Source organism: Actinoplanes sp. NPDC000266, from assembly GCF_042899005.1.
Lineage (GTDB): Bacteria > Actinomycetota > Actinomycetes > Mycobacteriales > Micromonosporaceae > Actinoplanes.
On record NZ_JBIAZI010000020.1, the window covers coordinates 1 to 56,523 of the forward strand.

Annotated in this window: 51 protein-coding genes, 1 tRNA gene and 2 pseudogenes (1 of these 54 only partly in view); 30 read left to right on the forward strand and 24 right to left on the reverse strand. The window is 69.2% G+C overall.

Translation table 11 applies throughout. The features are described from left to right. Positions 1-117: 117 nt before the first annotated feature. Positions 118-963: a hypothetical protein gene (locus ACFY36_RS48610; RefSeq protein ID WP_499752730.1), complete on the reverse strand. Its 846-nt coding sequence runs from the start codon at positions 961-963 to the stop codon at positions 118-120. Positions 964-1,141: 178 nt separating this feature from the next. Continuing rightward, on the reverse strand, positions 1,142-1,894 hold the full coding sequence (locus ACFY36_RS48615) for an alpha/beta fold hydrolase (RefSeq protein ID WP_499752731.1): 753 nt from the start codon (positions 1,892-1,894) through the stop codon (positions 1,142-1,144). A 98-nt stretch (positions 1,895-1,992) separates the two neighbouring features. On the opposite strand from ACFY36_RS48615, the gene ACFY36_RS48620 reads away from it, so the two are divergent. After that, on the forward strand, positions 1,993-2,682 hold the full coding sequence (locus ACFY36_RS48620; protein ID WP_499752732.1) for a TetR/AcrR family transcriptional regulator: 690 nt from the start codon (positions 1,993-1,995) through the stop codon (positions 2,680-2,682). Here ACFY36_RS48620 and ACFY36_RS48625 read toward each other — a convergent pair. Continuing rightward, positions 2,656-4,311, reverse strand: a complete 1,656-nt coding sequence (locus ACFY36_RS48625) for an aminotransferase class V-fold PLP-dependent enzyme (RefSeq protein WP_499752733.1) — start codon at positions 4,309-4,311, stop codon at positions 2,656-2,658. The genes ACFY36_RS48620 and ACFY36_RS48625 overlap by 27 nt on opposite strands. Before the next feature lie 145 nt (positions 4,312-4,456). After that, on the reverse strand, positions 4,457-4,621 hold the full coding sequence (locus ACFY36_RS48630) for a hypothetical protein (RefSeq protein WP_499752734.1): 165 nt from the start codon (positions 4,619-4,621) through the stop codon (positions 4,457-4,459). A gap of 316 nt (positions 4,622-4,937) precedes the next feature. On the opposite strand from ACFY36_RS48630, the gene ACFY36_RS48635 reads away from it, so the two are divergent. After that, positions 4,938-6,137, forward strand: a complete 1,200-nt coding sequence (locus ACFY36_RS48635) for an MFS transporter (protein ID WP_499752735.1) — start codon at positions 4,938-4,940, stop codon at positions 6,135-6,137. 4 nt (positions 6,138-6,141) lie between these two features. Beyond that, the gene (locus ACFY36_RS48640) at positions 6,142-6,693 is read left to right on the forward strand and encodes a hypothetical protein (RefSeq protein WP_499752736.1); all 552 of its coding nucleotides are present in this window, start codon (positions 6,142-6,144) and stop codon (positions 6,691-6,693) included. Here ACFY36_RS48640 and ACFY36_RS48645 read toward each other — a convergent pair. Genes ACFY36_RS48645 through ACFY36_RS48655 form a run of 3 tightly spaced genes read right to left on the reverse strand, consistent with a single transcriptional unit; the run spans position 6,683 to position 9,348 of the window. Next, positions 6,683-7,162 carry a DUF1990 domain-containing protein gene (locus ACFY36_RS48645; protein WP_499752737.1) on the reverse strand — a complete coding sequence of 160 codons (480 nt, stop codon included), beginning with the start codon at positions 7,160-7,162 and terminating at the stop codon, positions 6,683-6,685. The genes ACFY36_RS48640 and ACFY36_RS48645 overlap by 11 nt on opposite strands. Positions 7,163-7,169: 7 nt before the next feature. After that, positions 7,170-8,651: a M28 family peptidase gene (locus ACFY36_RS48650; protein ID WP_499752738.1), complete on the reverse strand. Its 1,482-nt coding sequence runs from the start codon at positions 8,649-8,651 to the stop codon at positions 7,170-7,172. Between the two features lie 43 nt (positions 8,652-8,694). Next, positions 8,695-9,348 (reverse strand): NUDIX domain-containing protein, encoded by a 654-nt coding sequence (locus tag ACFY36_RS48655; protein ID WP_499752739.1) that lies wholly within the window; start codon positions 9,346-9,348, stop codon positions 8,695-8,697. A gap of 52 nt (positions 9,349-9,400) precedes the next feature. Between ACFY36_RS48655 and ACFY36_RS48660 the strand changes: the two genes are divergently transcribed. Continuing rightward, positions 9,401-10,159, forward strand: coding sequence for a DeoR/GlpR family DNA-binding transcription regulator (locus ACFY36_RS48660; RefSeq protein ID WP_499752740.1), 759 nt, complete (start codon positions 9,401-9,403; stop codon positions 10,157-10,159). On the opposite strand, the gene ACFY36_RS48665 is transcribed toward ACFY36_RS48660, so the two are convergent. Beyond that, positions 10,143-10,622: a hypothetical protein gene (locus tag ACFY36_RS48665; protein WP_499752741.1), complete on the reverse strand. Its 480-nt coding sequence runs from the start codon at positions 10,620-10,622 to the stop codon at positions 10,143-10,145. The two genes, ACFY36_RS48660 and ACFY36_RS48665, sit on opposite strands and share 17 nt — an antisense overlap. Before the next feature lie 187 nt (positions 10,623-10,809). Here ACFY36_RS48665 and ACFY36_RS48670 point away from each other — a divergent pair. Together ACFY36_RS48670 and ACFY36_RS48675 are read left to right on the forward strand one after the other, a co-directional pair. Continuing rightward, positions 10,810-10,983, forward strand: a pseudogene (locus ACFY36_RS48670) (HAD-IA family hydrolase); the annotation flags it as partial. Positions 10,984-11,006: 23 nt separating this feature from the next. Next, positions 11,007-11,435, forward strand: coding sequence for a hypothetical protein (locus ACFY36_RS48675; protein WP_499752742.1), 429 nt, complete (start codon positions 11,007-11,009; stop codon positions 11,433-11,435). A 122-nt stretch (positions 11,436-11,557) separates the two neighbouring features. Here the strand turns inward: ACFY36_RS48675 and ACFY36_RS48680 are convergent, their stop codons facing one another. Beyond that, the gene (locus ACFY36_RS48680) at positions 11,558-11,839 is read right to left on the reverse strand and encodes a hypothetical protein (RefSeq protein ID WP_499752743.1); all 282 of its coding nucleotides are present in this window, start codon (positions 11,837-11,839) and stop codon (positions 11,558-11,560) included. 147 nt (positions 11,840-11,986) lie between these two features. Here ACFY36_RS48680 and ACFY36_RS48685 point away from each other — a divergent pair, with 147 nt between their 5' ends. Genes ACFY36_RS48685 through ACFY36_RS48695 form a run of 3 tightly spaced genes read left to right on the forward strand, consistent with a single transcriptional unit; the run spans position 11,987 to position 18,938 of the window. After that, positions 11,987-13,498, forward strand: coding sequence for a DUF2397 domain-containing protein (locus tag ACFY36_RS48685; protein ID WP_499752744.1), 1,512 nt, complete (start codon positions 11,987-11,989; stop codon positions 13,496-13,498). Beyond that, the gene (locus tag ACFY36_RS48690; protein ID WP_499752745.1) at positions 13,495-14,622 is read left to right on the forward strand and encodes a TIGR02678 family protein; all 1,128 of its coding nucleotides are present in this window, start codon (positions 13,495-13,497) and stop codon (positions 14,620-14,622) included. Before ACFY36_RS48685 ends, ACFY36_RS48690 begins: the two co-directional genes overlap by 4 nt. Beyond that, positions 14,619-18,938, forward strand: coding sequence for an SbcC/MukB-like Walker B domain-containing protein (locus ACFY36_RS48695; protein ID WP_499752746.1), 4,320 nt, complete (start codon positions 14,619-14,621; stop codon positions 18,936-18,938). The genes ACFY36_RS48690 and ACFY36_RS48695 overlap by 4 nt, the downstream gene beginning before the upstream one ends. On the opposite strand, the gene ACFY36_RS48700 is transcribed toward ACFY36_RS48695, so the two are convergent. Beyond that, complete coding sequence (locus ACFY36_RS48700) at positions 18,908-19,090, reverse strand: hypothetical protein (RefSeq protein ID WP_499752747.1); 183 nt, start codon at positions 19,088-19,090, stop codon at positions 18,908-18,910. The two genes, ACFY36_RS48695 and ACFY36_RS48700, sit on opposite strands and share 31 nt — an antisense overlap. 60 nt (positions 19,091-19,150) lie before the next feature. On the opposite strand from ACFY36_RS48700, the gene ACFY36_RS48705 reads away from it, so the two are divergent. The 8 genes and pseudogenes from ACFY36_RS48705 to ACFY36_RS48740 all read left to right on the forward strand — a co-directional run bounded on the left by ACFY36_RS48705 (position 19,151) and on the right by ACFY36_RS48740 (position 27,531). Beyond that, entirely contained in the window at positions 19,151-19,537 is a 387-nt protein-coding gene (locus ACFY36_RS48705; protein WP_499752748.1) for a PPOX class F420-dependent oxidoreductase, read from the forward strand. A gap of 317 nt (positions 19,538-19,854) precedes the next feature. After that, positions 19,855-20,970, forward strand: a complete 1,116-nt coding sequence (gene ald, locus ACFY36_RS48710) for an alanine dehydrogenase (protein WP_499752749.1) — start codon at positions 19,855-19,857, stop codon at positions 20,968-20,970. 2 nt (positions 20,971-20,972) lie between these two features. Then, positions 20,973-21,881 carry a site-specific tyrosine recombinase XerD gene (locus tag ACFY36_RS48715; RefSeq protein ID WP_499752842.1) on the forward strand — a complete coding sequence of 303 codons (909 nt, stop codon included), beginning with the start codon at positions 20,973-20,975 and terminating at the stop codon, positions 21,879-21,881. 122 nt (positions 21,882-22,003) lie between these two features. Beyond that, entirely contained in the window at positions 22,004-22,936 is a 933-nt protein-coding gene (locus ACFY36_RS48720) for a ParA family protein (protein WP_499752750.1), read from the forward strand. A 3-nt stretch (positions 22,937-22,939) separates the two neighbouring features. After that, positions 22,940-23,608 carry a zinc metalloprotease gene (locus ACFY36_RS48725; RefSeq protein WP_499752751.1) on the forward strand — a complete coding sequence of 223 codons (669 nt, stop codon included), beginning with the start codon at positions 22,940-22,942 and terminating at the stop codon, positions 23,606-23,608. 113 nt (positions 23,609-23,721) lie between these two features. Then, positions 23,722-24,702: pseudogene (locus tag ACFY36_RS48730) on the forward strand (segregation and condensation protein A); the annotation flags it as partial. A 1,346-nt stretch (positions 24,703-26,048) separates the two neighbouring features. Further along, on the forward strand, positions 26,049-26,807 hold the full coding sequence (scpB, locus tag ACFY36_RS48735; protein WP_499752843.1) for an SMC-Scp complex subunit ScpB: 759 nt from the start codon (positions 26,049-26,051) through the stop codon (positions 26,805-26,807). After that, positions 26,794-27,531 (forward strand): pseudouridine synthase, encoded by a 738-nt coding sequence (locus ACFY36_RS48740; protein WP_360258443.1) that lies wholly within the window; start codon positions 26,794-26,796, stop codon positions 27,529-27,531. Before scpB ends, ACFY36_RS48740 begins: the two co-directional genes overlap by 14 nt. Positions 27,532-27,575: 44 nt before the next feature. Here ACFY36_RS48740 and ACFY36_RS48745 read toward each other — a convergent pair whose 3' ends face one another. Continuing rightward, positions 27,576-27,782 carry a hypothetical protein gene (locus tag ACFY36_RS48745; RefSeq protein ID WP_499752752.1) on the reverse strand — a complete coding sequence of 69 codons (207 nt, stop codon included), beginning with the start codon at positions 27,780-27,782 and terminating at the stop codon, positions 27,576-27,578. 93 nt (positions 27,783-27,875) lie between these two features. Then, the gene (locus ACFY36_RS48750; protein ID WP_499752753.1) at positions 27,876-28,466 is read right to left on the reverse strand and encodes a TetR/AcrR family transcriptional regulator; all 591 of its coding nucleotides are present in this window, start codon (positions 28,464-28,466) and stop codon (positions 27,876-27,878) included. Between the two features lie 85 nt (positions 28,467-28,551). On the opposite strand from ACFY36_RS48750, the gene ACFY36_RS48755 reads away from it, so the two are divergent. Together ACFY36_RS48755 and ACFY36_RS48760 are read left to right on the forward strand one after the other, a co-directional pair. Continuing rightward, entirely contained in the window at positions 28,552-29,487 is a 936-nt protein-coding gene (locus ACFY36_RS48755; RefSeq protein WP_499752754.1) for an NADP-dependent oxidoreductase, read from the forward strand. A gap of 45 nt (positions 29,488-29,532) precedes the next feature. Then, positions 29,533-30,039 (forward strand): DUF6245 family protein, encoded by a 507-nt coding sequence (locus ACFY36_RS48760; protein ID WP_499752755.1) that lies wholly within the window; start codon positions 29,533-29,535, stop codon positions 30,037-30,039. Here the strand turns inward: ACFY36_RS48760 and ACFY36_RS48765 are convergent. Further along, on the reverse strand, positions 30,036-30,695 hold the full coding sequence (locus ACFY36_RS48765) for an enoyl-CoA hydratase-related protein (protein WP_499752756.1): 660 nt from the start codon (positions 30,693-30,695) through the stop codon (positions 30,036-30,038). The genes ACFY36_RS48760 and ACFY36_RS48765 overlap by 4 nt on opposite strands. 248 nt (positions 30,696-30,943) lie before the next feature. Between ACFY36_RS48765 and cmk the strand changes: the two genes are divergently transcribed. From cmk to ACFY36_RS48780, 3 genes are all read left to right on the forward strand, one after another. Continuing rightward, positions 30,944-31,627 carry a (d)CMP kinase gene (gene cmk / locus ACFY36_RS48770; protein WP_499752757.1) on the forward strand — a complete coding sequence of 228 codons (684 nt, stop codon included), beginning with the start codon at positions 30,944-30,946 and terminating at the stop codon, positions 31,625-31,627. Continuing rightward, a complete protein-coding gene (gene der, locus ACFY36_RS48775; RefSeq protein WP_499752758.1) occupies positions 31,624-33,009 on the forward strand; it encodes a ribosome biogenesis GTPase Der in 1,386 nt (461 codons plus the stop codon). Before cmk ends, der begins: the two co-directional genes overlap by 4 nt. A gap of 50 nt (positions 33,010-33,059) precedes the next feature. Further along, positions 33,060-33,133: transfer RNA gene (locus ACFY36_RS48780), tRNA-Pro, on the forward strand. Between the two features lie 541 nt (positions 33,134-33,674). Here ACFY36_RS48780 and ACFY36_RS48785 read toward each other — a convergent pair. The 3 genes from ACFY36_RS48785 to ACFY36_RS48795 are packed head-to-tail and all read right to left on the reverse strand — an operon-like array spanning position 33,675 to position 37,537. Continuing rightward, complete coding sequence (locus ACFY36_RS48785) at positions 33,675-35,576, reverse strand: ATP-binding protein (protein ID WP_499752759.1); 1,902 nt, start codon at positions 35,574-35,576, stop codon at positions 33,675-33,677. A 33-nt stretch (positions 35,577-35,609) separates the two neighbouring features. Continuing rightward, on the reverse strand, positions 35,610-36,155 hold the full coding sequence (locus ACFY36_RS48790) for a hypothetical protein (RefSeq protein WP_499752760.1): 546 nt from the start codon (positions 36,153-36,155) through the stop codon (positions 35,610-35,612). Further along, positions 36,152-37,537 (reverse strand): dsDNA nuclease domain-containing protein, encoded by a 1,386-nt coding sequence (locus tag ACFY36_RS48795; RefSeq protein WP_499752761.1) that lies wholly within the window; start codon positions 37,535-37,537, stop codon positions 36,152-36,154. The genes ACFY36_RS48790 and ACFY36_RS48795 overlap by 4 nt, the downstream gene beginning before the upstream one ends. A 535-nt stretch (positions 37,538-38,072) precedes the next feature. On the opposite strand from ACFY36_RS48795, the gene ACFY36_RS48800 reads away from it, so the two are divergent. Both ACFY36_RS48800 and ACFY36_RS48805 read left to right on the forward strand, forming a co-directional pair. Further along, positions 38,073-38,780, forward strand: a complete 708-nt coding sequence (locus ACFY36_RS48800; RefSeq protein WP_499752762.1) for an NAD-dependent epimerase/dehydratase family protein — start codon at positions 38,073-38,075, stop codon at positions 38,778-38,780. Between the two features lie 376 nt (positions 38,781-39,156). Beyond that, complete coding sequence (locus tag ACFY36_RS48805; protein ID WP_499752763.1) at positions 39,157-39,681, forward strand: hypothetical protein; 525 nt, start codon at positions 39,157-39,159, stop codon at positions 39,679-39,681. On the opposite strand, the gene ACFY36_RS48810 is transcribed toward ACFY36_RS48805, so the two are convergent. The 8 genes from ACFY36_RS48810 to ACFY36_RS48845 all read right to left on the reverse strand — a co-directional run bounded on the left by ACFY36_RS48810 (position 39,671) and on the right by ACFY36_RS48845 (position 48,686). Then, positions 39,671-40,255, reverse strand: a complete 585-nt coding sequence (locus ACFY36_RS48810) for a TetR/AcrR family transcriptional regulator (protein ID WP_499752764.1) — start codon at positions 40,253-40,255, stop codon at positions 39,671-39,673. The two genes, ACFY36_RS48805 and ACFY36_RS48810, sit on opposite strands and share 11 nt — an antisense overlap. Before the next feature lie 47 nt (positions 40,256-40,302). Next, positions 40,303-41,886, reverse strand: coding sequence for a class I adenylate-forming enzyme family protein (locus ACFY36_RS48815; protein ID WP_499752765.1), 1,584 nt, complete (start codon positions 41,884-41,886; stop codon positions 40,303-40,305). 77 nt (positions 41,887-41,963) lie between these two features. Continuing rightward, positions 41,964-42,710 (reverse strand): ABC transporter ATP-binding protein, encoded by a 747-nt coding sequence (locus tag ACFY36_RS48820; protein WP_499752766.1) that lies wholly within the window; start codon positions 42,708-42,710, stop codon positions 41,964-41,966. Next, complete coding sequence (locus tag ACFY36_RS48825) at positions 42,707-43,678, reverse strand: ABC transporter ATP-binding protein (RefSeq protein ID WP_499752767.1); 972 nt, start codon at positions 43,676-43,678, stop codon at positions 42,707-42,709. Before ACFY36_RS48825 ends, ACFY36_RS48820 begins: the two co-directional genes overlap by 4 nt. Continuing rightward, positions 43,675-44,532, reverse strand: coding sequence for an ABC transporter permease (locus ACFY36_RS48830; protein WP_499752768.1), 858 nt, complete (start codon positions 44,530-44,532; stop codon positions 43,675-43,677). Before ACFY36_RS48830 ends, ACFY36_RS48825 begins: the two co-directional genes overlap by 4 nt. Next, on the reverse strand, positions 44,532-45,479 hold the full coding sequence (locus ACFY36_RS48835; protein WP_499752769.1) for an ABC transporter permease: 948 nt from the start codon (positions 45,477-45,479) through the stop codon (positions 44,532-44,534). Before ACFY36_RS48835 ends, ACFY36_RS48830 begins: the two co-directional genes overlap by 1 nt. Beyond that, the gene (locus ACFY36_RS48840; RefSeq protein WP_499752770.1) at positions 45,466-47,109 is read right to left on the reverse strand and encodes an ABC transporter substrate-binding protein; all 1,644 of its coding nucleotides are present in this window, start codon (positions 47,107-47,109) and stop codon (positions 45,466-45,468) included. Before ACFY36_RS48840 ends, ACFY36_RS48835 begins: the two co-directional genes overlap by 14 nt. 161 nt (positions 47,110-47,270) lie before the next feature. Next, positions 47,271-48,686, reverse strand: coding sequence for an amidase (locus ACFY36_RS48845; RefSeq protein WP_499752771.1), 1,416 nt, complete (start codon positions 48,684-48,686; stop codon positions 47,271-47,273). A 138-nt stretch (positions 48,687-48,824) separates the two neighbouring features. Here ACFY36_RS48845 and ACFY36_RS48850 point away from each other — a divergent pair, with 138 nt between their 5' ends. From ACFY36_RS48850 to ACFY36_RS48875, 6 genes are all read left to right on the forward strand, one after another. After that, entirely contained in the window at positions 48,825-49,298 is a 474-nt protein-coding gene (locus tag ACFY36_RS48850) for a hotdog family protein (protein ID WP_499752772.1), read from the forward strand. A 38-nt stretch (positions 49,299-49,336) separates the two neighbouring features. After that, a complete protein-coding gene (locus ACFY36_RS48855; protein ID WP_499752773.1) occupies positions 49,337-50,752 on the forward strand; it encodes an amidase in 1,416 nt (471 codons plus the stop codon). A gap of 1,210 nt (positions 50,753-51,962) precedes the next feature. Next, positions 51,963-53,612, forward strand: a complete 1,650-nt coding sequence (locus tag ACFY36_RS48860; protein ID WP_499752774.1) for an ABC transporter substrate-binding protein — start codon at positions 51,963-51,965, stop codon at positions 53,610-53,612. A 125-nt stretch (positions 53,613-53,737) separates the two neighbouring features. Further along, the gene (locus ACFY36_RS48865) at positions 53,738-54,748 is read left to right on the forward strand and encodes an ABC transporter permease (protein WP_499752775.1); all 1,011 of its coding nucleotides are present in this window, start codon (positions 53,738-53,740) and stop codon (positions 54,746-54,748) included. Next, the gene (locus tag ACFY36_RS48870) at positions 54,745-55,605 is read left to right on the forward strand and encodes an ABC transporter permease (protein WP_499752776.1); all 861 of its coding nucleotides are present in this window, start codon (positions 54,745-54,747) and stop codon (positions 55,603-55,605) included. The genes ACFY36_RS48865 and ACFY36_RS48870 overlap by 4 nt, the downstream gene beginning before the upstream one ends. Next, positions 55,602-56,523 carry the 5' portion of an ABC transporter ATP-binding protein gene (locus tag ACFY36_RS48875; protein ID WP_499752777.1) on the forward strand. The gene runs 77 nt beyond the window's last position, so the window shows 922 of its 999 coding nt (coding positions 1-922); the start codon lies at positions 55,602-55,604; the stop codon falls past the right edge of the window. The genes ACFY36_RS48870 and ACFY36_RS48875 overlap by 4 nt, the downstream gene beginning before the upstream one ends.

The window sequence follows — 56,523 nt, forward strand, 5'->3', positions numbered from 1 at the left end:
CGGGGGCCGGGGCGGGCCCCCCCCCCCGCCCCCCCGCGGGGGGGGGGGCCCCCCCCCCCCGCGCCCGCGCCCCGCCCCCCCCCCCCCCCCCCCCCCCCCCCCACCACCGGGTTGGTTCTACTTCTTGGCGGCGGGAGCGGCGCCCTCGGCGCCGGCTTCCTCACCCGCGCCGGCCTGCTCGCCCGCGCCCGCTTCCTCGCCGGCACCGGCTTCCTCGCCCGCACCGGCCTCCTCGCCCGCACCGGCCTCCTCGCCCGCACCGGCCTCCTCGCCGGCGCCCGCGTCATCGCCCGCGCCGGCGTCGCCGCCCGCGCCCGCTACGACGGCCTTGGCGTCGGCCAGGGCCAGGCACGCCTGGAGCAGACTCTGCTGGGCGGAGGCGACAGCGGCGGCCGCGGCGTCGTTGGCAGCGCCGGCACCGGCGTCCTCACCCGCGCCCGCTTCCTCGCCCGCACCGGCTTCCTCGCCCGCACCGGCCTCTTCGCCGGCGCCCGCTTCCTCGCCCGCGCCGGCCTGCTCGCCCGCGCCGGCTGCGCCTTCCTCAGCCGCGCCTTCGCCGGCGGCCTGCTTCTGCTTGGTGGCGGCGGCCTTCTTCAAGGTCTTGGCCCACTTCTTGGCGGCCGCCTTGTTCTGGGCCTTGGCCGCCGCCGAGCCCGGCGCGGCCTCCTCGGCGCCGCCGCCGGCCGCGTCCGCGTCGGCCGCGAAGGCGTCGCACGCCGCCTCCAGGGCCGCCGCCGCGTCGGCTGCCTGCTCGGCCGGGGGCTGCTCCTCGATCGGGGCCAGTTCCTCGCCGTCGCAGACCACCGCGCCCGCGTTCACCTGGACCTGCTCGCACTGCGAGACGTCGAACTGCTGGCCGTCGACCGTGACCACGTCGACCGCTTTGGTCTCGGAGCCGGTGCTGGCGTTCGCGAGCTGTACGCCCGCCGCGCCGAGCGCCACGACGACTCCCGTGACCACCACCGCGCCTATCGTCCTGCGACGACCACCCTGGTCTCCCTGGTTCCGAAAACGCCGGTAAGCGCGCGACCTCATGATCACTCCTCGTCGTTGGACGTCGATGTCACCTGGTTGCGGGCCAGTACGGGCACCGACGCCCCGACGGTTCAACGCGGTTCGGTCGCAACACCCCGATAAGGAGCTATTTCCGCAGGTCAGCAAGGGCAGAAAAATTATCCAGAAGAATCGGCAGTACGAGTTCCGGACGCATCCCGGCCATGTGATCAACATTGGGGATCAGCGTCACGGTCCATCCCAGGGATTCGAGCTCGGCCCTGTTCCCGGCCAGCCGCTCGGCGATCGGAACGCGGATGTCACCCCATTGCGGGCCGTATTGAATGTTGTCTTCGGCGCCCGCGAATGCCGTTCTCGGAATGGCCAGATCGCGGAGTGCCGCCCTTTCGTCGAAGGCGACCAGTGATTCGTACAGGGAAACGTATTGTGCCGTTTGATCGGGCGACACCGTCACCTGGACCGAATCCCAGTCGCCCGGCGTCACCTCGCCCTGGGACGCCGGCCCGGAAAGCGCCATCCGGTGCGCCGCCCGCGTCACCGACAACATCTCGGCATAGGGGCCGCCGAGCGGCGGATAGCCACCCATGACGAGCGCGGTCAGCCGATCGGTCCGGATCGCCAGCTGGAGCCCGGCCAGGGCCAGCCACGAATAGCCGTAGTAGGCGAAACGCCCCTCACCCACCACTTCGAGCAGGTCGGAGGCGACCTTCTCGGCGGTCAGCGGGGCCGGATGCCGCGCCCGGTAGGTCTCGTAGTCGGCCGCCACCACCCGGAAGCCGGCGTCGACCAGGCCGGCCGCCAGCCGGTGGCCGGTGTCGGGCTCGGCGCCCCACGCGCGCATCTGTGAAGCCCGGGGCTCCTCGGTGACCTCGACGCTCATCGGCAACAGGACTGTCGGCCCGTCGCCCAGAACGGTTACTTTGATGTCCATGCAAAACAATATACGCTGTAAAGACTATGGAGGAAATCAGCGCTCACGTGCAGCGTCTCTGGCGTCATCGCGGCACGGCCCTGCCCACACCCCGGCGCGGCCCGCAGCGGCAGCTCGACCTCGACGAGATCCTGCGCGCCGGCATCGCGATCGCCGACGCCGACGGGCTGGGCGCCGTCTCCACCCGCGCGATCGCCGGCCGGCTCGATCGCACGGCGATGGCGCTTTATGCGTACGTGGGAACCAAAGAGCACCTCGTCGCCCTCATGCAGGACCAGGCCGTGGCGATGCCGATGTGGGCGGAGCCCACGAGCAGCCTGAACGACGCGCTGCGCGAGTGGGCCACACGGCTTTTCGACGTCTACGCGAGCCACCCGTGGCTGACCGAGCTGCCCTGGTCGCAGGCGAGCCAGGGCCCCCACGAGCAGGACTGGATGGAGCGGCTCCTCCAGATCCTCGACACGTGGCAGGTCGATCGGGGGCGAAGGGCCACGACCGTCACCATGCTGTACGCCACGGTGCGCGCCACCGCCGGCACAGCCGCCGCCTATCGGCGCGTCGATGCCGCGGCCTGGCTCGCGCAGGCCCGGGAGACGGCGCGGCAGATCCCGGACATGCGCGAGCGTTACCCGCTCTCGACCAGCCTGGAACCGCACGCCGCCGACTGGCGCGACGCGCCGCGGGCGGCCCTGGTCAGCGGGGTCGCCCTACTAGCGCAGGCACTCGTCGGGGAGTAGGAACCAGCGCAGCTTCTCGAAGGCCGGGGGCAGCTCCAGACGTACACCATCAAGCGGGGACGGACGGCCCGTCAGGATCTCGCGGGCCTCGGCGAGGTAGCCCGCCAGGGCGTCCTCGCCCACCGTGACCGGCTGCGGCAGGGGAGTGCCGGCCAGCAGATCGGCCAGGCGCACCGGCGGCTCGGCGTGCCGGACGTGGGTCCAGCGACCGGTCCGCGGGTCGAAGCGGTAGTCGGGCAGCAGGGTTGCGCCGTGCCGGGCGATCAGCGTGACCGCCTCGATCAGATAGTCGGCGACCGTGTCGGAGATGAAGTAGTTGAGGTTGAGGCGGGTCCAGCCCGGCTTGATGCCCTCCCAGCCGTCCACGATCTCCCCGCGGAACTCCCGCGAGTGTGCCTCGTCGATGCCGAGAAGCCGGTGGCCGTACGGGCCGGCACAGGAGCAGCCGCTGCGGGCCTGGATGCCGAAGACGTCGTTGAGCAGCGCCGCCACGTAGTTGTGGTGCAGGTACTGATCGCCCGCCCGCACCTGGAAGGACACGATCGACAGGCGGTCGGCGTCGAGGTCGCCCAGGATCGAGATGTTCTCCTCGGCCGCCCAGCGCTCGCGGGCCCGCCGCCACAGCTGCCGCTCGCGCTCCTCGATCACCTCGGCGCCGACGGCGTCCTTGACCGCGAAGACCAGCCCGGCCCGGATCGACTCGACGATGGCCGGGGTGCCGCCCTCCTCGCGGGCGACCGGGTCGGTGAGATAGCGGTGGCCGCCGGGGTCGACGTACGCGACGGTGCCGCCGCCGGGCACCACAGGCACCCGGTTGGTGAGCAGGTGCTTGTCGACCACCAGCACGCCGGGCGTCTGCGGCCCGCCGGCGAACTTGTGCGGCGAGAGGAAGACGGCGTCCTTGTCGTGCATCGAGATCGGCACGTACGGCCCGGCCGCCGCGTAGTCCCACACCGACAGCGCCCCGTGCTCCTTCAGAATCCGCGAGACGGCGGCGGTGTCGGTCAGGATGCCGGTCACGTTCGAGGCGGCGGAGAAACTGCCAATACGCAAAGGCCTTCCCGCGTACGTCACCAGGGCCTCCCGGAGCGCGTCGAGATCGACATGGCCCGTGTGGTCGGACTCGATCTCCACCACGTCGGCGATCGACTCTCGCCACGGCAGCTCGTTCGAGTGGTGCTCGTACGGACCGACGAAAATCACCGGGCGGTCGCGCTGGGGGATGCGTTCGCTGAGGCCGTACGCGTCGTCGAGGCGCTCGGGAACGCGGATGCCGAAGACACCGGCCAGCTTGGCGACGGCGGCCGTGGCTCCCGACCCGCAGAAGATCACCACGTGGTCGGGCCCACCACCGACGCTGCGGTGGATCATCCGGCGGGCCTCTTCACGCAGCGCCCCGGTCTGCGCTCCGGTCGCCGACGCCTCGGTGTGCGTGTTGGCGTAGCGGGCCAGCACCTGCTCGCGGATGAAGTCCTCGACGAAGTCCAGAGCCTGCCCGGAAGCCGTGTAGTCGGCATAGGTGATGCGGCGCGGCCCGAAGGGCCCTTCGAGCACTTGACCGGACCCGATCAGTCCGTCGCGAATCCGCTCGAGCATGCCCATGGCCGCCTCCCCATCGAGGTAGAACACCGTGACGACAGCGTACGGTTGTGACAGGCTTTCGCCCCTTACCGTGCCGGACGATATATGAGATCGTCACGCTTTCCGCCGTGTCAGACATCTCCCAGGCCCTGCCGGCCGGTCGATATCGTCGGGTTCGTCCGCTTGACGGGACTCAGCCGCCGCCCAGCAGGGCGCGGTCCTGTTCCTCGCTCATCGCTGATTCCGGACGTCCCCGCCGAACCTTGGTGTCCACCGATTCGACGGCATCATCGGGCCGCACCCGCTCCGGCAGCTTCCCGAACCGGGCGGCCCGCTCCTTGCCGTAGTCCTCAGCCATGATCCGATCATCACCCCGCCCTCGTGACCTGTCCAGGGAAGCGGGGTCACGCCGCTCAGGACGGGTAGCGCTGTTGCCGGCGTGACCAGGGGGCGGCCGTTCACGAGGCTCGTCCTTGGACGGATGACCGGCGAACGTTGCGGCGTTGAGCCTGGCTCAGGTCCGGGGGCGGCGCGGGGGGCGGCGCGGGGGCGGCGACCCAGGTTCCTAGGATGATTTAAGCGTTGGTGTGCGGGTGCGGGTTGACGTTCTGAGGGCTGAGAACAGGCTGACCGGTGGTGATCTTTTCCGGAGAGCGCTGTGTACGTTCGTACGTATGGATCGTGTCACCGCTCGCCGGCGCTTTGCGTTGTTTGCCCTGTTCTTTCTGCCTGGGCTGGGTATCTCGTCGTGGGTGACGCGGACGCCGGACATCCGGGATCTGCTCGGGGCGTCCACGGCTGAGATGGGACTTGTGCTCTTCGGGCTGTCGGCCGGGTCGATGGTCGGGATTCTCAGCTCCGGGGCGCTCGTTCGGCGCTTCGGCACGCGGCCGATCGTCACGGTCGGGATCGTGGCCACCGCGCTCAGCACGCCGATCGTCGGGGTCGGCGCCGCGGCCTCGCAAAGTGTGGTTGTCGCGGGTGGTCTGGCCCTTTTCGGGCTGGGCATGGGTGGTGGTGAAGTCGCCATGAACATCGAAGGGGCCGACGTCGAGCGGGTCATCCGGCGGCCCGTGCTGCCGACCATGCACGGCTTCTTCAGCTTCGGCACTGTTGTCGGCGCCCTCATCGGCATGGTGCTCACCGCCGTCGCCTTTCCGGCGTCGTGGCATCTCGTCGTCATCGGGCTGATCAGTGTTCCGGTCGCTTTGGCAGCCGTACGGCATCTGCCTCGCGGTCTTGGTCTTGCTTCGTCCGCCGAGCAGAGCAGCGTGGGTGGCCGTCCGGTCTGGCGCGATCCCTCGCTGCTGCTCATCGGGGTGGTCGTTCTCGCCATGGCCCTGGCCGAAGGGTCCGCCAACGACTGGCTGCCGCTGCTCATGGTCGACGGGCACGGCTTCGACGCCGCGCTCGGCTCGGCCGTCTACGTGGTCTTCTCGGCGGCCATGACGATCGGGCGCTTCACCGGCAACCGCTTCCTCGACCGGTTCGGGCGCTTTCCGGTGCTGGCCGCCAGCGCGGTCATCGGCGGGGCCGGGATCCTGCTCGTCGTGGCCGTCGACAACCAGGTCGTCGCGGGCGCGGCCGTGGTGCTCTGGGGACTGGGGGCGGCTCTGGGCTTTCCGGTCGCGCTCTCGGCGGCCGGTGACTCGGGTGACAACGCCGCCGCCCGGGTGTCGCTGGTGGCCACGGTCGGCTATGTGGCCTTTCTGGTCGGGCCGCCGGGGCTGGGCTTCCTCGGCGACCACTACGGCCTGCGGAACGCCATGATCCCCGTCCTCGTCCTGCTGGCGCTGGCCGCGGTGACCGCCTCGATCCTGGGCCGCCTCGGCCCTCAGGAACCTTCCGTTACGCCCCTCGATCAGCGAGCATGAACGCATGGCGATGGCTGAGGGTGCCCTGTGGACAGTGCAGAACAAACGCCGGGACAGCCTCCGCCGCCTCGCATGGGCGCTGGGCATGGTCGCGGCCGTCGCCCTCGGCATCCTGTTCGTGCGGATAGACGAGCGGGTTCTCGGCTACGTCGTGGCCGGCAGCGGGGCGGCGGTCCTGGTGCTCATCGTCTGGTGGTCGCTGTGGGACCTGACCCGGCTCGCCGAGATCCGGGAGACCAGTGACGGCCTGCTGCTGCGCACGGTCACCGGCCGCAAACGCCGGATCAGCCCGGACGACGTCCGGCGGGTCGAGCTGACGTCGCACTACATGGGGGCCAGCCCGGACGACGACGATCTGGACACACACATCAAGCGCCGTTACGTCACGAAATTGATGCTGCACTTGCGAGTCTCGGGCCGCCTGTACCGGGGCAGCCCGATGGTCGGCATCGACAGCGCCGTGGTGGATCGCCTGGCCGCCGAGTGGGAGCGCGTGTGCCCGCGCGCGACCGTGAAACAAGATGCCGTGTTCTCGACCCCCGGCACTAACGACTGATCGCGGCGACGTAACGGCCGGTCGCGAACTCCTGGACCAGGCGGGTCAGCGGGCCGCCGGCCCGGGCCAGCAGCGACGCGGGCCGGCTGAAGGCGCGGATCCGGAACCGCACGTCCCCGGCCTCGGTTAGGTCGAGGACGAAGGCCTCTTCCCCTCGTTCCGGGTGACCGGGCAGCGTCCCGTACGCGAACCCGCGCCGGTCCGGCTCCTCGATCGTGTAGACCACCCGGCACGGAATCCTGATCCAGGCCAGCCGCAGCGTGACGTCGACACCGGCGGCGGCGCGGGCCGGATCGCCGACGACAGTGAGGCCGGCCCGGCGGTGCATCTGCCAGGTGAACAGGGCGTCGGCGGCCGCCTCGAACGCGAGGCGGCCGCTTCCGATCCGTACATCCCGGGACACGTGTCCGTAGCCGCCGGGCAGAGCTTCGTCGCGCGTGGCGCCGACCTCCGGATATGTCAGCTCCACATGATCATCATGCCTTGGTGATTTTGATGTTGTCGACGGCGGCCTCGACGAGCGACGCGGTGGAGGCGTCGGCCGCCTCGACCAGGAGGTTGACCGTCTGACCGGCGTACGGGGTGAGGCTGACCGACGCGGTCTGCCAGGCCGGGGCGCGGTCGGTGGCGGCGCCGGCCTGGGTGAACAGCGTGGTCGTGGTGGTGCCGGAGACCAGGCGGACGCGGAAGTAGTCGGCGCTGCTGGAGTTGGTCAGGTGGGAGAGGTACCAGGAGAAGTTCAGGGCCAGGGTGCCGGTGGGCAGGGTGATCGCGGGGGAGCGGAGGCTCGTGACGCCGCCGTCCACGTCGTTGGCGCCGGCGCTGCTGCCCGCCGTGGCCCCGGTGACCAGGTCGTACGTGCCGCCGGCGGCGGTGCCCAGCTGAGACGTGGTGGTGGCCGGGTCGCCTCGCTCGAACAGGCCCGAGGTGGCGGTGTCGGCGGTGCCCCGGGTCCAGGCGGTGGCGGTCTCGAAGTCGTCGGACCAGACCGTGGTGCCGGTGGGCGGCGTCGATCCGGCGGCGAGGGTCCAGACGGTGTACGCGATGGCGTCGCTGTTGCGGTCCAGGGCGGTGTCGTTGATGTTCGAGATCGTGTCGCACGAGGCGTGGTAGCAAGGGTCGAACGCGGTGGCCGTGCCGCCCCAGAGCTGCACCTGCGCGGCCGTCTTGCGGCCCTCGGCGCCGGTGAAGATGCCGCCGGCCGGGATGCCGGCCGCGATGAACGGGCCGTAGTCGCTGCGGCCGTCGAAGTCGGTGCCGCGGGTGGGCACGTTGATCGAGGTGAAGTAGGCGGCGAGGGTCTGCTCGATCTGGGCCGAGCCGGCCGGGCCCGGGCCCGCTCCCGTGCCGTCGGAGTTGTCGCCGTCGTACAGGAAATAGCCGGGGTTGGGGGAACCGACCATGTCGAAGTTGAGATAGCCGGTGATCGCGGCCTTCTGGGCCGAGGACAGCGAGTTCACGTACGCGGTGGAGCCGCGCAGGCCGAGCTCCTCGGCGCCCCACCAGCCGAAGCGCAGGTGGCGTGAGGGCTGGAAGCCGGAACGGGCGACGGCCAGGGCGACCTCGAGGTTGGCCGCCGAGCCCGAGCCGTTGTCGTTGATGCCGGGGCCGGCGGTGACGCTGTCGAGGTGCGCGCCGATCATCAGCGTGTTCGAGGTGTCCCCGCCGGGCCAGTCGGCGATCAGGTTGTAGCCGGTGGCGCCGTTGTAGGTGAACGACTGCTGCGTGGTGGTGAAGCCGGCCGCGTCGAGCAGGTTCTTCACGTACGTCACGGAGGCCAGATAGCCGGGCCGGCCGTGTGCGCGGTTGCCGCCGTTCGCGGTGGCGATGTTCTGGAGCTGTTGCAGGTGGGCCTTGACGTTCGCCACCGGGATGTCCGGTGCGGCCACGGCGGCCTGTGCGGGGGCCGCGGCGCCGAGGGTGAGGCCGAGCGCGGCGATGATCAGGGGGATTCGCATGCCGCGAGCATCGCAGGATTTCGATGCCTGCTATTCATATCAGTCAATTCATAACGTGGTTCAGGGCGGCCCACTGCAGCAGCATGATGGTCTTGGCGTCGGCGATCCGGCCGTCGGTGATCATTTTGAGGGCGTCGTCGAAGTCGAGCTCGACGACCTCGATGTCCTCGCCCTCGTCGGCCAGGCCGCCGCCCGGGCCGGTGCGGTCGGCCGTGGTGTAGGGCGCGGCGTAGAAATGCAGGCGCTCGGTCACCGAGCCGGGGCTCATGTAGACGGCGAAGACCGGTTCGAGCTCGCCGACGGTCACGCCCAGCTCCTCGCCGGCCTCGCGGCGGATGGCGCTGGCCGGGTCGTCGTCGTCCAGCAGGCCGGCCGCGGTCTCGATCAGCATGCCGTCGGGATGGCCGTTCACGTAGGCCGGGTAGCGGAACTGCCGGCTGAGCAGGACGGTCCTTCGCGAAGCGTTGTAGAGCAGGATCGTGGCGCCGTCGCCGCGGTCGTACGTCTCGCGTTGTTCCGTGGTCCACCGGCCGTCCCGGTGGCGGTAGTCGAAGGTCGTGCGCCGCAGAACGTGCCAGGCGGTGGCCACCAGCTCCACCTCACGGACCACCACGTCCGGGTTGCCGTGCAGGTCACGGCCGATCCGGTCGAGGCCGGTGCGGCCACGGGCGTCGGGCTCGTCGATTCCCAAGGTCATGAGGCGTACCGTACAGTGCGTAAGAGTCGACAACAATGAGGAGAAACACGCAGTGCCGACACAACCAAGGCTTCCCGCTGAGCGTAAGGACTTCCTGCTGGCCCGGCTCCGGGCCGACGGCAAGGTGGTGGCCAAGGACATGGCGGCCGAGCTCGGCATCGCCGAGGACAACATCCGGCGAGACCTGCGGGAGCTGGCGGCGGCTGGGCTCTGCCAGCGGGTGTACGGCGGCGCGCTGCCCCCGGCGCCGGCCGCCGCCGACTACGCGACGCGGACGTCGGTCTCCCCGGACAGCAAGGCGCGGGTCGGGGCCGCGGCCGCGGGGCTGATCGCGCCCGGCGCGACGGTGATGCTCGACGGCGGGACGACTGCGCTCGCGCTGGTCGGCGCGTTGCCCCGTTCGTTGAAGGCGACGGTCATCACCCACAGCGTGACCGTGGCGGCGGCGTTGGTGGACTTCGCCGGGATCGAGGTTTTCGTGCTGGGGGGACGGCTCTTCAAGCACTCGGCGGTCACGTCGGGCGCGGCGGCCTCGGAGGCGGCGCGGCTGGTGAGCGCCGACCTGTTCTTCCTGGGAGTCACCGGGGTGCATCATTCGGCCGGGCTGACCACCGGTGACGCCGACGAGGCCGCGATGAAGCGGATCCTGGCGTCGCGGGCGGCGGACACCTACGTGCTGGCGAGTGCGGAGAAGGTGGGGGCCGTGTCGCCGTACACCGTGGTGCCGCTCCAGTCGGTCTCCGGCGTCATCACCGATGTCAGGTCGGACCAGTTGGAGGCGACCGGCGTGCCGATCATCCCGGCCGGATAGGAAGCCCCGCCGCCGCCCGCCACGGCTGCGGCTCGAAGGGGCCTTCGGTGAGCACGGCCGTCAGCATCTTCGCGCCGGCGGCGAAGGCATCGGCCAGCTCGTAGTCGTCGTCCACCTCGCGGCTGAGATCGCGGACCCGGTGCGCGTTGTGGTCGTCGTCGCACCAGCAGGCCACCTCGACGGCCGCCTCCACCGCGAGATGCCCGCCCTCGCCGCCCGTGACGGAAAGGGCCAGTTCGAGCCAGTCGTCCCGGGTGTTGTAGAGCGTGATGGTGATCCGCACAAGGGTGCCCAGGAACGCGTCGAGATGGTCCGGGTACCAGTGCCAGGAGACGCGGTCGGCCGAGTGGTGCCGTTCCAGCTTGCCGGCGAGCTCACGCAGCCGCCCCTCGGCCCGCCCGAACCCCGGCGGCAGCACCTCGTGCAGCGGAACGTACGCAATGGACGAAACCGGCCCGGCCATGCCCGATCCCTCCGAATCCGCACCCACCCCGTGATTCGCACCTTACTGCCGATTTAGTACGGCGTCACGAAGCTCTTTACCCACCCATCCCGGTGACAAGTCCTTCACTGTGGACGCGGCAGTAGCCTCAGCCGCATGAGCGAGCCCGCCCGCCCGCGCACCCTGCTCCTCGCACGAGCTCGGGCACCGCAAGCCTCATCGCGCGTACTTCGGCGCCGCCCTCGCCCGCATCGGCCGTGCGCCTTCGGAGTGTCTGTTCGTCGATGACAAACGGCAGTATCTCGAGGGTGCGGCGCGGGCTGGTCTGGCGACCCTTCTGTTTCGGGACAATGCCCAGCTCGTCAGCTCCTTGACCGGGTGAGGCGAGCGCCTACGATGCCGGGCATGCCGTTCACTGACTACTTCCTGGCGCCGGACGACACCATCGCGGTCACGGCGCTGGGTGATGGTGGGCCGCTCGCGACCGAGCTGCCCACGGTCGAGGCCAAAGGGGTCGATCCGGTGGTCAACCTCGGCCGTCTCGAGGCTTTTCTGACCGGTTTGCCGTACGACGAAGTGGTCGCGCGGGATCGGCAGGGCAAGGCGGTCAGCGCCGGGGACACGGAGCAGATCATCGTGGCGGTGACCGACTCGCTGCGTGATGCTCTCGCCGCCGCCACGCCGGGCGCGCTGGAGGACGCGGGGGCGCGGCTGGCCGCCACCGAGGAGCTGGCCGGATCGGACCCGGCGGGGGTGACCGACTTCCTCCGCCGGCTGGCGGGACTGGCCGGGCGGGCGGACGGCTGGCATCTGTACTGCTACTGGGCGCTCTGAAGCTTTCGTTGCGCTCTGAAGCTTTCGTCGCAGGACAACCCGGCAGCCGCGGCAGGGAGGCCGGGACGGCAACCAGCCGGGCCCGGCGAAGCGGGGCTTCCCGTCGATGCGTACAAAATGGGTTATAAGCCTTTGTTTCTGGCGATCTCCTCGACGGCGGCCTTGGCTTCGGCGAGGGAGGCGCCGGTCTGCTCGCGATAGACCTTGATGGCCTGGATCTTCTGGCCCCGCATGAGCGGGCCGAGCACCTCGGGGGAGTCGGCGGCCGGGTCCTCGATGCCGAGGTGACGCATGACCAGGTCGAGTTTGCGTTCGATGGCGGCCTCGCGGCTGCTGGACCGCGAGCGGGTGCCGACCAGGACGACGGCGAGGATGACCAAGGCTGACGAGAGCAGGATCTCCATGGCGCCGATTGAAACACGGGTGATTCTTTTCGCGCTCCGAAGGCCGGGTGCGTGAAACTGTCGGACCCCCTGCCTATGCTCGCCTCCGCGCCCGGTCGACAAGGGTGTTGATCAGCGCCGATGTGGGGATGAGGGGGGTGGCGCGCCGTGAGCGACGAGGATTTCGCCGATCCGTGGCAGGTGGCGGGGCTGCCCGGTGGTCTGCTCCAGGCGAGCTATCTGACCAGTCGTCACGCGGCGCAGTACAGACTGATCGTGCAGGTTCTGCTCGAGGAGCAGCAGCACACGCTGACGGGGGTGGCGGCGGCCGATCTGCCGGGGCTGCTGCGTGATCAGCTCGTGCGGGTGGGCGCCGATCCGGCGATCCTCGACGACACGGTGAAACAGCGCATGGCGGCCCTGGAGAAGTGGGGCGTCGTGATCGTGTTCCAGGACCGGACCGACCGCGATGCCGACTTCGTGCTGAACTGGGACCGCTACCAGCTGACCGAGGTGGCGGCCGAGCTGCACCGGGCCGTCATGTCGCTCGGGCAGGACCTGGCGTCGGCGGCCGCGGCGACGCTGGCGCCGAGCGTGCTGACCGCCAACCTGGGCGTGCTGCGCGAGACGGCCTCGGTCGATCCGTCGGCGGCGGCGTCGGCGTGGTCGGTCATCCAGACGACGCATCAGGCGATGGCGCGGGCGGCCGCGAGCTGGCAGGCGCGGCTGGCGGGGGCGCTGGCCGGCACGCCCGACCAGGCCAAGGTCAACACCGTGCAGGAGACGCTGCGGCGCTATGTCGACATGTGGGGCGGTGGCGTCGACACGCATTCGGAGCGGATCACCTCGCTGATCTCCGAGTTGGCCGAGGTCGACGCCGTGACCTGGCGGCGGATCGCGGTGCATCACCTCGGGGCCAACGCCGACGACGCGGCGATCGACGAGCTCACCGCGTCCTATGGGGAGACCCTGGGCGTTCTGAAGTCGTGGTTCGACGGGCCCGACTGCCAGGCGCGGCGGCTGCGGCGGCAGATGCGCGACACGATCGGGCCGCTGCTGCGCGGGCAGCGCACGCTGGCCGCGGTCGGCGGGCATGTGTCGCGCCGGGCCGAGCTGCTGGCGCTGGCCGGCCGGATCGACGCGGCGGCCGACGACGAGAGCGCGTGGGACGTGTGGTGTGCGTCGACCGGGTTGTTCTCGGCGCGGCATCTGCCCGGTGAGGCGCCGATGGCCGCGGGTCTTCCGTCGTTCTGGGAGGCCGAGCCGGTGCCGGTCGCGGCCCGGCTGCGCCGTCAGGGGCCGAAGGCGACGGCGGGCGGCCCGGCGCGCATCACCGACCGGTCGGCGAGCCGGCTGGCGGCGCGGGTGCACACCGAGCATCTGCGCGACGCGGCGGCCCGCACGGAGGCGTCGGTGCTGGCCCGGTCGGGCCTGCGGCTCTCGCAGTGGAACGACCTGACCGCTCCGGAGCTGCAGATGCTGATGATCCTGCTCGGCGTGGTCGCCTCGGCGCGGGCCGACGGCGAAGGGGTGCGTTCGGCCACGTCCGGCGACGCCCGGTGGCTGCTGCGGGCCGATCCGCCGCCGCCGGGAGCGCCGGCCGCGGTCGTGCACACGCCGGACGGGCGGCTCGTGCACCCCGACATCCGGCTGCACATCACGCCGGCGGGGCAGCGATGAGGACGACCGCCTCGGCCCGCGAGGCGCAACTGGCGTTCACCGGCCTGCTGGCCAAGCCGCTGGTCACCGCGGCCGCCGACCCGGGGCTCCACCGTCTGGTGCTGCGTCACCAGCAGGCCGTGACCGACGCGGCCCGGCGGCTCGGATATCGGGTGCAGCGGGTGGGGCAGGCGGTCCGGCTGATCCGGGTGCCGATGGCGGGCGCCGTCACCCGGCCGCCGCGGCCGGCCGACGCGCCCGAGCGGCGCATGCTCGCGCTGGTCTGCTGCCTGGCCGCCTGCTGCGAGGACGTGGCCGGCCGGGTCACCCTGCAGCGGCTGTCTGACATGGTCCGTGACCTGCCGGCCGCCCGCTACGACCCGGACGACCAGGCCCAGCGGCGGCTGCTGCGCGACGCGGCGGCCTACCTGTCCTCGTGGGGCGTGCTGCGGCCGCGCAGCAGCGACGAGCGGCTGCTCGACGAGTGGACCGAGTCGGGTACCGGACCGGGCGCCGGCTTCGAGGTCGACCGGGACGCGCTGCTGCTGATGACCAGCCCCGACGTGGTCGATCTGGCCCTCAACCCCGGGGTGGTCACGGCCTCCGAGACGGTCCGGCAGCTGCGGGCGCTTCTGGAGACACCCTTCGTGTCGTACGGCGACATGGAGCCCGGCGAGGCGGAGGCGCTGCGCGCTCATCGCGGGCAGCGGGCGGCCGACGTGGCCCAGATGACCGGGGGCACGATCGAGGCCCGGACGGAAGGCCTGCTCGTGGTGCTCGCCGACGACGAGTTCAGGCCGCCCACGGTGGCCGACTGGCCCCGCGCCCGCGCCACCGACTGGGTCGCCCTGCTCATGGCCGACCAGGCCGGCCGCGACGGCGCCAAGCACGCCGACGGCACCGTCCACCTGAGCACCGACGAGGTCGACGCCGTCGTCGACGACCTCGTCAGCTGGCGCGGCGACTACATGACCGTGCCGCAGAAGACGGTGCCCGGCACCGTGCGCCGCGACGCCGAACGGCTGCTCACCGAGCTCGGCCTGCTGCGCGTCTCCTGGGACGGGTCGTGGACCCTGCTGGCCGCGGCCGGCCGCTACCGCGACCCCGACGTGACGATCACCGACAACACGGAGCCCGCCCGATGACGCTGACCCCCGAAGCCACCGACGCGCAGCTCACCGCGTGGCGCGACGCCGCCGCGCACGGCGGCCTCCCGTCGCCGGAGCGGTCGCGCTGGCAGGTGCTGCGGGCCGGCTGCGTGGGACTGTGGGAGTTCGACGCGGCGGAGTACTGGTTCGCCGACGGCCGCGCCCAGTTCGTCGGGGCCAACCAGTCCGGCAAGTCGACGCTGATGGCCCTGACCACGCTGATCATGCTGTCCGGCAGCCTCGACCGGCAGTACATCGACACGTTCGGCCAGTCCGACAAGTCGTTCCGCTACTACGTCGAGCCCACCGACGACGCCCGCGACCGCCGCGAGGCCACCGGCTCCACCCACCGGGGCTGGGCCTGGGTCGAGTACGGCCGCCTGGGCGACGACGGGCCCGAGTTCTTCACGACGCTGCTCTACGCGCAGGCCAAGCGCGGCGTCAGCCAGCTCGACCCGGTCTGGATCATCTGCCGCGGCACGGCCCGGGTCCGCGACGGGCTCACCCTCGCCGTGGGCTCGTCGGCGGTCGAGCCCAAGGAACTCGCCGGCGTCGACGGCCTCGAGGTGATGAGGAGCGGCAAGAGGTACGCGGCGCGGGTCGCCACCGACCTGTTCGGCTTCTCCGACGACGACCGCTTCGCCACCGTGCTCGAGATGCTGAAGGTGCTCCGCACGCCGCACCTGGGCCAGAAACTCAACCCGGACTGGTTCACCGAGCAGATCCGGATGAGCCTGCCCGCGGTGGCCGAGTCCGAGGTGGACAAGCTGGCCGACGGCTGGCAGCAGCTGGAGCAGCTCGGCCGCGACCGCGACCACGCGGTGGCGGCGCGCGACGCGGTGGGTGTCTACCTGGCCCGGGCCTGGCGCCCGTGGGCCGACGCGTTGCTGCGAGCACGGGCCGATGACCTGTTGGCGTCGGATGCTTTGCTCTTCTCCGCGACGGCGGAGGGCAAGGCGGCGGAGCTCGCATTGGTCTCGGCTCGGGCGGAGCTGACCGAGGAGACCGGGCGCAGCGACGAGCTCGAAGGCGGGGTCCAGCGGGCGCGGGCCGCACTGACGCAGCTGCTGCGGTCGGCGGCCTATCGCGACGCGGCCGGGCGGGCGCAGAACGCGGAGCGGATGCGCCGCGACGCGGCGGCGGCCGCGGTGGCCGAGACGACGGCCCGCCGGCAGCTGGCGAGCACGGCGGTGGCGCTCGAAGCGGCGGGCGCCGCGCATGCGGAAGCGACCGGGCGGCTCGATCTGGCACGCACCGCATCGGCGGCGGCGGTCGCGCACGCGGGGGCGGCCCTGGGCGATGCCGGGCTGGGCGCGCAGGCGGCGGCGTGGGCCACGGACGGCGACGTCGACCGGATCGACGTGGCGGTGGCCGCCCGCCGGGCCCAGGTGTCGGCGCTGCGGAAGCTGACCCGGGCGGCGGCGGTGGCGGTGGGGCGCTGGCAGGCCGAGTCGGCGACGGCGTCGCGGCTGGGCGACGAGTCGCGGGCACGCGCGGCGGTCGCGGCCGGCGCGGCCACGGCGGTGACGGACGCGGTGCAGCAGCTCTCGGACGATCTGGAGAGGTGGGCGGTCGCGCTTCCGGCGGCGGTGCCGCCGGTCGCGCTGCGCGACGACTGGGTGCGGGAGGTCGTTTCCCAGACCCATGCCGTACGCCCGAGGGAAGTGCTCTCGGGTCTCCTCGCGCGGGAGTGGCTGGAGCCGTCGGTGGGCCCGCTCACCGAGGAGATCGCGGCGGTGCGCGCGGAGGCGCGGGCGGCGGCGCTGCGGGCCGACCAGGCGGACCGCGAGGCGGAGAAGCTCGGGGAGGCGGGGGATCCGCAGCCCGCGGGGCCAACTCGGTGGAGCCGCCGTTCCCGGCCGCCGTTCCCGGGCTCGGAGGGGGCGCCGCTGTGGCGTCTCGTCGACCCGGTGGAGGGCGTGCCGGCTGAGGTGCTCGACCACGTCGAGGCGGCGCTGGCGGCGGCCGGCCTGCTCGATTCGTGGGTGACGGCGGACGGTGCCTGGTCGGGCGACCGCGATGGCGCGGAGACCGTCGTGACGGGGCGGGGCGCCGCTTCTGTGGGCGGCGCGGGGGTCGCTTTTGCGGGTGGCGGCGCCGCGGCGCTGGCATCGGTCTTGCAGCCGGCGGAGGACGCTGGGGCGCTCGGCGGGACGATCTCGCAGATTCTCGGACATATCGGATATATCGCGGCCGGGGAGCCGCTGAGCGGTGAGTTCGTGATAGCCGGCGACGGTCGGTGGCGGACGCCGATCGCGCAAGGGCGGGCCGGGCGGGCGGCCGAGGGCGCCGAGCTGCTGGGCACGGCGGCCCGGGCGGCGGCCCGGCGGCGGCAGATCGCGGCGCTGCGCGAGCAGGCGGCGGCCGACCGCGACGCCGGTGAGGAACTGACCCGGCGGGCCGGGGAGCTGGCGGCGCGGAGCACGGCTCTGCGAGCGGCGGCGGCCGGAGCGCCCGGCGACGCCGATGTGGTGGCGGCGGCGATCAGCCTGTCCGTGGCCAACGGCGAGCGGGACCGGGCGGAGACGGCGCACGCCGCGGCGGGCGAGAAAGCCGCGGTGGCCAAGGGCGAGGCCGACGCGGCCACCACCGCGGTGACCGGATACGCCGACGAGCACGGGCTGCCGACGTCCGACGAGCAGTTGGACGCGGTGGGGACGGCGCTCGACTCGGCGGCGCTGGCGGCCGGCTCGCTGCGGCTGGCGCTGAAGGACCAGGACGTGGCCGAACGGGCCGTGGCGGCCGCGGTCACCGGGGTCGAGGCGGCCGAGGCGGCGCGCGACGAGGCGACCCGGGCGGTGGACGACGCCTCGGCCGCGGCGGCCAAGCTGGACGCGGAAGCCGGTGAGGCCGAGGCGTCGGTGAGCCTGGACGACCGGGAGCAGTTCGCCCGGTCGGCCGAGCTGGAGGAGCAGATCCGCGAGCTCGACACGTCGATCGCGGCCAGCCGCCAGCGCGGGCTGTCGCTCGCGGCGGCGGCGAGCACGGCGCAGGGCGAGGCCCAGCGACGGCAGGACGCGGTGACCGCCGCCATCACCGGCCGGGAGGACGCGGCGCGGGCGTGGTGGGTGCCGGTGGACGCCGGAATCGCGCGGGCCCGCGGCATCGGCTACCGCCCCGAGCGCACGCTGGAGGACGCGCTGGCCCAGGCGCGGGCCGTCGTCGACGGGGTACGGCCGCCGTCGTGGCCGGACAACGCGGGGGACCGCGACCGGCGGGTCGACACGGCTCTGCAACGGGCCCTGCGCGGGGCCATGACCGAGCTGCAGACGCTGCTCGAAGCCTCCGGTGGACGGTCGGTGATCGTCAGCGAGGCCGACGAGGGTCATCCGCTGCCGGCCATCACGCTCGTCGTGGACGCGGCGGGGACGCCGCTCGACCCGCCGGCGGCGGTGGAGCGGCTCGACCAGGCGGTGTCCGAGCTGTCGGCCACGCACGACGAGAAATTGCATCAGATGTACGCCGAATTGCTGTCGTCGACGTTCATCGACCATCTCGCCGATCGGATGACCCGGGTGGTGACGCTGTTGACCACGGTCAACGAGGTGCTCCTGCGGCATCCGACCGGGGCCAACAAGACGGTGCTGCAGATCCGGCGCCGGCCCGCGGAAGGGCAGCAGCACGGGTTCAACCTGCTGCGGGCGCTCGAGGAGGGCCGGATCGAATCGGACTCGGCCCAGGAGCAGATCCGGCTGTTCCTCGGCGACCGGCTCCGGGAGGCGCAGGACTCGGGGGTCATCGGCACCGACGAGTGGGTGAAGCACCTGACCGGGCTGCTCGACTACCGGGCCTGGTTCGACTGCGTCTGCTACTACCGGGTCGAGGGCGGCGACTGGAAGCCGCTGACCAAGCAGGTGCACGGCGTCGACTCCGGTGGCGGCAAGGTCGTCACGCTGCTCCAGCCGTTGCTGGCCACGCTGGTCGCGCTCTATTCACGGTCGGCTGACGCGCCGCGCCCGCTGTGGCTGGACGAGGCGTTCGAGGGCGTCGACCCGGCCAACCGGGCCACCATGCTGCGGTTGCTGGTCGACTTCGACCTCGACTTCCTGCTGGCCGGCCCGGCCCCGCTGGTGGCGGCGGCCCAGGTGCCGTCGGCGGCGGTGTGGACCGTATCCCGGGCCCCGGCGCCGCTGGCCGGCGTCGACCTGTCGCTGATGCTGTGGGCCGGGCGCACCCTGGAGGCGGTCCCGGTCGCCGACGTGGCGGCCACGGTCCTCGCCCCGAGGCGCCCGGCCGACGACCCGGACCGCCCCGACCTGTTCGCCGACCTGACGGCCGGGCCTCAGGGCGCCGGGGGTGGCTCCTCGATCTGATTGCCGGCGTCGTCGACGAGGCCCGGGGCCATGCTGCCGCCGTGGGCCTCCTGCTCGGCGGGTTCGCGCTCCTCGGAGGCGTCGGCGGAGCGCGGGCCGGAGTCGTCCTGGACGTACTCGGCGTATTCGGTCTCGGGGCTGATGTCACTCATGATCGGCGATTACCCCGTACGGCTTGACTTGAACGGAGGTTGAGGTTGGAACCTCCGTTCATGCCTTTCACGGAGCTCGAACTCGCCTATCTGAACGACCAGCCGCTCGGGCGGCTCGCCACGAAGCGACCGGACGGAACGCTGCAGAACAGCCCGGTGGGATTTCGGGTCGACGCCGCGACGGGCGTGATCGACATCCCGGGGTACGGAATGTCGAAGAGCCGCAAGTACCGCAACGTGGCGGCGAACGGGCAGGTCGCGTTTGTCGTGGACGACGTGCCGTCGACCGACCCGTGGCGGGTCCGCTGCGTGGAGATCAGGGGCACCGCCGAGGCGATCGGCGAACTCATCCGGATCCATCCCCGCCGGATCCTGAGCTTCGGCCTGGACCAGCCGGACGCCGACGCCCACAGCCTGACCGTGAACAGCCGAGACGTCACCGCTTGACGGCGGCCCCGCTTCACCGCCGCTCCGCCCTCGCCGCCGCTCCTCGCCGCCGCTCCTCGCCGCCCGCCACGCGGCCGCTCCGCACCGCCCGCCCGCCGTTGGGCCGGCGTTGAGGTGAGAAGTGCCCTGGCGTGGACGCGCGTCTTGGAAGTGTGGAGGTTGGGGCTGGTGGGCAGGCCGGTGCTGGTGTCGAGGAACGGCCGTGGGCTGTGTTCGGCCGCCATGATCGGGTAATTACCGTACTGTCCAAAGAGAACGTTGATCGCAATGAACCGGGCAAAACTCCCAAACTCAGCGTCGAGTGGAAGGACGGTGCCGTGAAGGTCGGCATTCCCAGTGAGGTCAAGAACAACGAGTTCCGGGTGGCCATCACCCCGGCCGGCGTGTACGAGTTCCGCCGGGCCGGGCACGAAGTCCTGGTGCAGGCCGGGGCCGGGGCCGGATCGTCGATCACCGACGGTGATTTTCAGGCGGCCGGCGCCACGATCGTGCCGTCGGCGGACGACGTGTGGGGGTCGGCCGAGCTGATTCTCAAGGTCAAGGAGCCCATCGCTGAGGAATATCCGCGCATGCGGCCGGGGCAGGTGCTGTTCACCTATCTGCACCTCGCGGCGTCCAAGGAGTGCACCGACGCGCTGGTCGACCGCCGGGTCACCGGCATCGCGTACGAGACGGTCGAGCTGCCCGACCGCTCGCTGCCGCTTCTCGCGCCGATGTCCGAGGTCGCCGGTCGGCTCGCCCCGCAGGTCGGCGCCTATCACCTGATGCGCTCCGGTGGTGGACGAGGCGTACTCATGGGTGGTGTGCCTGGTGTTTATGCGGCCAAGGTCGTGGTCGTCGGCGCCGGCGTGTCCGGCATGAACGCCGCCGCTATCGCGTTGGGCATGCAGGCCGAGATCCTCGTCCTCGACCGCAACATCGCCAAGCTGCGCGCGGCCGACGCCGACTACCGGGGCCATCTGCAGACGGTGGCCTCCAACGCGTACGAGATCGAGAAGGCCGTCCTCGACGCCGACCTGGTCATCGGCGCCGTGCTGATCCCCGGCGCGAAAGCGCCCAATCTCGTGCCGAACGACCTGGTCGCGCGGATGAAGCCGGGCAGCGTGCTGGTCGACATCTCGATCGACCAGGGTGGCTGCTTCGAGGACTCGCGGCCGACCACCCACGCCGACCCGGTCTACCAGGTGCACAACTCGCTGTTCTACTGCGTGGCCAACATGCCGGGCTCGGTGCCGCACACCAGCACCTACGCGCTGACCAACGTCACTCTGCCGTACGCTCTGGAACTGGCGAACCTCGGCTGGCGGCAGGCGCTCAAGGCCGACGCCGCGCTCGCCCTGGGCCTGAACACCCATGACGGGCACGTCACCTACGGACCGGTCGCGGAGGCACACGGCATGCAGACCCTGCCCCTGAGCACGGTGCTGAGCTGAGCCTGCAACGGGTGATCACCGCCTACCTCGACCATCTCACCGTCGAGCGTGGGCTGTCGCGCAACACCCTCGAGTCGTACCGGCGTGACCTCGACCGTTACGCCGCGGCGCTCGCGGCGGCCGGCGTCACCGAGCTGTCCGACGTGAAGGCGTCCGCGGTCACCGATCACCTGGCGTTGCTGCGGGAGCAGGGCCTGGCGTCCTCCTCGGCGGCCCGGGCGATCAGCGCCGTCCGGGGTCTGCACCGGTTCGCCGCCCGCGAGGGCTACGCGGGCGCCGACGTCGCGGCCGAGGTGCGCCCGCCGGCGCCGCCGAAACGCCTGCCCAAGGCCCTCGAGGTCGACCAGGTGACGCGGCTGCTGGCGGTGCCCGGCGACGACACCGCGCTCGGGCTGCGCGACCGGGCTCTGCTGGAGTTCCTCTACGGCACCGGGGCGCGGATCTCCGAGGCGGTCGGCGCCGACATCGACGACCTGTCCCTTCTGGAAGATCCGTCGGCCCTCCTGCGGGGCAAGGGCGGAAAGACCCGGTTGGTTCCGGTGGGCGGTTATGCGCGGGCTTCTTTGGACGCTTATCTGGTACGGGGCCGGCCCGCGCTCAGTGCGAACGGTAAAGGGACACCGGCCGTCTTCCTGAACGCGCGGGGCGGGCGGCTCTCCCGGCAGGGCGCGTGGATGATCCTGCGGCGGGCCGCGGTCGCGGCCGAACTGCCGGTCGAGGGCCCGTACGCCGTCTCGCCGCACACGCTGCGTCACTCGTACGCGACCCACCTCATCGACGGCGGCGCCGACGTGCGGGTCGTTCAGGAGCTGCTGGGACACGCTTCGGTCACGACTACGCAGGTGTACACCTTGGTCACCGTGGACAGACTCCGCGAGGTCTACGCGACCGCTCACCCTCGTGCTCGTTAGACGCTGCGCATCCATCTCGGCTTTCTTGGAGCGACACGCCGATGGCTGACCCCGGTGGTGCGGCGCGCGTGGCGTAGAGTCGGGCATCGGCTCCGGCTGGCGAGTCGGGAGGGGGCGAGGTCATGACGGGGAACGGCAACCGGGCGGAGGCCTGGACCTCCACACTCCGGGAACAGCAGAGCTCTCTCGATCTCGGCGCCGACCTGGGCCCGGCCGACCCGACGGCGTACACCATGCGCCGCCCGATCCCCGAGCCGATGCCGACCGACCGGCACGGCCCCGCGCGGATCATCGCCCTGGCCAACCAGAAGGGTGGCGTCGGCAAGACGACGACCACGATCAACCTGGGTGCGGCCCTGGCCGAGTACGGTCGCAAGGTCCTGCTCGTCGACTTCGACCCCCAGGGCGCCTGCTCGGTGGGCCTCGGCGTCAACCCGCACAACCTCGACCTGAGCGTCTACAACCTGCTCATGCAGGACGACGTGGCCACCGAGGACGTCATCATCAAGACCGATGTGGCCGGCCTGCACCTGCTGCCGGCGAACATCGACCTCTCCGCGGCCGAGATCCAGCTGGTCAACGAGGTGGCCCGCGAGATGGCCCTGGCCCGGGCCCTGCGTTCGGTCCGCAAGGAATACGACTTCATCCTGATCGACTGCCAGCCCTCGCTGGGCCTGCTGGCGATCAACGCGCTGACCATCGCGCACGGCGTGCTCATCCCGCTCGAGTGCGAGTTCTTCTCGCTGCGCGGCGTGGCCCTGCTGCTCGACACGATCGACAAGGTCCGCGAGCGGCTCAACTTCGACCTCGAGCTCGAGGGCATCCTCGCGACCATGTACGACAGCCGCACCACCCACTGCCGCCAGGTGCTGCAGCGCGTCGTGGAGGCGTTCGGCGACAAGGTCTACCAGACGGTCATCACCAAGACGGTGAAATTCCCCGAGTCCACGGTGGCCGGCGCGCCCATCACCACGCTCGACCCGGCATCCTCCGGCGCGCGGAACTACCGCCAGCTCGCCCGCGAGGTCATCGCCGCCAAGGTGGAGCGCGGCTGAGAAGTGCTCTACGCGCTCGGTGAGCCGGTGGCGTTCGTCGCCCTGGTCGTCTCCTTCCTGCTCGGCCTCGTGCTGCGCGCCGTCGCCATCCGGTCGGCGTCGCGGATGCTGAAGCTCTCCGACCGCCGCGAGTCGATCGTTCCGCGCCTGCGCGAGGACGTCGACCCGTTCGGCGCGGTCGCGGCGGCCATCGGCGGCATGGGCTGGGGCAAGATGCTCACGGTGGACGAGGTGCCCCGCTGGCGCGGACGGGGCCGCGCGGTGGCGGTGTTCCTGGCCGGCCCGCTGCTGTGCATCGTGGTCTCGCAGGTGCTGATGCTGGCGTACGCGCTGGCCTTTCCCGACAACATCCTGGCCTTCATCGGCCCGGCCGACGTGCTGCTCGGCATCGACCTGCCGGTGGGCGAGCAGGTGCTGCTGTCGCTGGCGGTCGGCCTGCTCTGCTTCGGGATCCTGGCCATCATCCCGATCCCGCCGCTGGACGGTTTCGGGGCGCTGCACTCGGCGCTGCGCACCCCCGGCCGCGGCATGCAGTGGATGCGGCTGTGGTTCGAGGACAAGAACATCGGCGTCCTGGTCCTGCTGATCCTGTGCATCTTCCCGTTCGGCGTGCCGTTCCTGCTGCAGATCCTCGACGCGCTGGGCCTGGTCTTCGTTCGCCTCTGGGGTTGATCTTCCCGATCCGTCCGTACCGATTCCGGATTTGTCCCGTTTAAACGGTACGGACGGGAAGGGGCGCGGTGAGCACTGAGCAAGTTGTCGTACCGGTGGTCTACGGTCAGCAGGTGCCTGACGAGCCCGCCGAAGTCTCCGCCATCTCCCCCGAAGATGAGTCGGGCAAATTTCTGGTACGCCTGGAGAACTTCACCGGGCCGTTCGATCTGCTCCTCCAGCTGATCGGCAAACACAAGCTCGACGTCACCGAGATCGCGCTCCACCAGGTCACCGACGACTTCATCGCGTACATCCGCGCGATGGGCGACGACTGGGACCTCGGCGAGACGAGCGAGTTCCTGCTGGTGGCGGCCACCCTGCTCGACCTGAAGGCGGCCCGGCTCCTGCCGGCGGCCGACGTCGAGGACGAGGAAGACCTGGCGCTGCTCGAGGCGCGCGACCTGCTGTTCGCGAGGTTGCTGCAATACAAGGCGTACAAGGAGGCGGCGGCCCACATAGCCGAGCTCGAGTTCACCGGGGGAAAGCGGTGGCCGAGGGCGGTGTCGATGGAGCCGCGCTACGCGGAGGCGCTGCCCGATCTGGTGCTGGGCATCGGCCCCGAGAGGCTGTTCAAGCTGGCGCTGAAACAGTTCGTGCCGAAGCCGGGCCCGCCGCAGGTGTCGATCGCCCACATCCACCAGGTGCGGGTGAGCGTGCGAGAGCACGCGGCGCTGCTGCGGGACAGGTTGAGACGAGCCGGCTCGGCCACGTTCTCCCTGCTGGTGGCCGACTGCGACAACACGCTCGAGGTGGTGGCGCGGTTCCTGGCTCTGCTGGAGCTCTACCGAGAGGGCCTGATCGACTTCGAACAGCCGGTCTCCCTTGACGAGCTGACAGTCCGCTGGATCGGCGGCGACGCAGCCGACGCAGAACTCGACATCGACGACTACGAGGGCACAAAGCCCACCGAGGACGACAAGCCAGAGGCGAATGCGGCCCCGAACCCCGACGGCGATGCGGATCTCACCGAGACCGCGGATTCCGGCGATGCCGATCTCACCGAGACTGCGGATTCCGGCGATGCCGATCTCGCCGAGACTGCGGATTCCGGCGATGCCTTCGATTCCGCCGACGCGCTCGATTCCGGCGGTGCCGTGGATCTCGCCGATCTCGGCGGCGCTTCGGATTCTGACTATGCCCTAGATTCCAACGGGCCCGCAGATTCCGATTTGGCGGCCATTCCGGATTTGTCTGGAGGTCTCGTTCGGGACGGCCAGGGTCCCGGTGCTGACTCGCGTGGTGCCGGCGAGGCCATGAATTCCTCTTCGCCGACCATTTCGGATTTGTCCGCAGGTTTCGCTCTGGGTGAGCAGGGTCCTGGTGCTGGCCCGCCTGGTGGCGGCGAGGCCGTGGGGACCTCTTCGCTGACTATTTCGGATTTGTCCGCAGGTTTCGCTCTGGATGAGCAAGGTCGCGATTCTGACTTGGCTGGTGGCGGCGCTGGTTTGGCTGGTGGCGGCGAGGCCGTGGATGCTGATTCGCTGATCATTTCGAATTTGTCGGGAAGTTTTGCTCGGGACGCGCGGGGGCGCGGCGATGATCTGCCTGGCGGCGGCCATGACTTGCCGGGTGATGGTCGTGTGGCGGAGTCGGTGGCTTCGGGCGCGGGCGAATCGGGGAAGTCTGAGGCGGGCCGACTTGACGTGGGGTCCGATGACGATGATCTTGGCGGGGAAGACGACGACGCGGAGGAACGATCGTGAGCAGCGAGGAGCAGTCCGACTCACTTGCGGCGCAGGCGGCGGCCTGGGTGCCGCCGTGGGAGCGGGCGCCGCGGACGCCGGATCGGGACTTCCAGGCGGCGGCCGAGGACGAGGCGCGCGCCGAGCTGGCTCGGGGCGCGGGGTCGGATGCTGAGGCGGCTCCGGGGTCGGATGCTGGGGCGGGGCCCGGGTCGGATGCTGAGGCTGAGCTGAGCGAAAGGGCCGACGAGCGGGGCTGGTCGGCGGCTGTGCCTACGTCGTCCAGTGGTGATGAGGGCTGGGCTGAGGAGCGGGTTGCTCGGCATGGTCCGGTTGGTGGTGCGGCGGGGGCCTCTGACAATCGGCAGCTGCCTGAGGACGGGGATGAGCTCGACGAGGCGGGGTTTGACTCCGACGATGACTTTGATCCGGCGTTTGAGGGGGTCGATCCGCCGGCGGAGGAGCCTGCGTTCGGGGTCGCTGAAGAGGACGACGTTCCGGTTGATGGAGGGCTGACCGACGACGTTGCGCCTGTGGTGGTGGCGCCGGGGCCGGAACTGCCCTTGCCTGAGTCGATTGAAGACGCGGCTGAGGCTGAGATCGTCGATGACGAAGGTGATCCGGTCGATGCGCCGTTGCCCGAAGAAGGGGACGACGCGGGGGACGTGTTCGATGCGGCGGCCGATGATGATGTCAGTGATGACGGGGAGAACGATCTGCCGTTCTCCGAAGAGGTGCCGGCATCGGATCGTGATTATGACGAGGACGAGTACGACGAAGGCGACAGTGCGGCGCTGAATGGTGCATCCGCCAGCCCGGTGTCGGCGGCTGTGCCTGAGCAGGCTGGGCGGAAAAGGCGGGATGCCGCGCTTGCGGTTGGGGGCGCGGGGACGCGTACGGCCGAAGAAGTTGAACTGCCGGGGTTGACCGATGACGCCGAGCTGGCGGCGGCGCTCGAGGCGATCATGTTGGTGGTCGATGAGCCGGTGGCCGAGATGCAGCTGGCGCAGATTCTGGAGCAGCCGACCGAGCGCGTCGGGGTGATGCTCGAAGATCTGTCGGCGCGGTACACGGCGGCGGGGCACGGGTTCGACCTTCGGCGGGTGGCTGGTGGCTGGCGTCTCTACACGCGGCCGGAATATGCGGCGTACGTGGAACGGTTTGTTCTCGACGGGCAGTCTGTGCGGCTGACCCAGGCGGCCTTGGAGACACTGGCTGTGGTTGCCTACAAGCAGCCGGTGACCCGGTCGCGCATCTCCGCCATCCGCGGTGTGAACTGCGACGGGGTCATGCGTACGCTTGTCACGCGCGGCCTGATCGAGGAATGCGGCACGGAGAGCGAAACCGGGGCACACCTGTATCGCACGACGGCGCTCTTCCTGGAAAAACTGGGTCTCAACTCGGTCGACCAGCTGCCGCCGCTCGCTCCGTTCCTGCCCGACGACGTGGAAGAAGTGCTCGATGCCTCAGGCTGACACCGCCGAACGCCTCCAGAAAGTGCTGGCGGCCGCCGGTGTTGGATCCCGCCGCGCCTGCGAAGACCTGATCTTCCGCCGGCGTGTGACGGTGAACGGCAAGGTCGCCAAGCTCGGCGACAAGGTCGACCCCAACACTGCCGAGATCCACGTTGACGGCCAGCGGATCATCACCGACACCAAGCTCATGTACATCGCGATGAACAAGCCGCGCGGTGTCGTCTCGTCGCTCGACGACGAGAAGGGCCGCACCGAACTGGCCGACTTCCTCGGGCAGTTCGGCACCAGGCTCTACCACGTGGGGCGCCTCGACGCCGACAGTGAGGGCCTGCTGCTCATCACCAACGACGGCGACCTCACCAACAAGCTGACCCACCCCCGGTACGAGATCCAGAAGACGTACCTGGCCGAGGTGACCAACGGGCCGCTCGCGCGCAACGTGGGCCGGCAGCTGCTGAGCGGGATCGAGCTCGAGGACGGTCCGGCCAAGGCCGACCAGTTCAAGCTGGTCGGCGCGCTGGGCAAGACGGCCCAGGTGGAGATCACGCTGCACGAGGGCCGCAAGCACATCGTCCGCCGGATGATGGAAGAGGTCGGCCACCCGGTGACCCGGCTGATCCGCACGTCGGTCGGCCCGATCCGCCTCGGCGACCTGCGCCCGGGTGGCTTCCGTCACCTGTCGATGGCCGAGGTCGCCGCGCTGTTCAAGGCCGCCGGCGACTGATCCACGCGTGCGAGAGGCCCGGGCTGTCGAGCCCGGGCCTCTTGTCATTCCGGCCGGGAGTTGGAGGAGTCGCCGGCGAGGCTGCGCGAGTCGTAGCCGGAACGGTCCTCCGGGGCGCGGTCCGCGGGCTCGTCGGCCGGGACTCCCGGGTCGACGGAATGGCCCGGCGGGCGCAGCGACGCCTCGTACGCCGTGGTGCCGTCCGGCTCGTCGCCCTGCCTGATGTCGATGCGGTGCGGTTGATCAGTCATGAGTCACGAGATTCCCCGCCGCCCGGTCAATTAACGGGCATATCTGACGGGTTCGGGGGCACGCGGCCGCCATGAAACGCGCGGTGGCGCGGCTCAGGGTGCTGGGTGGGGCAAGGGCTGGGCGCCTTCAGGGCGTAGGCCGTCGAAGATGATGGCCAAGTAGCGGCGCCATAAGTCCGGTGGTGGGTTCGGGACGAAGCTGACCACGTGGTTCGGGGCGCACATCAGCAGGATGACGTCCATGCCGTCGATGTCGGGGCGGACGGCGCCGGTTTCCTGGGCCCGGGCCACCAGCGCGATGATCGCGGCGAACAGGCGCTCGCGGGCGCCGGTCAGGCGGGCGTTCACCTCGCCTGACTCGCGCAGGAACGACAGGTCCAGCTGTTGCTGGCGGCCGGCGGCGGCCTCCATGAACTCCAGCAGGGCGGCGCCGGGGTCGGTGGCCGTGGTCAGGCGCTGCGCCAGGGCGGCCAGGTCGTCGATGCGGTCGAGGACCACGGCGGCCAGCAGGTCGTCCTTGGTCGGGAAGTGGCGGAAGACCGTGCCCTTGCCGATGCCGGCCCGGCGGGCGATGTCGGCCACCGACGCGTCCAGGCCGTGGGCGGCGAACTCCTCGGTCGCCGCGGCCAGCAACGACGCGCGGTTGCGGGCGGCGTCCGCGCGCAGGGGGCGGTCGATGGTCACGATCAACAGCTTAACAAGTTGACCGGGCGGTCCGTTTACGTCTAACGTGACCAACCGGTCCGCTTAACGTGTCGTGGAGGAAGCCATGAAAGCGATCGTCGCCCGTGACTACGGCCCGCCGTCGAGCTTCGAGGTCGCCGACGTTCCGGTGCCCTCGGCCGGGCCGGGACAAATTCAGGTTCGTATCGCCGCCGCCTCGATCAACCCGGGGGACATCGTCATCCCGAGCGGCGCCTATCCCGTACAGCTGGAATTTCCGCATGTGCTGGGAAACGACTTCGCGGGGACCGTCAGTGCGGTGGGGGACGGTGTCACGGCGTACAAAATCGGTGATGAGGTCTTCGGGCATTCGGTGCCGCGGGCGCTGGGGGCGCTGGCCGGCGCGAAGCAGCCGTCGGTGACCACCGGGACGCTGGCCGAATACGCGGTCTTCGAGGCCGGGACGCCGTTCATCGCGCATCGGCCGGCTTCGCTGGATGTCGTCGACGCGGCCGCGCTGCCCACCGTCGGGCTGACGGCGCGGGCGCTGATGGCCACGGCCGAGCCGGCGCCGGGGGAGACGGTGCTGGTCATCGGCGCGACCGGCGGGGTGGGCACCACGGTCCTGCCGCTTCTGTCCGGGTGCCGGGTCATCGCCACCGGGCACGCCTCCGATCGCGAGCTGCTGCTGAAGCTGGGCGCTTCCGAGGTGATCGGCTACGACGAATATCCCTCGGGTGGCGTCGATCTGGTGCTGAACCTGGTGCGGCCGACCGATCAGCTGCGTGAGGCGGCGGCGTGCCTCAAACCGGGCGGGCGGCTCTTCACGATCACGTTCCCGCCGCCGCGCCCCGAAATGATCGGGCGGGACGACGTCCGGTTCGCGTTGGTGCTGGACGTGGACGGTGACCTCGGTGGCATGCGCGAGGTGGCCGGGCTGAGCCCGCTGGTCACCGGGCGCTACCCCCTCGGCGACGGCGTGCGGGCACTCAACGACTTCGCCGAGAAGCACACGGTCGGCAAGCTGGTCGTCGTCATGTAGGCGCGCCTCGCGGTATTTGCGGGCTTCCATCGATACGTTGGGACGATGGGGGTGCAGGAACGACTCGTCGCGGCTCTGGAGGCGCTGGGGGCGCGGCCTTCAGGCGATGATCTCGAGGATACGAACGCGCGGCGGGCCTGGCTGGCCGGCGCGCTGCTGGCGGCGGCCCAGGCCGAGGCCATGGCGGCGGATCGGCTGCTGATGAGCCGCGAAGCCCGCTATGCGCTCTGGCAGCGGCAACTCGACGGGTCGGACGAGCCTTCGCAGCGCGCCGACCGGATCCGGTGGCAGGTGCAGCGGGCCTGTCTGCCGCTGCCGGCCATGGCGCACGAGAGCCGCACCGATCCGATCCCGCTGGCGGCGGGGCAGGCGGCCGAAGGGCTTCAGCTGCTGCTGTCGGTCAGTGCGGCCACGCACGGTGCGGTCGCGGCGGGGGACGTGGCGCGGCTGGCGGCGCAGGCCGGGCGACTGCGGGAGGCGCGCAAGGTGCTTCAGGCGGCGGTGGACAACACGGACGAGCTGCTGGAGATGCTGGGTTCCGTGGACATCTAAGCGAAGGTCCGCAGGGCTTCCAGCACGCCGGCGTACATCCTGGTCTTGATGGTCTCCAGGGTCGGCCCGGCCTTGGCGACGTGACTTTGTGCGAGCGCGATGGCCGAGCTCCGGACCTCGTCCTCGGCCACGGCGCTATTGACGATCTCTTGGGTGTACGCCTCCTCGCCGCCGAAACGACGGGCGGTGACCATGGCCTCGTGTGCGGTCCGCGGCGTGAGCCGGGACTGGATCAGCGCGGACATGCCGGGCGTGAACGGGATGTTGATGTCGGCCTCGGGCAGGCACCAGAAGCCGCGGTCGGCCCGCATGATCCGGAAATCGTGGGCCAGCGACAGCATGGCGCCGGCGGCGAAGGTGTGACCCTGCAGGGCGGCCACGGTGACGAAGGGCAAGGTCAAAACCCGGGCGAGCAGAGCATGGACCCTTGCGCCGTACGCCGAGTATTCCTCCGGGTGCTCGAAGAGCCACTCGAGGTCGAGGCCGTTCGACCAGATCTTGCCGGTGGCCGCGGTGACCAGGGCGCGGGGCTCGTCGCCCTTGACGACCTCGTCGAGCAGGGCGTTGATCTCGGTCAGCCAGTCGGGGTGGAATCGGTTCTCGCCGTCACCGAGGTCGAGGACGTAGACGGCGTCGAGCTTCTCCAGCGTGGGCATTGTGGGCTCCCCTCGTTGCTACTGTTGAGTAACTTACCGGCAGCTTTCGTTGCAGGACAGCCCGGCAGCCGCGGCAGAGAGGCCGAGTTGCAGCTAGCTGGGCCCGTGGACGCCGGTGCCTTTCGTGGTGACGTACATCTGCGGTCTTGATCTTGCCGTTGAAGGTTGGCAAACCCCTGGTTCGTCGGTGGCAGGTCGGTGCGGGCACAATGGGAGGGTTGGTCGGGCGGGCAAACCCTGGAGGAACGGTGTCGGAAGAAGTACGGCCGGAAAAGTGTGTTGTCGCTGTCGACGGCCCGTCCGGATCCGGCAAGTCCACCGTTTCCCGGCGCCTGGCGGCCGCGATCGACGGGGTCTACCTGGACACCGGAGCGATGTACCGGGCGGTGACCTGGGCCGTTCTGCAGGGCGGAGCCGACCTCGGCGACCCCGACGCGATCGCGAAGATCGCGCTGGAGACCGAGCTGTCGATCGGCACCGATCCGTCGGCGCCCAGTTTCGCGGCGAACGGGGTGAACGTCGACGCGCCGATCCGCGGCGTCGAGGTCACCCAGGCCGTGTCCGCGGTGGCTGCCGTTCCCGCCGTCCGCAAGCACCTCGTCGCCCTGCAGCAGGCGATCATCGCCGGCCAGCCCCGGATCATCGTCGAGGGCCGTGACATCGCTTCGGTGGTCGCCCCTTCCGCCGACCTCAAGGTGTACCTGACGGCGTCGTCGGCGGCCCGCGCGCAGCGGCGCAGCGCCGAGGACGCGGTCACCGATGTCGCGGCCACCGAAGCCTCGCTGCTGCGGCGTGACAAGCTTGACTCTTCCCGCGCGACGGACCCGCTGAAGCAGGCGTCCGACGCCATCGAGGTCGACACCTCCGAGATGGGCATCGACGAGGTCGTCGCGTACCTCCTGAATCTTTTGAACAGCAAGGTGAAGTCGTGAGTGACTCTCCCGCGGAGCTCCTCTCCGTGGATGTCGTTGAAGGTCCCGTCCCGGTCGTAGCCGTGGTCGGCCGCCCCAACGTCGGCAAATCAACCCTGGTCAACCGCATCATCGGCCGCCGTCAGGCGGTCGTCGAGGACGTGCCCGGGGTGACCCGGGACCGCGTGCCCTACGACGCGCAGTGGAACGGCCGTCGCTTCACGGTCGTGGACACGGGCGGCTGGGAGCCCGACGCCCGTGATCGGGCGGCGGCCATCGCCCGGCAGGCGGAGATGGCCGTGCAGACCGCGGATGTCGTCGTGTTCGTGGTCGACGTGTCGGTGGGCGCCACGGACGTCGACGAGGCTGCGGTGAAGATGCTGCGGCGGTCGCACAAGCCGGTGATTCTGGTCGCCAACAAGGCGGACAACCAGAACCTGGAGCTGGAGGCTGTTTCGCTCTGGTCCCTGGGCCTGGGGGAGCCGCATCCGATCTCGGCGCTTCATGGGCGCGGGTCGGGTGACCTGCTGGATGACATCCTGTCGGCGCTGCCCGATCCGCCGCCGATCGTGGAGGACGGCCCGCGGGGGCCGCGCCGGGTGGCTTTGGTCGGTCGGCCCAACGTGGGCAAGTCGTCGCTGCTGAACAAGGTGTCCAAGGAGGAGCGGGCGGTCGTCGACTCCGTCGCCGGCACCACTGTTGACCCCGTGGACAGCCTCGTCGAGATGGACGGGGAAGTTTGGCAGTTCGTCGACACGGCTGGACTGCGCAAGAGGGTGAATCAAGCTTCGGGTACGGAGTACTACGCCTCACTCCGCACGGCGGGCGCCGTGGAGGCGGCCGAGGTGGCTGTCGTGCTGCTGGACTCTTCTGAGGTCATCAGTGAGCAGGACCAGCGTGTTCTGACCCAGGTCGTGGAGGCGGGGCGGGCTTTGGTGATCGCCTTCAACAAGTGGGACCTCGTTGACGCTGACCGGCGGATCTTCCTGGACAAGGAGATCGACCGCGAGCTCAAGCGGATCCCGTGGGCTGTTCGGGTGAACATCTCGGCCAAGACCGGCCGCGCGGTGGACAAGCTGGCGCCGGCTCTGCGTCGCGCTCTCGATTCTTGGGAGCAGCGGGTGCCGACTGGGGCTTTGAACCAGTGGTTGACGGCGTTGACCCAGGCCACCCCTCACCCTGTACGGGGTGGGCGGGCGCCTCGCATCTTGTTCGCTACCCAGGCTGGAGTGGCGCCGCCGCGCTTCGTGCTGTTCACAACCGGGCCGCTGGACGCGGGCTACATCCGGTTCGTGGAGAGGAAGCTGCGCGAGGAGTTCGGGTACGAAGGGTCGCCGATCGAGATCTCGGTGAAGCCGAGGAAGAAGACGGGGCCTGGGGGGCGGGGTAAGGCTCATGGGTAGGGCTTGGTAAGCTTTTGGAGTTGCCGCGCGGTGTAGGTGCCGGGTGGCGGCGGGCTGTAGCGCAGCTTGGTAGCGCACTTGACTGGGGGTCAAGGGGTCGCAGGTTCAAATCCTGTCAGCCCGACAAAATATCGATGGTGACCTGCGGAAACGTAGGTCACCATCTTTGTAGGAACAAGGTCACCCACCGAAAACCCACCGTTTTCGGGTATGCGTCTGCGGCGGCCGGGTTCATCGCACTCTCCGGAACGGTGGGAGCTGATGCCATCGGATAGCCGGTGGCGCTCGATGGGTGTGATGCCGGTGCAGCCCGCGTCGTCGGGCCGCGCATGGCGGTAGGTTAGGCGGCGGTGACGCCATCACGGCCGAAAATCCAGACGCCGGAGTGGTCAGTCCCGTTTCGGAAGTAGCGCGATCCGCTACGCCACTTTGACAAGATCCACACTCCAGCCATGCTCGGGTACTCGCGGTGCCCCTACCTCTGGTCTCGACGATTACAGCTCCGTCGACGACGTGAGCGCGCAGCTTGTCGACCGGTTGCAGGCATGGAATGAGCGCTTCAGCGGTATCGCGCTGACGCAATTCGAATTCACGCATGCCGTCAGCAGGCTGGCAACGGCATCGGTTTCACCAACCAGTAATCGCATTCTCGTCTGGCGCAGCTGTCAGAGGTCTTCGACCCGCTGGCCCTCTCCCACGCCGGTGTTGGTGACGCCGGGCACGGTCGAGCGCTCGGAGGTTAGCTCAATCGTGTTCCGCGGAGTGACGAGCTCGGCCGGGATGTCGTTGTCAGCCACGATCAGTTGGATGCGGTCTCCGTAGGCTCTAGCGAGGGTTACCAGGCGGGCATAAATGCGGCGGCCGAGTTCACGGTCCCTGTCCCCGGTGCCGATCGCTTTGCGCGGAGAATCGATGATCAAAAGGCTGGGCAGCAGCACGGCGGGGTGATCGAGAGCAGTGGTGAGGAGGGTGAGGTGGTAGGCGATGTTGAGCGCCGTGCTGGCGCCACCTCCGCTGGCCTGTAGGTCTTCGAAAGCGGTGTCTCCCACCAGGGGTAGGAACGTTTTCGGGTCGATGTGGGCGTCTCCGTCGGCGGGAACACCGATTCGGTCGACCTCTTCGGCAAATGCTGCGCTGATGTCGTCGAGCTGAGCGCCGCGGGCCCGCAGGAGTTTTTCTCGCTCGGTGATGTCGACCTTGAGTTGCCGGTCCGTTTTGCGGTGGCCGGCGGCTTCGTTGCGGACTCGGTCAAGTCGTTGCCACATTTCGGTCTGCCGACCGATCTCGCCGATGTCCCGACGTAGGGACTCCGCCTGTCGGCTTAGTTGAGCGACCGCTTCAATCCGTGGGGAGACTGCGTCGGCAGTCGCTTGGTCATATTCGCGGTGAAGTGTGTCCAGGTGCGAGTCGGCGTGCTGAGCTGTAAGCCGTGCCTGTTCGAGCGCGGTGACGTCGGCGTGAAGGAGGGTTTCCGTTTCTTCGATTTGTGCTCGTACCCGGTCGACGTTCTCGTCCGAGGCGTGGGCGTCTTCGACGTTGACTGGCGCCAACGGCTGGCAGCACAAGCGGCAGTCCGATTCGGCGACCGTGCGGCCGTCGAGGTCCTGCATGCAACGCGGGCAAGTGGCGAACTCGAACGGGGCGAGCAGGCCGATCGCCGTACTGCGGCGTTCGGCTTTGGCTAGGTCCAAGCGCAGTTGGGCGAGGGAGGCTTCGCGGCCGCGGACGGTGACCGCGAGCAGATCGGCCGCCTCGTGCCTCTTCTGTGCTTCGGTCAGGGCTGCGGACAACTCGACGCGGCGGTCTTGATCCGCGCCAGTCAGTGCGGCTACCTCGTCCCGAGCCGCCCGCAGCTTGTCCTCCGTGGTCGCTAGCTGTTGCACCAGATCCATGCGGTGGGCCCGGAGCTCGTCAACATCGACGACACCTGAGTCGCGGATGAAGCGGTCGATCGCGGCGGCGTCCTTGTCCAGCTGCTGGGCGCGGTCACGCGCGATCCCTCTGAGGCGTTTCAGCTCTCGGAGTTCCGCATCGGTGAGACCGAACATCATCTCGAAAGCCGCGATGCGTTTCGGGTTGGTGTTCGTGGTGTCGAGGTGTCCAACGACGGACCGGTCGATCTCTTTTGCCTGCAGGAAGCAGTATCGGAAGATGTCCTTGAAGGTCAGGGCAACAGTGCGGGAGTTGACTCCGGCCCGTGACGTCGATACACGCTCGACTGGAATCCCCAACGCCTCGAGTAGGTAGCGGGAGATCGAAGGCCCGTCGGCAGGCGTGGGACTTACGGCCCAGGTGTGCTGTATGACGTGCGAACCCGGCTCGATGACCTCCACCACGCCGGAGGTGAGGCCGATCCGGCGGCGAAGGATGAGCGACGACTCCCCGGCCTCAATGGCTAGGTCGACGTGGGTGACGTGCTGGACCACGGCAGGGGTCAGGGCTGCATTGCCGCCGAGTGCGTGCTTGATCAGCATCAGCAGCGTCGACTTGCCCATCGTCGTGGTGCCGGTGACGAACGTCAGCGGAGACAGGAAGTCGAACGTTTGCGACGTGGTGTTGGTCGCCACGGTGAGAGTCCGGATACGTAGATTCGTGGCCATCTAGATCTCGCTTCTGAGCGGAAGGGCAACGACGTCCGGTAGTTGCTCGTAAATCAGGTCTTTCAGTTCTCGGCCCGGCAGGTCGAAGTGAGCGCGCAAGAATCTGGCTCTCTGAGCCACGATTGCCCAGGAACTGGTTTCCCCCAGTGCGATGCCGAGGTCGCGGCCGGCGTCGGTGAGGGTGATCTCCATGGAATCGTTGACCCGCGCAAACGTTGCGAGACGCTTGCCGACGAGCGCACCGAGGAGCGGGTAGTAGCGGTCGTCCCACGGGCCGTACTTGTAGCGGATCATGCGGCTTTCCACCGCCTGCCGTTCATCATCTGTCGGGGCGCCGCCTAGCCAGGTAATACCAGGCGGCAGGAGGCGTTCGGCCATGACTGGATACCGAAGCAGGAAGTCAACTTTCGCGAGTTTTGTCAGGCCGCGAAACGGCTCGGCCGGCATGGTGAACTGGCAGATGAGAATCAAGACGCGAGCCTCGTGATAAAGGCTTTCCTGGCGGATCGCCAAGACGGCGGCGGCGGGTAATGGTGCGGCCATCATCCCTCCACCGGCCGCGAGAACCCGAACTTGCACATATCACTTAACTCGTAGGCGTACCCGAGGATATGGAAGTCGTCGAGGGGCACGCTGGTCTTCTTGCTGAGTTCCGCCCGGCGCAGTTCGGAGTGCAGCAACGCCTGGAACTGAATGCCGTAGTGGCCGCTCTTGCCGATCAACTGAGCCCGGATCTGGCGGACGATGTCAAGGATCTCCATCTCCAGCCGGTACTGCGTCTCAATGTCCTCCGGAAAGCCGGTCCGAGCCTGCGGCCAGGTATGGAGCCACAGGTCTCGCATGCCGAGGGCGTTGTCTCGCTCGTCATCGCCCATCATGGCCGCGCGCATCTTCTCGATGAGATGATGGCCGCCAGGTGCGCGGGGTGGTGCCTGCCCGGCTCGTAGCAGCGGCACCGAGTCACTGACGGCATGCCGTGCGCCCAGCCGAATCGCGTCCATGACCATGTCACGGGTCAGAGTCCGCCGCTGGACAGTCCGCGCGAGCTCCGAGTGAGGATCGTAGGCGCCGGGGTTGGTGAGGTACCCAGCAAGATCGGCGAGTCGGCCGCTGTCGTCGCGACTCGCCTCCGCGACGAGGTCTACTACCGATTTGTAAACGGTCGCGGCGGCTGACCGCGCGAAGCCGAGCGTGCTGGCCGCCGGCTCCGCAATCCGCCGAATGTTGACGTCCCGGATGTCGGGCTTCGCTGGGCGTTCGCAGTCGAACTGGCAGTTGCGCACGAACCGTTGGAGCATCTCGAACAGACCTCTGGGCAGGCCGGTCGGGTCGTGCCGCTTGGGCTTGGGTGGCGCCGGGGCGGCAGCTTTCGGGATGTTGTCAAGAGTCGTGGATTTGGCTGCCATCTCCATCATGGCCCATGCCAGGTGCGCTACGAGGCCAATACCTCGCGGCGTATCCAGCTCACCTGCACGGCAGACATCCAGCAGGGCGCGTGGTGTGTAGTCACCCGGCCTGCCGCCCAGGCGTGTGTTGCTGGCCAATCGCACGACGGGCAAGGTGGTGTAGCTGAGCCACCGGTCGAACAGATGCGCGACGCCGCCTTGGTCGCAGAGCGACTTCATCGTGGTGTACAGCATGTCCTCGTGATGCTTGACGGAGACCAGTTCGAGCATCGGAGGCCGATCCCGGACGATGATGAAGTCTTCCTGCCACTCACAAATGATCTTGATGATCGACGCGTCGGTATGCAGGCTCAGGCAGTATGAGGCGATGACCTCGGTTTGATAGTGGAAGTTGCCTTGGGTCTGCGCGCCGGCGTCCTCGGCCGGTCGGCGGAAGATATCCAACTCGAGTTGACCGCGCTGGTCGACGCCTGCAGGGGGCCCGTCCTGATACTCGGCTTCTGTGGAAGCGCCACTCACCACGACGAGCGCCCACCTTCCTTGCTATCCGTGATCTCAAACTCACGAAAAGCGAACCTGATTCCGGTACTGGTGCGCAACAGCCCGTTGGGTAGAAAAGTTGGCTTTGTCGTATGACTGGCCACACTAGACACCTTCTTCGGAGGGCGCGCCAGCGCTTGTGCTCCAGCCGGTTTAGCCGCGGGGTGCCCTTGCGTCGGGCGCTCATCGTCGTATCCGCCTACGGCCATCTGAGCGAGAACCTGAGCGAGTGTGAAGCGGGGGGAGTGGTTATGGCGTTGACAGCTAAGCAACGGTCCCGGCGTGCGCGGATCGCCGCGCTCGTGTCGCGGGCGAATACCGCCGACCGGCAACGCCGGAGGGCGGCCGCGACCGCGACCGCGTCGTTTCTCATCAGATTCGAAAAGCAGGTCGACCCGGCGGGCACTCTGGATCCTGAAGCCCGGGCCAAGCGAGCCGCGCTTGCACGGCGGGCGTACCTGTTGCAGCTGGCGTAGCGGCCGGCGAAAGCCCGAGGTCGAACCGCTGACCAGAAAACATGCCGGTCGAGCCGGTCAGTGGTGCGCTGACCGCCCCGGACATGTTGCGCCGTGCCGCCTTCGGCGTAGACGCGGTCGTCCACCTCGCCCAGGCCTCCACCGCGCAGGAGGACCTCACCGCGGCCACAGCGATGATGGACGGGGTCGGCTCGGGTGTCTACGTGCACACCGGCGGCACCTGGGTCTACGGCGACACCGACGGCATCGTCGACGAAACCGCGCCGTGGAACCCGCCACCGGTCGTCGCCTGGCGCAAGCAGGTCGAAGACGCGGTGCTCGAACGCGGCCAGCACACGGTCATCGTTCAGCCCGGCCTTGTCTACGGCGGCGAGAACCGCCTCATCGATGTCTTCTTCGCCCAGCCGGGACGCGAGGCTGGCGCCGTGCCGTACATCGGCGACGGAACCAACAACTGGGCAATGGTCCACGTCGATGACATCGCCACCCTGTACGCGGCCGCCTTGCACGCCCACGCCGGCACCGTCTACCTCGGCGTGGGCGGCGTCGGACCGACCGCCCGCGAGGTCGCCGACGTACTCGGCACCGGATCCACCATCTCGATCACCCTCGACCAGGCCCGCGAGCAGATGGGCCCGATCGCCGACGCATTCGCGCTCGACCAGCGGCTCAGCTCTGCCCGCGCGCACAAGGACCTCGGCTGGAAGCCACTGCACGACGATCCGCTCACGGTCCTCGCCGGCAGCTGACCGGCCGTACGACGTGACCCGCGCCGCGTCGCCCAGGCCGCCGCTTGGTCGGGCGGCTCCCATGGTCGTCGTCAGACGGTAGGAACGGGGATCACCACGAGTAGCGATCGTTCACATTCATCTCCAGCGGACCATCTGCGGCGACAAGGCCATCGGAGAGTCGCCGAAGGGAAAGAGCCGGCGTGCCATCGCGATCGGCCCGGCGACGGTGCGTGTTCTGCGCGAGCGCAAGGCCCGTCAGGACAGGATAAGGCCGCCGCCGGGCTGCTGGGTCACGACTATGGATATGTCTTCCCTCGTGAGGATGGCGCTCCCTGCTATCCGCGGTATTACACCGACCGGTGGGAACACGCCTGCAACTCGGCCGGTATGCACGGTGATCGTGCTGCACGATGCCCGGCACACCTCGGCGACCGCTGGGGCGGACGCGGGGGTTCCAGAGCGTGTCATGCAGAAGCGGCTTGGGCGCGCGGATGCCCGCACGACACGTGAGGTCTACACACACGTCCTGCCGGAAAGCGAGCGCAAAGCCGCTGAGCTGATGGACTCGGCCCGCCGCATGGTGCTCGACGGCGCTATCGCCGGCCTCGGTGGCGCGACCGTGTGCTCCGCCCTCGTCGTCGACCTGCTCGGCGACCAGCAGCTCGGACCCATCGACCTCGCGTATCCAGCGGCCGACGCGCTGCTGGTCGGCACGCGGGCGGCCAAATTCGCGATGGGTCGATGGAACGGTGCGAATACGGCGATGTTGATGGGAGGCCTTGCCTTGGGCACCGGCGCCGCCGGTCTTGCGCAGGGGATTCTTGATCGGCTGCGCGATGCGGGCGTCGTGCTGTATCAGCCCGAACGGGCCGGCGGCGGGTGCGCGATCTTCGATGAGCCGGCGGCCGTCATGCGGTGACCGGCAGGTCGATGAGCTTCATGAAATGGTGCAGGGCCGCGGTTTGCCGTTCGGGCGTCCACATCTCCGGGTGCTCGATCGCCGAGAGTACGACCCCGGCGGTCCACAGGCGGATCAGGTCGACGGTGGCCTCGATCTGGTAGGGGTCGATGAACTCCTGGATGGCGGCGCGGATGAGGTCGCGCATGCCCGGCTCGATCAGGGACAGGTGTCGCTGGATGGCCGGTTCGACGTTGCGGTGGCTGCTCAGTGCCACGCGGGCCTTCTCTATCGCCATGGCCTCATCGTCGATGGGCAGGAAATACCGCACGACCGCCTCGAGACGGTCGTGCGGGTCCTTGATCGCGGTCAGTTCCTTCTGCGCGGTGCGCGCGTCCTCGAGAGCCTGCTCGAGCATCTTGGCCAGCAAGGCGTCGCGGCTGGGAAAGTAGTGGGTGACCATGGTGACGGAGCCGCCGAGCCGGTCGCTCACCGACCGCAGCGTGAAGTTGGCGAATCCGCGGTCGCCGAGCACGCGGATGGCCGCGTCCACGATCTTGCCCCGCCGCTCGTCGTGATCGACGTAGATCGGCACCGCGCCTCCCGCCAAATCGGTTATACAACGACGATCACATTACAGGATCAGGGTTTGGTATCGATGACGCCGTCGTGCAGCGGTTCCGGCTCGTCCTTGAGGGCCGCCTTGTGCACCTTCCCGCTGGCGGTGTAGGGCAGCTCGTCGCGGAACTCGACGAACCGCGGCACCTTGAACGGGGCGAGGCCCTCGCGCGCCCAGACGACGATCTGGTCGGCGGTGATGTCGGCGCCGTCCTCGAGTACGACGATCACCTTGACCTCTTCGCCGCGGACCGGGTCCGGGACGGGCACGGCGGCGATGTCCTTGATGCCGGGCATGCCGCCGATGTGCATCTCGACCTCGGCGGCGGAGATGCTCTCGTCGCTGCGGCGGATCATGTCGCGCACCCGGCCGACGTAGAAATGCTGGCCGTCGGGCTGCTTGACGGCGATGTCGCCGGTGCGGAACCAGCCGCCGGGCAGGAACAGCTCGGCGTTGACCTCGGGCCGATTGTGGTAGCCGAGCATCATCCCGGTACCGCGGAAGCACAGTTCGCCGGCCGTGCCGGGCGGCACCTCGTCGAACGTGTCGTCGACGACCTTGGATTCGCGGTTGGCGAAGCAGAAGCCCATCGAGCCGTTGCCGGCCAGGTCGTCGCGGTCGTAGGGCACGGCGGTGCCGTTGCCGATCTCGGTGCTGGCGTAGCACTCGCGGGCCTTGATGCCGAAGCGTTCCTCGATCGGGGCGTAGGCGGGGCCGGGCAGGCCCGCGACGGGCGCCCGCTTGAGGGCCAGCGACCGGTCGCGGGAGTCCGCCGGGAACTCGAGGATGTCCTCGTCGATCCAGGCGAAGTCGATGCGGTAGTCGTGCAGCCAGCCCATGAACTTGCGCCGGCTCAGGCCCGGCGTGAGGTAGAGGGCGCCACCCTTGAAGATGGCGATCATCAGGTAGGCCTGGTTCTGCATGTAGTAGAACGGGTGGTCGGCGAGCAGCCGCACGGCGTCCTGGTCCAGCGCCGCGCCGTAGATGCCCAACTCCATCCAGTACTCGTGGGTCAGTAGGCAGCCCTTGGGCAGGCCGGTGGTGCCGGAGGTGAACTGGATGTTGACGACCTCGAGGGGGTCGGCACCGGTGCGGCGCGGGGTCGGCGCCGTGGCGAGGAGCTTGCCGTAACGGAGCCCGGCGAGGTCGCTGGCGCCGATCGAGATGGCCCGGTCCAGGGTGACTGGGCCGATGCGCCCGTCGGCGGCGTGGCTTTCGATCAGGTCCTGGGTGCCGATGAGCCAGGTCGCTCCGGCGTCGGTCAGCACGAAGTCGATCTCGCGGGCGGTGTATTTGGGGTTGAGCGGCACGATGGCGGCGCCGGCCTCGACGATCGCGAGCCAGGCGATCGGGAACTCGACCTGGTTGCGGATGATCACGCCGACCTTGTCGCCGGGGCGCACGCCCGTCGACTCCAGGCCCGAGCGCAGGCCGGTGACGGCGTTCCGCAGCTCCTTCCAGGTGAGCGAGCGCTGCTCACCCTCGATCTCGCGCAGCGCCAGCTGTTCCGGCCAGGCCTGCGCCGCGGCGTCGAGCGCGTCGGGCATGGTCTTGCCCTGCAGCGACTGCTGGTGCGGCGTCAGGCCGGCGGCGAGGGTCTGCGTCATGCCTATTGTTCCCTTCGTTGTACAACTGAAGACATATTTAGAGGCGGCATGGAGCCAGTCCTCGGTGTGCTGGGGGCTCAGGGGGTACGGCGGCGGGGCTGCCAGCCGGGGCGCGGCACGGCGTCGAGCAGGGCCCGGGTGTAGGGCTGTTGTGGCGAGTCGAGGACATCCTCGGTGCGGCCCTGCTCGATCAGGCGCCCGTTCTCCAGGACGATGCAGGTGTCGCTGACCTGGCGGACGACACCGAGGTCGTGGGAGACGAACAGGTAGGTGATGTGGGTCTGTTCGCGGATGTCGGCGAGCAGGTTGAGGACCTGTGCCTGCACGCTGACGTCGAGGGCGGAGACGGCTTCGTCGAGGATCAGCAGCGCCGGGTCCAGGGCGAGCGCGCGGGCGATGGCGACGCGCTGGCGTTGGCCGCCGGAGAGCGATTCGGGGTGTTGCGTGGCGTGCCGTTCGTCGAGGCCGACCGAGTCCAGTAGTTCCGCCACTCGGCGGGCGCGTTCGGCCTTGTTGCGCAGCCCGTGCAGCCGCAGCAGTTCATGCAGTCCGGAGCCGATGGCCTGGCGCGGGTCGAGCGAGCCGTAGGGGTCCTGAAAGACCATCTGCACACGCCCGGTCAGGGTCACCGTGCCGGCGGAGGCGGTTTCCAGGCCGGCGATGATGCGGGCGGTGGTGGTCTTGCCGGAGCCGGATTCGCCGACCACGGCCAGGCACGAGCCTTGTTCGATGGAGAAGCTGACGTCGCGAAGCACCTCGCGATCGCCGCCGGAGCGGCTGTGGAACGTCTTGGCGAGTCCCTGGACGTCGAGCACGAGGGTCACGGCACACGCTCCTGCAGTTGGTCGGCGATCTCCTCGACGCGGTGGCACGCAACCGTGTGACCGTCGACGGTCCGGCGTTCCGGCCGGTCCTGCCGGCATCGCTCGATGGCGAACGGGCAGCGCGACGCGAAGGGACAACCCCGTTCCGCCTCGTACGCGGCGACGGGCCGTCCGGGAATCGCGGTCAGACGGTGCACGCGTGTAGTCGAGGGGCGTGACCGCAGCAGGCCCGCCGTGTAGGGGTGCAGGGGCCGGGCGTACAGCTCGGCGGAGGTTGCGGTTTCGACGATGGAGCCTGCGTACATGACGGCGAGCCGGTCGGTGACGGCGGCGGCCAGGTCCAGGTCGTGCGTGACGAACAGCATGGACACGTGCCGATCGCGGATCTGTTCGAGCAGGATGGCCATGACGTCGGACTGGACGGTGACGTCGAGGGCGGTGGTGGGCTCGTCGGCGAAGATGAGCCGCGGGGACGGCAGTAGGGCCGCCACGATCATGACGCGTTGCAGCAGGCCGCCGGAGAGCTGGTGCGGGAACTGGGCGAGGCGACGTTCCGCGTCGGCGATGCCGACGTCGCGCATCAGGCCGCAGGCCCGTTCGATCGCCTCGTCGTGGCCCATCTGCCCGGTGTGCACCACGCTCTCGGTGACGAACTGGGCGATGGTCCGGGTCGGGTTGATGTGCGCGCGCGGGTCCTGGTGGATGAGCCCAACGTCCCGCGACCGGTAGCCGGCCAGCCCACGGCGGTTGAGCTTGAGCACGTCCCGGCCATCGAATCGGATCCTGCCGCCGGTGGTCGCATGGCGGGGCAGCAGCCGCATCGCCGCCTTGATCGTCATCGATTTACCGGAACCGGACTCACCGACAAGCCCGACGGATTCGGCGGCGCCGATCGCCACCGAGACATCGCGTACGAGCGTGCGACCGCGTACGCCGATGTGCAGTTCCTCGATATCGAACAGGGTCATCGGCGGGCTCCGGTCCGGTTGGAGAGCTGGGCGCCGAGGACGTTGAACGCGACGACGGTGACGACGATCAGGGCGCCGGCCACCAGGCTCTGCTGGACGGCGCCATTGAGAACCTCGGAGCGGCCGTCGGCGACCATGACGCCCCACTCGGCGGCCGGCGGCTGGATGCCGAGCCCGATGAACGAGACGGCGGCGAAGTCGGCCAGCGCCGAGCCGAAGTTGTAGGTGGCCTGGGCGATCACCATGGGCGCGACGTTGGGCACGAGGTGCCGCAGACAGATGCGCCACGAGGACATCTGCGCCAGTTGCAGGCTCTCGACATAACCTCGATGCCTTTCCCGTACGGCGACACTGCGCACGACCCGGGCCATATATGGCGTGTAGACGAAGCCGAGGGCGAGCACCGGGGCCCAGAAGCCGGCGCCGAACACGGCCGAGGAGAGCACGGCGACGAGGATGCCGGGCACAGCGAACAGGATGTTCAGGAACCGGTTGGCGAGCCGGTCGAACCGGCCCCCGTGCCAGGCGCTGAGGATGGCGATCGCCGTGCCCAGTACCGTGCTGATCAGCACGATCATGGCCGGGCCGGCGAAGCTGAGCCGGGCGCCGGTCAGCGCGCGGGACAGGACGTCGCGGCCGAGCGAGTCGGTGCCGAGCAGGTGCGCGGCGCTCGGGCCCTGGCTGGACGACAGTACGTCCGTGGCGTCCGAGTCGTAGGGTGCGATCCACGGTCCGATGATCGCGAGCAGGGTCAGGGTGCCGGTGAGCGCGGCGGAGGCGATCATGGCGGGAGCCGGCAGGGCGGCGAACCGGCCGCGGCTGATGTCACGGGTGGCTGCCCAGGTGATGGCCATCAGGACTCGGCCCTCTCGCGCGGATCCAGGGCCGTCTGGATCAGGTCGATGACGGTGGTGACCACCACGAACACCACCACGATGATCAGGCTGATGGCGGTGACCAGTGGGTAGTCCTTGCTGGAGATGCTGCGGACCAGCAGGCCGCCGATGCCGTCGACGGCGAACGCCTGCTCGACGATCACCGTGCCGGCGACCAGGCCGGCGACGGCCAGGCCGGACGCGGTCAGCACCGGCAGGGCGGCGTTGCGCAGGGTGTGGTGACGCAGCACCACGCCGGCCGGCACGCCGCGGCCGTGTGCCGTCGTGACGTACTCCTTGTCGGCCTCCTCGGTGACGGCGGCGGAGGTCAGCTGCGACACGTAGGCGCCGTAGCCGATCGACAGGGCGATCGCCGGCAGCGTCAGGTGCCAGATCCGGTCGCCGAGGCCGTCGCCGCTGCCGTAGGTGGGGAACCAGCCGAGCTTGACGGCGAAGATGCCGATCAGCGCGTTGGCGCCGACGAAGCTGGGCACTGCGACGCCCAGCCCGACAGCCGACGAGACGACGGCCCGGCCGCGCCGGCTGAGACCACCGACCACGCCGAGCCCGATCCCGACCACCACCACGAGCAGGGCGGCCATCGCGACGAGCAGGACCGTGGTGAGCAACCGCGGCCCGATCATGTCGGTGACCTGCTGGCGGGAGGTCAGCGAGGTGCCGAGGTCGCCGTGCAGCGCACCGGTGAGCCAGTGCCAGTAGCGCACCGGCAGCGGTTCGTCGAGGCCTAGGCGCGCCCGCATGCCGGCGCGCGCCTCGTCGGTGGCTTTCGCGCCGAGGACCTGGGCGACGGGGTCGCCGGGCGCCGCCGCCAGGGCGGCGAAGATGATGAACGAGGCGGCCAGGATCGTCGTGACGGCGCCGGACACCGTGGCGACGATCCGCCGCGGAAGCCTACTGCGCGGCACCGATGTAGGCCATCTGCGGCATCGACCAGTAGGCGAAGGAGGTGATGGCTCCGGTCAGCTTGTTGTTCATGAAGGTCACCGTGCTGGTGGAGACCAACGGGATGGTGCCGGTCAGGGGCTCGTAGATCTGCTGGGCCTGCACGATGAGCTGGGCGCGTTTCTTGGCGTCCAGCGTGGATTGGGCCTCGGTGATCAGCTTTGTTACCTCGGGGTTGTCGAAATTCGTGTAGTTGTAGGGCTGGTCGGGGAGCAGATCGAAGCCGAGCGGTTCGAGCGGGTTCTGCTGCGAGTTGAAGCTGGCGCCGTACATCAGGTCGATGCCCTTGCGCTTGGTGGCGTCGTAGCCGGCCTGATCGAACACCAGCGGCTGTAGCGCCTGGATTTTGATGGCGACACCGATGGCCTTGGCCTGTTGCTGGAAAAGCTGGGCGATGCGCGATGCTGTCTGGTCGCCGGCCTGGATGGCCAGCACCAGTTCACTGCCGTCGTAGGTGGACTCTTGGACGAGCTTCTTGGCGGCCTCGATGTCGTACGAGCGCGCTGCGACCCACTTGTCGTAGTCGGGTTGGTAGATGTCACGCTCGGCGTTGGGCCAGGTGACGGGGGTCAAGCTGGTGTAGTTGGGCTGGGCGGCGCCGTTGAAGACCACCTTGGCGATCGCCTCCCGGTCGACGGCGCGCTGGAACGCGTCGCGCAGCTTCTGGTCCTTGAGCGGGCCGTCCGGGCGGGCCACGGAGATGCCGACGCTCTGAGTGGAGGGCCCGAACACCACCCGGCCGGCGGTGGAGGTGGTCAGCTTGGCGAGGGTCGAGGCGGGTAGCTCGTAGGCGCCGTCGATCTCGCCCGCTTCGAGGGCCTGGGCCAGCGCGGTGTCGTCGGTCACGAAGGTGAAGTCGACCCGCTTGGCGCGGGGCTTGAGCTCGGTGTTCCAGTAGGCGTCGTTGCGCTCGATCGTGATCCCGCTGCCGGAGCGCCACGAGCCGAACTTGTACGGGCCGGTGCACATGATGCCGCCGGCCGGCGTACCCACCTGATCTCCGGTTTTCTCGCCCCAGTCCTTCTCGATGACGACGCCTGTAATGGTCGCCAGGTTGTTGACGAAGGACGAGTCGGGCTGCTTGAACGTGACCGTCACTTCGTTGGTGCCGGTGGCCGTGATGCCCTTGACGAAAAGGTAGCCATAGCTGACCACCGAGTCCTCGGCGGCGGAGCGCTGCATGCTGTACACCACGTCCGCGGCGGTCAGGGGCTTGCCGTCCCAGAACTTGACGCCGTCGCGGACGGTGAGCTTCAGCTCGGTGGGGGAGACCTGATGGTAGGTCGCCAGGTTCGGGGTGACGTTGAAGTCCGGGTCCATCTTCAGCAGCCCCTCGCACATGTTGCGCACGATCTGGCCCGAGCTGTAGGTGACGGCGTTGCGCGGGTCGAGGATGTCCGGCTCGCCGCTGACGTTCCAGGTGATCTTGTCGACGTCGGCCTTGGCGGCGGGCAGCGACGAGACGAGCTTGGTCGCGTCGACCGGCTGGGTCTTGGTGTCGCTGCCGCCGCCGCACGCCGCCAGCGCGCCGCCGGCCAGCAGGGCGGCGGTGGTCGCGGTAAGCCCGCGTACCGCTGGGGTGCCGATTTTCATGCCTTCTCCTCTGTCAGGAGCCGCAGTCGGGCTGTGACCCGCGCCATGCTGATGGTGTGACAGCGAACATATAACCGGCCAGATAAAACATGCAACGGTCTGCCGCAGGTTTGACGTCCGCGAAACCGACACGGCTACGCGGGAAGAACGTCGTCCGATAGTCAGATCGCGGGATGGCGGGTGTGCCATTTCGTGGCGCGTTCGTAACGCGCTGCGACCGAGATGACGTCGGCGTCGGCCCACAGCGGCCCGATGAACTGCAGGCCGATGGGCAGCCCGTCCGCGTCGAATCCGCCCGGCAAGGTCAGTGCGGGCAGGCCCGCGTGGCTGGGCGGTTCGGTCATCGCGTGGATCAGCAGGCCCAGTGGCGGTGCCTCCTGCCCGTCGACCGGCCGGGTGGGGCCCATGTCGCCGCCGTGTGGGAAGGCGGGGACCGCGGTGGTCGGCGTCACCATGATGTCGGCGCCGGTCATCGCCTTGACGAAGGCTTCGTAGATCGCGGTCTTGCCCTGCCGGAACGCGGCGTTGACCTGCCGGCCGGAGACGCTTTTCGCGCGCTCCGCCAGCTCGGTGACCAGTGGCCACATCTCGACGCCGTTGGCCTGCATCTCCTCCGCGAACTCCAGATACGCATAGCTGTTGATGTGGTCGAAGAACTCCCATGTGTCCGGCAGTTCGATGCGCACTTCCCCGACGGTCGCGCCGGCTGCCCGCATGTCGGCCAGGGCCAGCGTGAACAGGCGGCGCACCTCCGGGTCGAGGACTTTCTGTCCGAGGTCGTAGCAGGCGGCCACCCGTACGCCGGTCAGATCTCCCGGCGTGAGCGCGGCCTCCATATAGCTGCGGGTGTCGCGCGGCACGGAGAAGCGGTCGGCTGGGTGGTGGCCGGCCGTCGCCTCCAGCACCATCGCGGCGTCCAGGACGGTGCGCGCGATCGGGCCTTCGGTCCCGTCGCCGTCGGCGCTGCCTGCGGTCGGGACGCGGCCGATGGAGGGCTTGATGCCGACCGCGCCGCACAGTGAGGACGGCACCCGGATCGAGCCGCCGCCGTCCGAGCCCCAGGCGATCGGCCCGACGCCCGCGACGACGGCCGCCGCGGCGCCCCCGCTGGAGCCGCCGGCGTTGTACCCCGGCTTCCACGGGGTACTGGTCGAGCCGGTGAGCTTGCTCTCGGTGACGCCGAGCAGCCCGAACTCGGGGGTGGTGGTCTTGCCCAGCAGGATGACGCCCTGCTGTTTGAGCCGCGCCCAGCCGATCGCGTCGACCTCCGGCACGAAATCGGCGAACGCGGTGCACCCGTAGGTCGTGCGCACGCCCGCCGTGTCGGCCAGATCCTTGACTGTCATCGGCACGCCGTACAGCGGAGGCAGGTCGTCGCCGGCCCGGAACCGCCGCTCGGCCTCCTTCGCGTCGGCCCGCGCCTGGTCCGCGGTCGTCGTCACCATGATGTTCAGCACCGGGTGGACCCGGTCCATCCGGTCGAGCACCGCGTCGACCACGTCGACGGGAGACACGTCGCCACTCCGATACAGCTCCCCGAGCTCGGCGGCGCTCTTCCAGTGCAGTTCGTCGGTCATGCCCTCTCCAAACGTCAAGCCAGGTCCGATGACGCAGCAAGCTCGAATCCGGCGCGCCGAACGCCTTGCTACGTGTGATGGACGTTATATAAGGTCCGTCGCAAGGTTGTGAACCCCTCGGCGGACAGGGATGTGCGGATGAGCGACTCTTCGAACTCGGACGGCGTGGTCGCGGCGGTAGTCGGCGAAGTGATCATCGGGGAGGCGTTCGTCGTGAGCCGGGAAGACAGCGATCACTTCGAGAGGGGTACCTGGGTCGATCGCGCCTACCCCGAGGGCGACGTTCCTGAGTTCCCCGAGACGTTGGTCGAGGGATTCCACCTGCTCGCGCTGGTCGACCCGGTACTACAGTTCGCCCTGGGAGACAAAGCCGGCGAGATGTGGGGCCTGAACTACGGCCTGGACAGCGTCCGTTTCGTCTCTCAGGTTCACCTCGGTGACCGTGTCGTCCCGCGGTTCGAGACCCTTGAGATCCGGCCGAAGGACGGGGGATTCAAGGTTCTCCGGCGGTGCACCTTCACGGTTGAGGGCGCGGATCGACCGGCGATGGTCGCGGACTGGTGGGCCTACCAGCTGCCCCGCGGTCAACTCGAGAAGTCCCGGCGGGCCTGACACCCGTGTCGACACTCAACCCCGAGCAAGGAGATCGCATGAGCGACGACCTCGTCTGGAAGAGCGCGGCGGAGCTCGGTGAGCTCTACCGAAGCCGCGACGTATCTCCGGTGGAGGTGGTCGACGCGCTGTTGGAGCGCATGGAGCGGGTGCAACCGGTCCTGAACATCATGGTTACCGCGACCGTGGAACAGGCGCGAGCGCAAGCAGTGGATGCCGAGCGGCGCTTCCGGGCCGGCGAGGAGTTGCCGGCGCTGTACGGCGTACCGATGACCGTCAAGGATCTCACCGACACCAAGGGCGTACGTACGACGTACGGATGCGTGGCTTTCGCGGACAACGTCCCGGACGAGGATGGCATCGGCTGGGCCCGGCTGAAGGAGCAGGGTGTCATCCTGCTGGGTAAGACCACGACCCCCGAGTTCGGCCTGATCGGTGTCACGGAGAGCAAGCTGACCGGTTCGACCAGTACCCCGTGGAAGCCGGGGTACAACGCCGGCGGCTCCAGCGGGGGCGCCGCGGCCGCCGTCGCGGCGGGCGTCGGACCGATCGCCTGGGGCTCGGACGGCGGCGGCTCGATCCGGGTGCCGTCCTCTCTGTGCGGCGTGGTCGGCATCAAACCCTCCATCGGCCGGATCCCCATGGCCGACGCGACGGACGGCGACGAGACGGAAGGCCCGATCGCGCGGACGGTGCTCGATGCGGCGATGGTGCTCCAGGCAACCTCGGGCCACCACCCGAGTGACCGGTTCTCCCTTCCCCGGGACACCCGCGACTACGTCGAGGCCGCCCGGACGCCGGGGGATCTCTCGGGCGTCCGGATCGCCGCCTGCTATGACCTCGGCCAGCGGGTTCTGGACCCGGAGACGCGCCGCGTCTTCACCGCAGCTCTCGAGGACATGCGAGCCGCGGGCGCGGTGGTCGAGGAGGTGCAGATCGAGCTTCCCGACACCGAAGTCTTCTTCGACCACGTCAACGGCCATGCGTACCAGACGTTCGTGGAAGATATGCAGGGCTGGGGTGTCGAGATTTGGCCGGCCGTGACGGAGCTGGGCGAGCGGGCGAAGTCGGTGACCGGCCGCCAGGTGAGTGAGGCGTTTCGCACGGGGAAGACCGCCATCTACAAAGCCTTCCGGGCTGCCATGGACGGCGCCGACGTGCTCGTCAGCCCCACAACCGCCGTTCCGGCATTCCCGCATGGCGGGGACAGTGGTCCCAGCGCGGTGGTCGAGGGCAGGCGGATCCCGGGTCTGGGCCACTTCATCCACATGATGACCGAGCCGCCCGCTCATGCCGGCTTGCCGGCCATCAGCGTTCCTGGTGGCTTCACCGCCGATGGCCTGCCGGTCGGACTGCAGTTCATCGGACCGCTGTGGGCCGACGCCGACGTCATTTCGGTCTGTGCTCGCTATGAGCGGGCGACCCGATGGTGGACGCGGCACCCTGACCTTTGATGTGTTGCCTGCGGTCCCATGCGTCTGTCGTGGTATGCACGCCGTCGACACTCAGCTCCGCCTTGCGGATACGGTGCGACGGCGTGCGCGGAAAGGGCGTCTGCCGGTGCTCGATGAACCGCGGCACCTTGGGCGGCGACAGGTGTGCGGCGCAGAATCCGCAAGAGTGTCCGGAGCGAATTCGGCGCCGGGTACGAGCTCCATGTACGCCTTGATTTCTTCGCCCATCACCGCGTCGGCGACCGGGACGACGGCGGCGTCGAGCACGTCGGGGATGCCGGGCGAGCACGGCCTCGACCTCGGCCGGAGCGACATTGACTCCGCTGCGCCGGATGAGCTCCTTGCGGCGCCCTTCGAAGTGGTAGACGCCCCTCTCGTCCCGCCTCATCAGATCGCCGGTGCGCAGCCGGTGCCGCGGCTGGCGCACGCGTCCTGTCTACCTCCAGTAGTGGCAGGCGAGGCCTGTAACGGGTGATTCGCGCCGTTCGGCAGGGCGGGCGTCCGCTATCTGAGCCGGGTCGCTTTGCGGTGGAGAGGACGACGCCGTTGATGGACACCTCAGGAACCCCACGGTGTCATCGACGTCGTCGTCCGGCACTAGACGCGTGGTTTCGGCTGGCGCAGTCGTGTCGAAATGCCGTCGATGGCAGCCGGAGAAGCTCACGGTCAACAGGTCTTGCCAAAGTGTGTAGCGATCAATATACAGTGAGCGCTACGCAAGACGTGACGTACGTCATCGGCACCCGTAGACCGAGGAGCCTGCATGGGTAGATCAACCGGGCCCGGTGTGCGCGACAGGCCGCGGTGCCGACGGGTTGCTCTGCGAGATTCGACGTCCGTGGTCGCGACGGCAATGCCAGGTCATGGGCCGCCGGGTCGTCTCCGCCGCTGACTCCTTCTCTGACTGACCGCGGGGACCGGGCTGTGAGCTCTTGACAGCGGAGTGGTTCTTTTCCTTCGAGTCGACGGAGCTTGAGGCGGCCCGCGTGGGTGCCGGCCGCGTGGGCGCCGGATGTCGATGTGCAGCGCCCAGCAACGTTGCGCTCTGCGGTGCGCCTGCAGGTTGCTGCCTCAAAGTCGGGTCGATGACCTGGCGGAAGTCGGCCATTGCCAGTACATAAAGTCCGCTATACATTACCCGCTATGTAACCTGCGTTACACCGTGATGGACCGCTGGTGGCGGCCTCGCTACGTATACAGAAGGAGACCCATGCCTGAGTCAGCCATAGCGCGCCCGCCATGGCGCCGTGCCTCCATCGCCGGCGTTGCCCTCTTCTCCACGCTGCTGACCGCCTGCTCGGGCTCATCGGCCAGCCCGGCCACCCAGGCCGACGCGCCGAAGCTGACTTCAACGGCAGGAAAGGCCGCTGGCGAGGTCGGCACGGTGACGTGGAATCTCACCGCCGGCGAGCCGGACACCCTGGACCCGCCGAACGCGGCCACCTACAGCGGCGGCCAGGTCGTCATGAATCTGTGCGACACGCTGGTGCGTTATGACGCCGACTACAACATGTCGCCCGGCCTGGCCGACTACAAGCAGGAGTCGCCTACGAAGCTGGTGTACACACTGCGAGCCGGTGCGCGCTTCTGGGACGGCAAGCCGGTGACCGTCGACGACATCGTCTACAGCTTGCAGCGGGCCAAGAAGGACAGCATCGTCAGTTCCTTCTTCGCGTCGGTGGCTTCGATCGAGGCCACCAGCGACAAGCAGGTCACGGTCACCTTCTCCACGCCGGACCAGAAGTTCAACACCGAGATGACCGACATCGCCGGCGTCATCTACGAGAAGGCTTTCGCGGAGAAGGCGGGCAAGAACCTGGGTACGTCGGCGGGCGGGCTGATGTGTAGTGGCCCGTTCAAGCTCGACGGGTGGGCGTCTGGCGACTCGATCACGATGTCGCGCAACGAGAGTTACTGGGACACCTCCCGCAAACCGCTGGCGAAGCAGGTCAAATTCACCTTCGTCACCGATGCCACCAATCTGACTCAGGCCCTGGAATCCGGCGACATCGACGGTGCCTATCAGATTCCACCGGCCGCGATTCCGGCGTTGCAGAAAGCCGCCACCGGCAAGATCTACTTCGGCCCCTCGACCGAGGGTGTGTCCCTCATGGTGGCCAACCCGGGTGGAGTCACCGCCGACACGAATTTCATGAACGGCTTGCAACGGATCATCGATCGGGAAGCACTCGTCAAGGCGATCTACCACGGCGCGGCCGAGCCGCTGTACACCGCGGTCACGCCGCGAACCTGGCCGACGGACCAGACAGCGGCGTATCAACAGGCCTACCAGCAGTTCGTCACCTCCCGCTCATACGACCTGGCCGCGGCCAAGGAGCAGATCGGGAAGTCGGCCTACAAAGGCGAATCGCTCGTGCTGGCGTACGCGTCCGGCGACCCGACGACCAATCAGCTCGCTCAACTGATCCAGCAGCAGGCCGGGCAGGCGGGTGTGACCGTCAAGTTGCAGAGCATGGGCTCCTTGGCGTTCTCCCAGGCGAATTACGACGCCAGCAAGCGTAAAGATATCGACCTCCTGTTGGGTGCGAGCTTCAACTCGGTGGCCGATCCACTCGAGCCGCTCCTGTTCGAGTTCCTTCCCGGCTCGCCCTACAACTACACCGGTCACAACGACAAGGAACTGATCCAGAAGCTCAACCAGGCCGCGGCCACCTTCGACGACACCGAACGCGCCAAGCTGCTCATCGAAGCGCAACCGCTGTGGGAGAAAGCGAACACGCTGGTCCCGCTGGTGAGCTCGAACACCGTCACATTCCTCAACAAACGCCTCGCCGGAGCGGTCACTTCCTTCGCGTACTGGTCCATGCCCAACATGGCCTTCGTCGGCTCCGCATCGTGATCCGTGCGGGTGACCCGGAAACTGCGCCGCGGCACCCGCACCTCGCATCCCGGTGGCACATCCTGCCGGGCCGGAAACCCACTCAGCACTGTCCCGGAGACAGGCTCACCTTCAGCGGGAAGCCGATGACCACTGCACTGTCCACCTCACACGACGGCAGGTTGCCCCCACCGTGGCGGGCTCGCCTGGTCCCGGTCGCCGACACCGCGGTACGAAAACTCGCCGGCGCGGCGGCGACGGTCGCCATCGCGGCGTTACTGGTCTTCTCCGCGCTGTCGCTGACCCCCGGCGATCCGGCCGACCAACTCGTCGGCCAGCGAGCCACCGCCGCGGAACGGGCCGCAGCCCGTCACGAACTCGGCCTGGACCAACCCTTCATTGTGCGATTCGGTCATTGGCTCACCGATGCGGTTCAGGGCGATCTCGGACGCTCGGTGACTTATCGGCAGGATGTCTGGCGCCTGATCGAGCCGCGGATCATGACAACGCTCTTCCTGGTTGCCATGGCGGCCGTGCTGATCACCGTGATTGGTGTGGTGACCGGCACGCTGGGTGGGATCAGCGACCGTTGGCGACCATTGGTCAGCGGTTTGGTCGGCGCCGGCATCTCGATCCCCGCGTATGTGTCCGCCAGCATCCTGATCGGCGTCTTCGCGGTGAAGCTCGGCTGGTTCCCCACCTACGGCGCGGGCAACGGAATCGTCGACCGCATCTACCATCTGGCCCTCCCCGCGCTGGCACTGTCGCTGAGCTGGGCCGCCTACGTCGCGCAGATGACGATGACAGCGGTACGGGAAGAGGCCGGCAAGGAGCACGTCGCCACGGCCGTCGGCCGGGGCCTGAGTCGTGCGATCGTGCTGCGTCGACACATCCTGCGCAACGCTTCCCTGCCGGTGATGACGGCCTCCGGATTGACCATCGCCGGCCTGGTCGCCGGGACCGTCGTCGTCGAGACCGCGTTCGGTATCGACGGCATCGGCTCCCTCCTGGTCAAGAGCGTGCTCAACAAGGACTACCAGGTCGTCATGGCGGTATCGGTGCTGATCGTGGTCGTTTTCGTGATCGTCACGAACCTGCTCGACATCGCGCAGACGGTGCTGGATCCCCGCAGCCGGCATTCGGGAGGCTCGCGATGACCGCTGTACCCCTGGCCTCCGGACGCATCAGGCGGGCCGCCCGTTCAGTACGCCACAGCGACAGGCTGGCACTGGCCGTCGTGCTGGTGTGCGCGCTGCTGATCCTGCTCGCCGTCCTCGGGCCCTACCTGACGCCGTACCCTCCGGCCCAGACCGATGTCCTGGCCGCCTCGCAAGGACCCTCGGCGCAGCACCTGCTCGGCACCGACGCGCTGGGCCGTGATCTGCTGTCACGGCTGATGGCCGGCGCCCGGCTCAGCTTCACCGGCCCACTGATCATCGTTGCGGTAAGTATCACCGCCGGGACCACACTGGCGATCCTGTCGGCTTGGCGTGGTGGATGGATCGACGCGCTGCTGACCAGAGCGGTCAACGTCATGTTCGCCATTCCCGGTGTGCTGATCGCGATCGTCGCGGGTGCCGCCTTCGGCGCTGGGTTCTGGGCGCCGGTCCTGGCGCTGTCGCTGGCATACACGCCGTACGTGGCCCGTGTCGTGCGCAGCGCCGCCCTGATCGAGCGTCAACTGCCGTACATCGAAGCGTGCGAACTGGCCGGGATGTCGGCGTGGCGCATCTGCACGCGGCATGTTCTGCCCAACGTCGCACCGATCATTCTGGCTCAGGCGACCATCGGTTTCGGTTCCGCGTTGCTGGACTTCGGTACCACCTCCTTCCTCGGAGTCGGCGTGCAGCCGCCCGATGCCGACTGGGGACTGATCCTCAGCGACGGGGCGACTCAGCTGCTCAACGGTTCCTTGACACAGAGCCTCGCCGCCGGCCTGCTGATCGTCGTCTCGGTCGTGGCCTTCAACCTGCTGGGCGAACGGCTCAGCCCGGACACGGGAGGCCACCGATGACGGAGGCGCTGCTCGACATCGAGCACCTGCAGATCGACCTTCCGCCGCGCACACGTCAAGGCGAGCTACGACGTGTTATCCACGACGTGACCTTGACCGTCGCGCCTGGCCAGTCGCTGGGGCTGGTGGGTGAATCCGGTTCCGGCAAGTCGATGACCGCCAAAGCCGTGACCGGACTGCTGCCGCGGGGCGCCGTCGTCAACGGGGGGCTACGGTTCCGCGGCCAGGACATCCGCGGTTTCGACCGCAAACGCTGGAGCGCCTTCCGCGCCCGTGACGTCTCGACCATCTACCAGGATCCGCGGGCGCATACCAACCCGCTGGTCACCATCGGTGACTTCCTCGTCGAGGGCGTCGTCGGCGCCAAACAGTTGTCGCGCCGGGACGCGCTCGAACGGGCCGCCGCCCTATTGCGTGAGGTCGGCATCTCTGACCCGGCTCGGCGTCTGCGCCAGTACCCGCACGAACTCTCCGGTGGTCTGCTGCAACGGGTGATGATCGTGATGGCCCTGATGTCGTCGCCTCAACTGGTCCTCGCCGATGAGCCGACCACCGCGTTGGACGTCACCGTTCAGGCGGACGTGGTCGCGATCCTGCTCGAGCAGCTGCGCGAACGATCGATCGGCATGCTGTTCATCACTCACGACCTCGACCTCGCTGCGGCGATCAACGACCAGCTGGCGGTCATGTACGCCGGAGTCGTCGTGGAGCAGGGACCGGCCGCCGACATCGTCGCCGCCCCGAGGCACCCCTACACCGCCGGCTTGCTGCGCTCACGGCCGAGCCTCGACACCGTCGAACAGCTCGCCGCGATTCCCGGCCGGCCCATGTCGGCATTCGAAGTCGGTCGCGGATGCGTGTTCGCCTCCCGATGCCGGTTCGCGGTCGACGAGTGCACCGCGGAGCGGCCGGCGGCCC

Excerpts from the sequence above, each read along its gene's own strand:
- ACFY36_RS48655 (WP_499752739.1), bottom strand. The coding sequence starts at position 9,348 with ATGACCTTGGGAATCGACGAGCCCGACGCCCGTGGCCGCACCGGCCTC.
- ACFY36_RS48825 (WP_499752767.1), bottom strand. The coding sequence starts at position 43,678 with ATGACCCTGTTCGATATCGAGGAACTGCACATCGGCGTACGCGGTCGC.
- ACFY36_RS48745 (WP_499752752.1), bottom strand. The coding sequence starts at position 27,782 with ATGACTGATCAACCGCACCGCATCGACATCAGGCAGGGCGACGAGCCG.
- ACFY36_RS48755 (WP_499752754.1), top strand. The coding sequence starts at position 28,552 with ATGAAAGCGATCGTCGCCCGTGACTACGGCCCGCCGTCGAGCTTCGAG.
- ACFY36_RS48815 (WP_499752765.1), bottom strand. The coding sequence starts at position 41,886 with ATGACGCAGACCCTCGCCGCCGGCCTGACGCCGCACCAGCAGTCGCTG.
- ACFY36_RS48855 (WP_499752773.1), top strand. The coding sequence starts at position 49,337 with ATGAGCGACGACCTCGTCTGGAAGAGCGCGGCGGAGCTCGGTGAGCTC.
- ACFY36_RS48635 (WP_499752735.1), top strand. The coding sequence starts at position 4,938 with ATGGATCGTGTCACCGCTCGCCGGCGCTTTGCGTTGTTTGCCCTGTTC.
- ACFY36_RS48790 (WP_499752760.1), bottom strand. The coding sequence starts at position 36,155 with ATGATGGCCGCACCATTACCCGCCGCCGCCGTCTTGGCGATCCGCCAG.
- ACFY36_RS48665 (WP_499752741.1), bottom strand. The coding sequence starts at position 10,622 with ATGGCCGGGCCGGTTTCGTCCATTGCGTACGTTCCGCTGCACGAGGTG.
- ACFY36_RS48705 (WP_499752748.1), top strand. The coding sequence starts at position 19,151 with ATGCCTTTCACGGAGCTCGAACTCGCCTATCTGAACGACCAGCCGCTC.
- ACFY36_RS48680 (WP_499752743.1), bottom strand. The coding sequence starts at position 11,839 with ATGGAGATCCTGCTCTCGTCAGCCTTGGTCATCCTCGCCGTCGTCCTG.
- ACFY36_RS48840 (WP_499752770.1), bottom strand. The coding sequence starts at position 47,109 with ATGAAAATCGGCACCCCAGCGGTACGCGGGCTTACCGCGACCACCGCC.
- ACFY36_RS48850 (WP_499752772.1), top strand. The coding sequence starts at position 48,825 with ATGAGCGACTCTTCGAACTCGGACGGCGTGGTCGCGGCGGTAGTCGGC.
- ACFY36_RS48615 (WP_499752731.1), bottom strand. The coding sequence starts at position 1,894 with ATGAGCGTCGAGGTCACCGAGGAGCCCCGGGCTTCACAGATGCGCGCG.
- ACFY36_RS48760 (WP_499752755.1), top strand. The coding sequence starts at position 29,533 with ATGGGGGTGCAGGAACGACTCGTCGCGGCTCTGGAGGCGCTGGGGGCG.
- ACFY36_RS48700 (WP_499752747.1), bottom strand. The coding sequence starts at position 19,090 with ATGAGTGACATCAGCCCCGAGACCGAATACGCCGAGTACGTCCAGGAC.
- ACFY36_RS48830 (WP_499752768.1), bottom strand. The coding sequence starts at position 44,532 with ATGGCCATCACCTGGGCAGCCACCCGTGACATCAGCCGCGGCCGGTTC.
- ACFY36_RS48720 (WP_499752750.1), top strand. The coding sequence starts at position 22,004 with ATGACGGGGAACGGCAACCGGGCGGAGGCCTGGACCTCCACACTCCGG.
- ACFY36_RS48865 (WP_499752775.1), top strand. The coding sequence starts at position 53,738 with ATGACCACTGCACTGTCCACCTCACACGACGGCAGGTTGCCCCCACCG.
- ACFY36_RS48630 (WP_499752734.1), bottom strand. The coding sequence starts at position 4,621 with ATGGCTGAGGACTACGGCAAGGAGCGGGCCGCCCGGTTCGGGAAGCTG.
- ACFY36_RS48870 (WP_499752776.1), top strand. The coding sequence starts at position 54,745 with ATGACCGCTGTACCCCTGGCCTCCGGACGCATCAGGCGGGCCGCCCGT.
- ACFY36_RS48675 (WP_499752742.1), top strand. The coding sequence starts at position 11,007 with ATGCCGTTCACTGACTACTTCCTGGCGCCGGACGACACCATCGCGGTC.
- ACFY36_RS48860 (WP_499752774.1), top strand. The coding sequence starts at position 51,963 with ATGCCTGAGTCAGCCATAGCGCGCCCGCCATGGCGCCGTGCCTCCATC.
- ACFY36_RS48740 (WP_360258443.1), top strand. The coding sequence starts at position 26,794 with ATGCCTCAGGCTGACACCGCCGAACGCCTCCAGAAAGTGCTGGCGGCC.
- ACFY36_RS48765 (WP_499752756.1), bottom strand. The coding sequence starts at position 30,695 with ATGCCCACGCTGGAGAAGCTCGACGCCGTCTACGTCCTCGACCTCGGT.
- ACFY36_RS48800 (WP_499752762.1), top strand. The coding sequence starts at position 38,073 with ATGCCGGTCGAGCCGGTCAGTGGTGCGCTGACCGCCCCGGACATGTTG.
- ACFY36_RS48640 (WP_499752736.1), top strand. The coding sequence starts at position 6,142 with ATGGCGATGGCTGAGGGTGCCCTGTGGACAGTGCAGAACAAACGCCGG.
- ACFY36_RS48695 (WP_499752746.1), top strand. The coding sequence starts at position 14,619 with ATGACGCTGACCCCCGAAGCCACCGACGCGCAGCTCACCGCGTGGCGC.
- ACFY36_RS48845 (WP_499752771.1), bottom strand. The coding sequence starts at position 48,686 with ATGACCGACGAACTGCACTGGAAGAGCGCCGCCGAGCTCGGGGAGCTG.
- ACFY36_RS48690 (WP_499752745.1), top strand. The coding sequence starts at position 13,495 with ATGAGGACGACCGCCTCGGCCCGCGAGGCGCAACTGGCGTTCACCGGC.
- ACFY36_RS48650 (WP_499752738.1), bottom strand. The coding sequence starts at position 8,651 with ATGCGAATCCCCCTGATCATCGCCGCGCTCGGCCTCACCCTCGGCGCC.